The sequence below is a fragment of the Natronobiforma cellulositropha genome (genome assembly GCF_025629245.1).
Lineage (GTDB): Archaea > Halobacteriota > Halobacteria > Halobacteriales > Natrialbaceae > Natronobiforma > Natronobiforma cellulositropha.
In genome coordinates this window covers 55,659-110,729 of record NZ_JANZXN010000022.1, presented here as the reverse complement: position 1 = coordinate 110,729, position 55,071 = coordinate 55,659, and the positions used below count along the sequence as shown (strand labels likewise).

Below are 55,071 nucleotides of genomic sequence, written 5' to 3'. Positions count from 1 at the left end.
CACCCTCGGCCACCTCCTGGGGAACGTCTTCGGTCTCGCACTCTCGAGTACGCTCTCGCTCGCCCTCCTCAGTAGCGTCTCCCGACGGCGGCGCTACTACGCCTGTTTCGCGACGATTCTCGTTCTCGTCCCTCTGCTGACGGCGCTCCAGTGGACACTGTTGCTCGAGGTCGGTGCCATCGACGCGCCCGCCGGACGTGCGGGCGTCGGGTTCTCGGTCGTCACCGCCGCGTTCGTCGGCCTGCTCGCCGTCTCGATCGCGACCTACCAGCGCGAGGCACTCGTCGGCGCGCGTGGGCCGTTCGTCGGGAGTTGCGGCCTGCTCGCGCTGGCGCTGGCGGTGGTCGCCGTCTCGAGCGGTCTCGGCTGGCTCGCCCTGTTCGCGGGTGCCACCGCGCTCGCCACCCTCAGAGACGCCGTCGGGGCGATGCGGGCGAGCCTGCGTGAGCCGGGCGGCGAGGTGGCCGTCTCGCTGGCGGTCGTCGGCTGGTGTGTCTACGCGGGCGCGGCCGTCGACCTGTTCGCGGTGGGTACGGGGGCGGTGCGCGCACACGTCGTCGGACTCTCGCTCGGGTTCGCGCTCGTCTGGGCCGTCGTCGGCCTCGAGCGAGTCGCGGCGACGCGGGCGTGAGACGAATGGACGACGCCACTCGGACGCATCGCCTCGAGACACGAGCGTAGCTCTTAACCCGCACGACCCCCAATCCGGACCAATGAGCGATCAGGACGACGAGCGCCACCGCTTCTCGGAGGGCGGCGGCTTCGGGGAGCCGTACGACGGGTTCGACCTCGACCCACCCGAGTTGGCGGTCGATCCGACGAAGGTCGACCCGGTGGACTCGCGGGTCCTCGCGGACCTCCTCGACGAGCACAACGTCGACAGAGACGACATCGACGCCGCGGACCTCCTCGAGGTCGGACTCGGCTACGTCCAGATCAACCGCTTCGAGCAGGCGACCGAGGCGTTCGAGCGCGTCGCGCGCTTCGCCGACGACGACCGCCTCGCCCAGGAGGCCTGGGTGAACAAGGGCGTCGCCCACGCCGAACTCGAGGAGTACGACGAGGCGATCGGTGCCCACCGCGAGGCGATCGCGATCGACCCCGAGAGCGAACACGCCGCCAGCGCCGAGACCAATTTGGCGTACGCGCTGTGGGAGTTCGGCGACACGTCGGCGGCGCTCGAGCACGCCGAACGCGCCGTCGAGATCGACGAGCGCTTCCCGCAGGCGTGGTACAACCGCGCGTTCTTCCTCCAGGAACGCGGCCTCGCAGAGGAGGCGCTGTTCTGCATCGACAACGCGATCCGTCTCGGCATGCGCGAGGCGGCGGTGCTCGAGGAGAAGACCCGGATCCTCGAGGAACTCGGCGAGTACGACGAGGCCGAAGAAGTCGCCGAGCAGGCGAACGAACTGCGCGAGCGCGCCGAGGAGCGCCTCGTCGACGAGTACGAAGAGCGCGACGGGACGAGGGTGTTCGAGTGACACAGAATAAAGCGCATGCCCCCGTCTTCAGGCGGGGGTCGAGCGGTAGGCACTACCGAACAACCACAAGACTTAGGCCCTCTGGGCTCGTTCACACATCTAAGCTCAACGGGAAAAAGTTGGCAGTTGGTTTGGGGTCTGCCGCCCGCGAAAGCGAGGACACAAAAAGCGAACCTCTCCCGTTCGAGCCTGTCCACCGTGGCAGAAAGGACAGGCAGGCCGATGGCACGGCCCGTGCGATTCGAGTGGGACGACCACGGATGGTCGGAGCTACCACACTCTCTCGACAGTCCCAAAGAAGCGCGCACGAACCGGAGTATCCACCGTTAGGAGAAAGTCGCTCGCGTGGTGGTTCGGCATGAGCCGAGACCCCCAACGTGAGGATTCCCGCGCCTTTAGGCGCGGTGAGGATGTCAAGAGGCTGCTCGTCGCCGAGCGCGAGACCGAAGAGGGACTGCTCGTCGCCGTCTGTGACCGCGACATTCTCGGCGAGACGTTCGAGACGGAGGCGATCTCGTTCACCGTCACCGAAGAGTTCTACGGCGGCGAGGAGGCCGACGAGGAGACCGTCGTCGACAGCTTAGCGCGCGCCGCCGTCGCGAACATCGTCGGCACACACGCCGTCGAGGTCGCCGTCGAGGCCGGGTTCGTCGACGAGGCGAACGTCCTCGAGATCGGGCCGACGCGACACGCACAGCTGTTGTGGATGTGACTCGAGCGGAAACCGACCACGGGTCGGGTGGCCCGTAGAACGTCGCTATCAACTTCCCCGGCCTGAAGGCCGGCGTTTGTCGGTGAACTCCCGGTCTGGCCTACGATGAGGCAGGCGTGAAATCGCCGTTCCCGTTCAGCGTTCCCGACTTCAGGGCGAGTTGATTGGTCGCCCCTCCGGCCGGAGACTTCTGCCCCGACCGGAGTCGTTTCGTTGCAACGTTCTTTGCGGCGTTGTAGTCGGCGTGAACCTCGTAGCCACACTTCTGACAGCGAAAGGCCGCTTGTGACGTGCGGTTCTCGCGGAGCGTCGTCCCGCACTTTGAACAGCGCTGGGACGTGTACGCCGGGTCGACCTGCGTTGTCGAGATCCCGAACTCGGCGGCCTTGTACTCGACGTACTCGTACAGTTGACGGAACGCCCATCCGTGAAATTTCTTCGCGCCGGGCATTCGGTCCCGAATATCGGTCAGGTCCTCGAAGGCAATGTGAGAACAGTCGTGCGTTATTGCTTCTTGAACGATAGCCTTCGATATTCGGTGCAGTACGTCGTTGTTCCAGCGCCGCTCTCGATTCCCCATCTGATCGATGGTTCGGTGCGCCGACTCCGTGCCGGTCTGTTGCAACGATCCACGGATGCGTTCGTACTCGTCTCGGCGGTGATTGAACAGCCCGCCGGAGTAGAACGTCCCCGTGCTCGTGACGGCGATGTTCTTCACGCCTACATCTACGCCGAGAACCGTTCCGTTCTCGGTCTCTCCCAACTCCGTTTCCGGTTCGTCGCGTTCTACCGTGACGTGAAGGTAGTACTCGCCGTCGTCTCGTTCGTAGTGCAGCGTCGCGCCTTTCGGTTTCCACTCGTCGCCACCGAGATACTGCCGTTGCGGACAGTCCTCGTCGGGCGGGTAGACGAACTCCGCACGGACCCGACCACCGTAGGCCGCGAGCGTGCAGTATCCCGGCCCGTCGCCGTCCGTGAAGTACGACACTGCGCCGGTGTTGTACGTCGCGGTCGGAGCGGTAAACGTCGGTTTGCCGGCGTTCTTGCCGGCCTTCATGCGCTCGACCGCGCTCCGAAGGCTGTCGGCCGCGAGGTTCACCGCGCCGATGCACAGATCCGAGTGTAGGCCAGTGTCCTCGCGAACCTGTTTGTAGACAAGCGACTGAAGGCGTGTTCTGGATGTGATAACGTAGCCGCCCTCGTCTCGCTCCCATCCACGGTCTGCGAACCGTTGGGCGACTTCTCGGAACGTAAGCATCGTCCGTTTGAGGTCGTCCCGCCGGTCGTCGGGGATGGAGAGTTTGACGCGGGCGGTACGTTTCAATTCCACATGCCACACGTGGTTTTGTAGTATGATAAGTGTCCGGGAGTTGTCCGGTTGTCGAACGGTGGTTTGTGTCGTTCAGTGACACGATTCCCGCCCGCCGTGAACGGCGGGACTCCCTCCCTGTTGAAAGGTGGTCGCTAGTGGCGTTCCAAGCCTGAACTGATGGGGAAACTCGATCGGTGTTATTCGGTTTCACTCACCAGTCGACGCTCGGTGGCGTACTAAATCGACTCGAATAGTGCGACCACGTCGTTGAAGCCGACCCGGCCGCTGCCGTCGAAGTCGAACAGGTCGGGGTGGTCCTGGATCGTGGCGTCGTCGTGGTGTTCGAAGAACGTCACCACGTCGTTGAAGCCGACCCGGCCGTCGCCAGTGATGTCGCGGTAGAGACCGTCGTCGCCGTAGGGGGCAGGCGTGTAGCCGTTGATCTCGAGGTCGGGTCCGTCGCCTGCGGGTTGGAGGTCACCCTCGAGCGCCAGCCACCACAGCGGCGCGCGCGTCTCGAGGTACGGGGAGTCGTCGGGAACCGTCCACCGGCTGCGGTCGACGACGGTCTGGATGGTCGGCTCCATGATGACCGCGGCGGGAAGGTCCTGGTTGAACACCCAGGTGAGCGTCTCGACGATGTCGCGCTGTTCGGCCGGGTCGGTGGCCGTCTCGAAGCGCTCGAAGCAGTCCTCGATGTCGACCAGTTCCGAGCAGGTGCCGGTCATCGAGGGAACCGAGACGGTCGTCGGATAGCCGTAGTCGAACGGGGCGTACCGGCTGATCAGTAGCGTGAGCAACAACGCGAAGTAGGGGTGGTGCTGGCGTGCCTGGGCGCGGAAGACGGCTCCCGGCAGGAAGCCGGAGACGACGGCGTCAGCCTCGAGGTCGCCGTCGACGAGTTTGTGTACGATGTCGGGTTCGACGACGAGGGTCGCGTCGAAGCCCGCCTCCGAGAGCTGTGAGACGATTTCCGCCGCGACTTCCGCCCACCGCGGCTGACCGTCGGTGGCGATGTCGACGGTGAGCGACTGGGAAGCGCGCCGCCACGTGCCGTCGACGAGTTCGTAGCCCGCGCTCTCGAGTAGCTCCGTGACGCGGTCGTGGTCCTGCTCGTAGGCGTCGTAGGTCTCGAGCGTATCGCCGAGCCACCGCTGTGCGCTCTGTGCGGAGAGACCCGTCGGCCGTTCGTGGTGGATCGCCGTCCCCGCCGTCAGGTCGTCGACGATCGCTTCGCGGTCGAGGGCGTACATGAACGCCCGGCGAACCGTCCGGCTACGAAAGTGCTCGCTGTCGTGGACGAACTGAACGGCGACGCCCACACCGTCGGAGACGCTCACCCGTTCGGCGGTCTCGGGAAGCGGATCGTCGCTCGACCACTGGGTCGCGAATCCGTCGAGTGATCCGTCCTCGAGCGACGCCAGTGCGTCCGTATTCGACTCGCGTGCCCACATCCGGTAGCCGTCCCAGTCGATGTCGGCGGCGGCCGGGTGGCCGTCACGGACGCCGTAGGCGTGGTACTCGTCCGTTTCCTCGACCAGCTCGAGCGGGCCGGAGGGGACGACCGTCTCCTGCAGGGAGCCGGGGTAGGACGGATCGTCGCCCGCGACGAGGTCGTCGTGGTCGTCACCGAAGGCCGCCGGTGGGTGCGTCAGGCTGTAGTCGAGGACCGAGTAGACGACCAGGTCGGGGTTCGTCCCCGCGGGGAAGGTGAGTTCGACGGTGTGGTCGTCGACGGCGTCGATCCCGTCGACGAACCAGGAGAACTCGTCGTCGACGTACGCCCGGAGCTCGAGGTGGAGGACGACGTCGTCGGCGGTGATGGGGTCACCGCCACCTGCGCCACCCCACGTGAAGTCCTCACGGAGGTGGAGTGTCATCGAGCCGTCTTCGACCGTCCAGTCCTCGACGAAGTGGGGGTGGAACTCGTCGCTCTCGACGCGGTAGGCGGTAAACGGCGCGTAGAGTCCGTACAGGGCGTCGTGGTGGAGGAACTGTGCGTTGAACTGGAACTCGTCGGGAGACATCGAGAGCGAGGCCGTGTCGAACCAGACACCGTCGTCCTCGAGCGAGTCGGCCGCACCGACACCGGTCGTGAGTCCGAGAGAACCGAACGCGGCGAACGTCGACGCCGCGAGACCGTTCCGGAGCACATCCCTTCTAGTGTTCATGATCTGAAGTTTATGTACAGCGTATAAATATTTTCTGGAATTTGACGAATAGAGGAGAGCGGCGTCGACACGGGCGGACAGACACCACTACGGACGGTGTCCGGGGGAGACCGACTCGAGCGGTGGACGACGGTGAGACCACCAGAAGTTTTTTCCTGGGGCAGAGCGATGGAATCTCCATGCAATCGGGACTGTCTCGAGTATACGAACGAGTCCACCAGCCCGAATACACGGGTGAGAACCGCTGTATTCCCTGCACGTCCGTCAACGTCGTGATCGCTCTCGTCGTCGCTGGCGGTATCGCCCTCTGGAACAGACCCATTGCACTCGTCGCGTTCGTCCTCTCGCTGGCGGCGATCTACGTCCGCGGCTACCTGGTACCCGGCACGCCGACGCTGACGAAGCGCTACTTCCCCGACTGGCTCCTCGCGAAGTTCGACAAAGAGCCGGAGCCGGTCGAGGCGGGTATCGACTTCGACGCCATCGAAGAACTGCGCTCGTCCGGGGCGAACTCGGACGAGGACGAGACGGCGACCAACTGAGCGGCTATACCCATGACTACCGACACCACTACCGACGACACGAACCTGGCACCGCTCCTCGAAGACCCGATCGACACCGAAGCCATCCTCCTCGAGTGTGGCGCGGTCGAACCCTGCGAGGACGACGACCTCTGTGTGACCGACGACCTCGACGCCGCCTGGCGCGAGCGGATGGACGCGATGCACAAAGGCGACCGCGAGGCGCAGCTCACCGAGTTCTTCGGCTTCGACGACGAGGACCTCGAGGTCGACGTGGAGATCTCGATCGAGATGACCGAAGAGGGCTACGTCTTCGTCCGGGCGAACAACCGTCTGGCCGCCCGCTGGGAGTCGGACGCCGCCGCGCTCGCCGACGTCGCCGGCGAGCAGGTCCTCGGCGACTGGATCCCCGGCTGGGAGGGGCTCTCACTCGAGCAACGGAGCCAGATCGTCAACGGCCTGCGCGCGTTCGTCGAGCGCTGTCCGAGCTGTGAGGGAGAGCTGTCACTGAGCGAGGAGACCGTCGAGTCCTGCTGTCGGACCCGCGAGACGTACGCCATCTTCTGTGACGACTGTAACGCACGCATCATCGAGGTCAACAAAGTCAACCGGAAAGAACGAGAAGCGGCGGCGGAGTAATCGAGACCGAATTGTTGGCCACGTCTCGGCGGACGAGCCGACCGTTCAGACGAGCCGGTTACTGTCTCAGTCTTCGGTCGTCGTCTTCTCCGCCTCGAGTTCGCCGCGGTAGATCTCCGCGCCGTCCTGGGCGACCTTCTCGGCGAGGACGGCACACTTGATCCGCATCGGCGAGATGTCGACGCCGAGCATGTCGACGATGTCGTCGCGGTCCATCGCGAGCAGTTCGTCGACGGTCTTTCCCTCGAGTTCGACCGAGAGCAGGCTGGCGCTCGCCTGGCTGATCGCACAGCCGTCGCCGCTGAAGGCGACGCGCTCGATCGTCTCCTCGTCCTCGCCGAGGCGGACGTCCATGCGGATCTCGTCGCCACAGAGGGGGTTCTCGCCGACGTGGCTGAACGTCGGATCCTCGAGTTCACCGTAGTTGCGCGGGTTCTTGTAGTGGTCGAGGATCTGCTGTCTGTACATATCCGAGCCGAGTGCCATTGCGGACCTCTACGGCCGAACGGCCGAAAAGGGTTGCGACCGCTCGAGGCACGCGAGCGAAGACGGAACACCTCGGGTCCGGGTGCCTAGGCGAACAGCTGGCGCGCGCTGTCGATGGCCTCGACGAGCGCGTCGACCTCCTCGCGCGTGTTGTAGATGTAGAAGGAGGCGCGGGCGGAGGCGGCGACGCCCAGCCGGTCGTGGAGTGGCTGGGTGCAGTGGTCGCCGGCGCGGATCGCGACGGCGTGGTCGTTCATGATCGAGGCGAGGTCGTGGGCGTGGACGCTCTCGAGGTTGAAGCCGACGAGACCGCTGCGGTCGGGACCCGGCTCCGGGCCGTAGAGGTCGACGTCGCCCTCGGCGTCGAGGCGTTCGTAGGCGTAGGCGGCGAGGGACTCCTCGTGCTCGCGAATCCGGTCCATGCCGATTCCCTCGAGGTAGTCGACGGCAGCGTGGAGACCGACGGCTTCGGCGATGGGTGGCGTGCCGGGTTCGAACTTCCAGGGGAGGTCGCCCCAGGTCGACTCCTCGAAGGTGACCTTCCGGATCATGCCGCCGCCGTAGAGGAAGGGGTCGAGGTCCTCGAGCAGGTGTTTCTTGCCGTAGAGACAGCCGATGCCGGTGGGACCGGCCATCTTGTGGCCGGAGAAGGCGTAGAAGTCGGCATCGATGGCTTCGACGTCGACCGGTCTGTTGGGCACCGCCTGTGCGCCGTCGACGAAGATGAGCGCGTCGTGGTCGTGGGCGAGGGCGGCGAGGTCGGCGACGGGGTTGACGGTGCCGAGAGTGTTCGAGACGTGGACGACGCTGACGATGGCCGTCTCGTCGGTGATACACTCGCGGGCGTGCTCTTCGTCGAGGCGGCCGTCGTCGGTAATCCGAATGTAGCGACAGGTCGCGCCGGTCCGCTCGGCGATCTGTTGCCAGGTGACGAGCGAGGCGTGGTGTTCCATCTCGGTGAGGACGACCTCGTCGCCAGGGCCGAGTTCGCGCAGGCCCCACGCGTACGCGAGGAGGTTCTCGCTCTCGGTCGTGTTCTTTGTGAAGATCAGTTCCTCGCGGCCACCACTCGCGCCGACGAACTCGGCGACGCGGTCGTGGGCCTCCTCGTAGCAGATCGAGGCCTCCTGGCTGAGCTGGTGGATGCCGCGGTGGACGTTCGCGTTCGTCTCCCGGTAGTAGTCGCTCATCGCCTCGACGACCACCTCCGGCGTCTGCGTCGTCGCCGCGTTGTCGAGGTAGACCAGCCGCTGGCCCTCGAACTCGCGCTCGAGGATGGGGAACTCCCCCCGGATGCGCTCGACGTCGAGCGCATCGGCGTTCTGTTGGCTCATTGGTGGCTACGAGGTGCCGGAGACAAAACACTCCTTCGGTCGCGTCGGATCCGTCCGCGACCAGCGCCAGCGACAGCCGAGCGCGTGCCAGCCCGCCGACACCACTTTGAGGTCCGACGGTGAGTGTTCAGGTATGGACCGGCTGACACTGGACGCCGTCGACGAGGGGATCATCTACGCCCTCCAGGAGAACGCCCGGCGTTCGATCACCGACATCGCAGCCGCCGTCAACGTCTCCGACAATACCGTCAGAAACCGCATCGAGCGCATGGAAGCGGGCGGCGTCATCGACAGCTACGGTGTCAACGTCGACTTCAACCGTACTGACATCCAGCACCACTTTCTGTTTATCTGTACCGTCACCGTCACCGAGCGCGAGATGATCCTCGACGACGTCCTCGAGATCCCCGGCGTTCTCGAGGTCAGAACGCTGATGACCGGCCAGCGAAACGTCCACGTCGTCGCCTGCGGCAACGACAACGACGACATCACGCGCATCGCGCTCAGCCTCGACGAGTTGGGCCTGCAAATCGACGCCGAGGACCTGATCCGACGCGAGCGAAGCCAGCCACTCTCGGCATTCGCATACGAACACTCATAGAACCCTGACTGAAAGATTTATCAAATTATGCCCCCCATATTCGAATAATTCAACGTATTTATGGCCATAGATAGCTATTTATCAACCAACCTCCTACGACCACCGATGAGTGTCGACAGCGCGTACGGGACGCACGACGAACAGACACGACCATCCGTCACAGAAACGATCATCGAACACGTCGCCGACGCCGACGGGCGCGACCCGCTCGAGTTGCCGCCGCTGTGGGACGCAGTCGATCCCGAGGCGCTCGAGACCCTCTTCGCGCCGACGAAGAGCGGCGGCGTCAGAGCGGGACGCGTCGAGTTCGCCTACTGTGGCTACTGGATCACCGTCGAGGACGCCGAAGACGATACCCTCGCCGTCTCGCTCGAGCAAACGGACGGTCTCGAGTAACCGGCAGGCGCGAACGGCACTCACGGGGAGTGGGGGCCGAGACAGTCTGGCGGACGCTCGAGCGACCCGGTAGACGCCGAGCGGCGAGCGCGCCGTCCGACGCCGAGAGAGACGCGCTGGCTCGAGCGACGCCGACGTGCGCTAAACAGTGAGACGCAAAACGGTCCGGGGAGTGGGCGATTATTCGGGTTTCAGTCCAGCGCCCTGGACGCGCATGACGGCCTCGCCGTCGGCGAGGTTCGGCGCGTCGACTAAGCGGACGATCCGTTTGTCGCCTTTCGACTTGCGCAGGTAGATGCGGAACGTGGACTTGTGACCCAAGATGTTGCCACCGATGGGCTTCGTCGGGTCGCCGAAGAACGCGTCGGGGTTCGAGGAGACCTGGTTGGTCACGATGATGGCGGCGTTGTAGAGGTTACCCACCTTGTCGATGTCGTGGAGGTGTTTGTTGAGTTTCTGCTGGCGGTTCGCGAGGTTTCCACGGCCGACGTACTCCGCGCGGAAGTGGGCGGTGAGCGAGTCGACACAGAGCAAGCGTACCGGATACTCGCTGTCTTCGTACTCGCTCGCGAGTTCCTTGGCCTTCTCGGCGAGCAGCATCTGGTGGTTCGAGTTGAACGCCTTCGCGACGTGAATCTTCTCGAGCATCGACTCGACGAGTTCCTCCATCGCCGCCTCGTCACCGGGACTGCCCTCGATCTCGCGGTCCTCGAGGGCGGCTTCGATCGCCTCCTCGGGGAGTCCACGGACCATGTCGTCGATACGCTCGGGACGGAAGGTGTCTTCTGAGTCGACGAAGACGACGCTTCCGTGGAGTCCGCCGACCTCCTTGGGGAGCTGGACGTTGACGGACATCTGGTGAGTCACCTGGGACTTCCCGGCCCCGAACTCGCCGTAGACTTCGGTGATCGACTGGGTCTCGACGCCGCCACCCAGTAAGTCGTCGACCTCGTCGATGTGCCAGCTGAGCTTGCCGATCTGATTTCGCCGCTCGAGGACCGCCGAGCCGGTCTCGAAGCCGCCGATGTCCGCTGCGTCACGTGCCGCCCGGACGATGTCGGAAGCCGTCGACTCGCCGACGTCGGCCGTGTTCGACAGCTCCGCCGGGGAGGCGACTGCCAGGCTCTGATAGGAGTCGAAGCCCGCATCGAGGAGCTTGTCCGCGGTCGCCGGTCCAACACCAGGGAGGGTCTCTAGGTCTACGTCTGCCATGATCTGAGCTTGCGCTGGAGCCACCATAAACCCTCGTTAACAGGAGAGTGAAAGTGAAAGTGAGTCGAGGAGGGACCGGAAACCGACCGGTGAGATCCGATGGCGGCTCGAGCGAAGGGGGAGACGGGCGACGCCGTGGCCACTGGTCGAGCGGCGACGGCCGGTCTAGGGCCACGGACGGTTCCGGAACCAGGCCAGTCCAGGGTCGTTCCTGTTCGGGCCTAGGAAATTCTATTCTCGTCTAGGGAATGCGATTCTCGCAGGGAGAACAAGATTTATTAGCAATAGCCTTGAATTTTAGATGAGGTACGAAAGATAATGATCGACGACTGCGATACCGAAGCGACCTCCGGTGTCGAAGAGACGACGGAGCAACGTACCGAACTCCCCCCAGCAGCGAAGCGTCTGCGCGACTTCCAGGCCGACCTCGAGCGGCCGAGTGAGTCGGCCGAGTCGGGTTCGGTTGGCCGTCGCGGGTTCCTGCGAACCGTCGGTGCGGCGGCGGCAACCGGTCTCGGTGCCGGGGCGATGGCGACCTCGGCCGTCGCCCAGGAGACGCTCACCGAGAACACCCAGACCGAACACGACGGCCACTTCGTCTCGTTCTGGACGGATACACCCGATACGGTTTCGATGACGCTGGAGTCCGGCGGCAGTTACAGCTGTGAGTGGAACAACACGGGCAACTTCGTCCTCGGCAAGGGTTGGAACCCCGGTAGTAGCCGGACCATCGAGTACGACGCCACGCACAATCCGACGGACAACTCCTACCTGTGTCTCTACGGCTGGACGACGGACCCGCTCGTCGAGTACTACATCATCGAAAACTACGGGACCTACCGGCCCGGCGACGAGCAAATCGGTAGTCACGAGAGCGACGGCAGCACCTACGAACTCGCCACCTCCGAGCGCATCCAGGAGCCCTCGATCGAGGGGACGGCGACGTTCACCCAGTACTGGAGCATCCGGGAGAACTCCCGAACCAGTGGCACCATCAGCATCGGCAACCACTTCGACGCCTGGGAGAGCGCTGGTCTCCCGTTGGGCAACCACGACTACCAGATCATGGCCGTCGAGGCCTGGGGCTATTCGGGCTCGAACAGCGCCAGCGTCACGATCAGTGAATCCGACGGTGGCGGTTCGGGTGGTATCGGCGGCGGCGATCCCGGCGGTGAGGAGCCGGGTGACGACACCGGCAGTGAGGAGCCGGAAACCGGCGACCAGGAACCCTACGGCGGCACTCCACACGCGATCCCCGGACGTATCCAGGCCGAGGAGTACGACGAGGGCGGTCCGGACGTCGCCTACAGCGACAACACCAGTGAAAACGAGGGCGGTGCCATGCGTACAGACCAGTACGTCGACATCTCCTCGGGATCCGGCGGCTCGGGATACTCCATCGGGCACATCGAGGCCGGCGAGTGGGTCGAGTACACCGTCGACGTCACACAGTCCGGCGAGTACACCGTCGACGCGCTCGTCGCTTCCGACTCCGACGGCGGCGCCTTCAATCTCGAGGTCGGCGGACAGGACATCTCCGGTGACGTCAGCTTCGGTGCTACCGGCGGCTGGGACACCTGGGAGACCGTCTCCACCTCCGGCGTGTCGCTGTCGGCTGGACAGCAAGTCATCCGCGTCTCGATGAACGAGAGCTGGTGGGACCTCAACTACCTCGAGTTCTCTCTGGACGGTAGCGACGACGGCTCCGACAGCGGTGGTGATGACGATACCAGTGATGACGACCAGACCGACGACGGCACTACCGGCGACGCCCAGGCGTGGGATTCGGGCGAGGTCTACACCGAGGGCGACCGCGTCAGCTACGACGGCTCGACCTGGGAGGCCCAGTGGTGGACCCATAACGAGCAGCCCGGAGGCAGAGAGTACGGTCCCTGGGAGGAAGTCGGGACGAGCGATGGCGGCTCCGGCGGCGACACTGGCGGCTCCGACGGCGACACTGGCGGCTCCGGCGGCGACACTGGCGGCTCCGGCGGTGACGCCCAGGCGTGGGACGCAGGCGAGGTCTACACCGATGGCGACCGCGTCTCCTACGACGGTTCGACCTGGGAGGCTCAGTGGTACACCCAGAGCCAGGAGCCTGGTGCCACCCCGTGGGGTCCCTGGGAAGAAGTCTAAGGCACCCACAATCGTCGCTCACGGTCTCGAGCGCGGCGCAACGACTCACGCGGGCGTCGTGAGGCGGACCAGTCGCTCACCGCCGACCACGACGTAGAGTGAGTCGGGCGCGACCGCAGGCGCGTGCGTGAGCGGGTCGTCCCGGTAGTGCCAGCGGAAGTCGGCGAAGTCGTCCTCGGCGAGACCGATCCCGTAGAGCGTCCCCCTCGAGTCGCCGATACAGAGGAGGTCGCCGACGACCGTTGGCTCGCCGCGGACGTCGCCGTCGAGGGAGACGCCGTCTCTCGAGAACAGCAGGCCGCGGAGTTTTCGCTTGCCGAAGGTAGTATCGATGACGTGGAGCGTCCGGTCTGTGCCGCCGACGAAGGCGCTCTCGCCGACGACGGTGACGCCGGTCGTAAACGACGTACGCGCCTTGTAGGCGAACCAGGACTGGCCGGTCTCGGCGTCGAGTGCGAGCACCGTCCCCGCCGCGTCGGCGGTGTAGACCCGGTCGCCGACGAGGGTCGGCCCGCCGACGAGCGCCCCGTCGGTCGGCGCGCTCCAGACCTCCTCGCCCGTCTCAGACTCGAGCGCCAGGACCGTGCCGTCGGCGGTGCCGGCGTAGACGCGGCCGTCGGCCAGCGCGGGGTGGCCCGCGGCGGGTTCGTCCGTCCCGTGGTGCCAGCGGACCTCGCCGGTCGCCGCCTCGAGCGCGGTGACACCGGCGTCCCCGCCGACGACGAGCGTTCCGTCGGCGAGAGCGAGCCGTGAAGACGACGGCTGTGTCGACGCCGCTTCGAGTGCGGCCGCGAGGTCGACGGTCCAGGCCGTCTCCCCGGTGGCCGTCACGAACGCGACGAGACTCGTTTCGGTCGCACAGTAGAGCCGGTCGGCGTCGACGGCCGGGGCGGTGGTGATCGCGCCGAAGCGGTCCGAGACCCACTCGCGGCGGCCGGTTCGCCCCTCGAGCGCGAACAGGCGGTCGTCCGCACCCAGGTAGACGGTTCCGGCGGAGACGACCGGCGGAGAGGTGACGCCGCCGTCGAACGCGAGCGACCAGGTCTCCTCGGGCCGGGGCGGTCCCGTGAGTTCGGGCCGAGCGCCGCTGTGGCGTCGGTCGCCGCGAAACTGGTTCCAGTCGGTCACGACTCGTGGCTACACCCGTCTCACGGATAACAGCCTCGAACGGCGACGTGAAACCAGCGCCTGCATCGCGCTCGCGTCACTCCCAGGGGTGGCGCCCGCTCGCACTCGGCCACAGCGGGTACCAGTACTCCTTCTCGCGTTCGATCGTCAGTTCGCCGTCGAGCACCGACTCGAGTTTGAACTCCGTACTCGAGTCGCGCTCGCGGTCCGGACGGGGGGCGAACGGGTAGAACGCGCCGCGACGGAACGAGTAGATCCAGTAGGCCGGGCCGTCCTCGTTCCGGTAGGCGAAGACCGCGGCGAGCAGGCGTGAGCCGTACTCGCGCTCGATGAACGTATCGGACGCGAAGTGGAGACTCGTGATGAGGTCTTCGGGGTCCGTATCCTCGAGGATCACCCAGTGGTAGCCGTGGTCGTCTTCGGCGATGTCGAAGTCAGTGTTCGTCTCCTCCCGGCCCGCTTCGAGGATGGCTTCGACCTCGGCGACGGCGTCGCGAAAGCCGCTCGAGTCGACGCCCGCGAAACAGAGCGCGCCGGCGTCGGCCGACTCGTAGCCGAGGTCGGCCTCCATCGTGAGGTAGGCGGTGCTCATCCCGAAGAGGTCGTCGGGGCTCGCGTCCCGTCTGGCGTCGGCTTCCGCGCGCACGCCGAGGACGGCGCGGATCCCGTCGAGTAGTCCCATGGCTCGAGTATCGCGGTCGACCCCTTAGAAGTGTGTGACTTCGCGCCCGTCGTCTCTGGCTCGCGGCGTCAGAACGACTCCATCTCGCGCTCGAGGGTACGGAGCTGTTCGATCCGGCGGTCGGTCGAGGGGTGGGTGCTGAACAGTCGGCCGACGATGCCCGAGCGGATGGGGATGATGAAGAAGGCGTTCATCTCGGCTTCCTCGCGGAGGTCGTCACTCGGGACCTTCTCCATCTCGCCGGAGATCTTCAGCAGGGCGGAGGCGAGTGCGGCGGGCTGGCCGGTGATCGCCGCAGCGCCGCGGTCGGCGGCGAACTCGCGGTAGCGCGAGAGCGCGCGGATCAGAATGTAGCTGATGATCCAGACGAGCAGCGAGACGAGGATGGCGACGAGGATGCCCGCCGCGCCCTTCCCACCCCCGCGGTTGCCGCCGCCGGTGTAGAACATCATCTGGCCGCCGAAGCGCACGATGAGGAAGGCGATCGTCGAGAGGAACGAGGCGATGGTCATCACGGCGACGTCGCGGTTCTTGACGTGGGCGAGTTCGTGGGCGAGGACGCCGTCGAGTTCCTCGCGGTCGAGCGTCACCAGGAGTCCGGTCGTGACGGCGACGGCGGCGTTCTTCGGCGAGCGGCCCGTCGCGAACGCGTTCGGGACCTTCGAGTCGACGACGGCGACCGTCGGCTTCGGCAGGTCCGCCTGCTGGCTCAGCCGCTCGACGGCGGCGTGAAGCTCCGGATACTCCTGTGGAGAGGCCTCTTTCGCGCCCATGCTCCACAGCGTCAGGCGGTCGCTGAAGAAGAACTGGACGAGCGAGAACGCCCCCAGCAGCGTCGCAACGAGCAGCAGGCTCGAGGTCCCCCCACCGAAGCCGATGGTGAGCGCGGCGACGAAGAAGAGGTAGACCGCAAAGAGCATGAACATCGTGAGCGCCATCCGTGCCCGCAGTCCCCAGTCCGGCTGCCAGTCCATACGCTCTCTAGGCAGCCTGGCGGGATAAGTATCACCGAACCGTCTCCTCGCGTGAACCCCCTCGTTTCGCGTGGAATCCGTGTGACGTGGTCCCGTCTGACAGCCGCTCTCGAGCGCCCGTCAGACAGGTGACTGACAGCCGGTCTCCCGTCGTCAATATCTCCGTCGGAAACACACCATCGAAGAAACATCTCAGAAGGAGTGAAGAGGGAGATAGTAACGGAAACACCAGCATCGAGCGCTCACACAGCGGTTTCGAACGATTCACGTGGCCGTCACCAACGGTACTGATGCCGGCCGGCAACCCCCTCGTTTCGGGTGGAACTTTCAGATTCTGAAAACGATCGGGCTGCCGTCGGGACGCCGGGAGCCCGGAGAGGCGCACTCGAGCGGGCCGTTTAACACGCTGAAGGCGCTACGAGGGGCCATGACTGATTCGCGTGCGTTCTGTCCGCGCTGCGGTGATCCGGTCACAGACCGGGACGAGAGCGGCGCGTCCGATCCGTTGCGGTCGAACGCGGCGGTCGACCTCTGTGACGCGTGTTACTTCGAACGCTTCGAGTTCGTCGACGCGCCCAAGCGTATCGACGTCCGGGTCTGTGCCCAGTGTGGGGCCGTCCACCGGGGACGGCGGTGGGTCGACGTCGGAGCGGACGACTACACCGACATCGCCATCGAGGAGGTGAGCGAAGCCATCTCGGTCCACGTCGACGTCGAGGACGTCTCCTGGCAGGTCGATCCCGAGGAGGTCGGCGTCAACACGGTTCGGATGCACTGTTACTTCACCGGGACGGTCCGGGGACAGCTCGTCGAGGAGTCGGTGACGGTCCCCGTCAAGATCGCCAAACAGACCTGCACCCGGTGTGGCCGGATCTCCGGCGACTACTACGCGAGCGTCGTCCAGATCCGCGCGGAGGAGCGGACGCCGACGAGCGAGGAGATCGAACGGGCCAAAGAGATCGCGAACCGGATCGTCGCCGACATGGAGGCGACCGGCGACCGCAACGCCTTCATCACGAAGACGAGCGAGACGCCCGACGGGCTGAACATGCGGGTCTCGACGAACAAGATCGGCAAGAAGATCTCGAACAAGATGGTCGAGGAGTTCGGCGGCACCGTCAACGACGCCGAGACGCTCGTCACCGAGGACGAAGACGGCAACGGCGTCTACCGGGTCACGTTCGCCGTCCGCCTCCCGCCGTACATCCCCGGCGACGTGATCGACGTCGACGACGGCGACGGTCCCGTCCTGGTGCGCAGCGCCCACGGCAACCTGAAAGGCACCCGCGTCCGCACCGGCGAGCGCTACGAGGCGAGTTACGAGGAGGGCAACGCCCCCGAGGCGCGCAAACTCGGCGACACCGACGACGCCGTCGAGGCGACCGTCGTCACCGTCGAAGACGACCACGCCGTCCAGGTGCTCGACCCCGAGACCTACCAGGCGAAAACCGTCTCGAGACCCGACTACTTCGACCCCGACGCCGAGACGGTACCCGTTCTCAAGAGCCGCGCCGGACTCCACATCCTGCCCGACGAGGACGATGCCTGAAGAGGCGGACGGGGTGGATGGGGCGAACGGGGCGAACGGGACGGACGAGACGGATGCGGGCAGAGAGGGAACCGCGGTGGGCCCGCTCGAGACGGGCGCACACCCGCTGGCCGCCGTCGTCGAGACGGAGCGAACCGAGACCGTCATCGAGAGCCTGCGCGCCGAGGGCTGTTACGACGACTCGAGGCGCGTCCGTCCCGCCGCCGAGCGCGAGGCGTTCGTCGCGGTGCCGATCACGGAGCCACCGACCGCGACCCGCGTCCACGAGGTGGTCCGCCAGGTCGACCCCGCCTACCGGACCCGGACGCTCGCCGACCGCCTGCGCGAGCGCGGCTGGAGCGAGGCCGACCTCGAGTCGGCACCGTCCTCCTGGGCCGTCGTCGGCAGCGTCGTGCTTGTTCGCGTTCCCGAGGGCTGTCCCGACGAGCGCGCGGTCGGTGAGGCGCTGCTCGAGTGCCACGGTGAAGCCGCCTCGGTACTCGCCGACGAGGGAATCGCGACCGACGCCGCCGCCGGAACCACGCGCCAGCCGCGTACCCGCCTGCTCGCTGGCTCGCGTGATACGGAGACGGTCCACACCGAACACGGCACCCGGTACGGACTCGACCCCGCAGCGGTGATGTTCTCGCCGGGCAACCAGGCCGAACGCGCGCGCATGGGCGACGTCGTTTCCGACGGCGAGCGCGTCTTCGACATGTTCGCGGGCATCGGCTACTTCACCCTCCCGATGGCCCGCGCCGGCGCACAGGTCACCGCGAGCGAGATCAACCCGACGGCGTTTCGCTACCTGCTCGAGAACGCGGTGTTGAACGACGTCGCAGGGCGCGTCGACGCCTACCGCAGCGACTGTCGCGACCTCTCGGTGAGCGCCGACCGCGTCGTGATGGGCTACTACGGCGTCCCCGACGGGACCGACGAGGCGGGCCACGGCACCCGCCGCGAGGAGGCCGCAGACTTCCTCGCACATGCCCTCGACGCACTCGAGTCCGGCGGCGTGCTCCACTACCACGAAGCCACGCCCGAGACTCGGCTGTGGGAACGGCCGCTCGCCCGCCTCGAGCGCGCCGTCGACGAGGCGGGGCGCTCGCTCGAGGTCCTCGAGAAACACCGCGTGAAGAGCCACAGCGCGGGTGTCTGGCACGTCGTGGTGGACGCTCGAGTCGAGTGAGACGGTCGTGAGTCGCGACTCGAGCGGTGCTAGCCGGTGACGGTGATCGTGAAGTCGTTGGTGGTCGACGCGGAATCCGGGTTACTTTCGTGAAACGTCCGAACCGCGTACCGATACGCCCCGGAGGGTGCGTCACTCGCGACGGCAACGGGGAGCGACGCTTCGATCGAGGTGCGTGAAGACCAGTACCAGTGAGGTGGGATGGTATCGGTTCGAATAAACGGCGGTGGGGACCACTCGAGAGAGTGGAAGTCGAACGCGATGGTAGCCTCGTCCGGAAGCGTCGGGAACACGACTCCTGCCGCGTCGGTGAGCTCGAGCGTGAGCGGAGAGTTATCCGCCGTCCTGAGATTTGAGATAGGTGTGGAACCGACCGAGAGCGATCAGGGCTACGATGAAGATCGCCATGCCAATTCCATCTCTCCGGTCGAAGAGAGGGGCATCAGAAAACCCAGCGGCGAGGATTACGACCATTCCGACAATCAGCAAGAGTTCTGACCAGCGTATCTTATTCATGAATATTCAATTTGAAGTATGTCTACTAATTGTTTGTTTTGGGTACTAACTTTCAGAAACCGATGAGATCTGCACCTTCTGAAAGTAGATTGCCCCCACCATCCGCTAAGTCTCCTGCAATATCGCTTGCAGTGTCAACTCCATCACTTACATGACTTCCTGCTGTATCTGCTGCACCATTAGCATAGCTCTCGATTGTATTCACAACATCATCAGTGTTGAGATACCCATCACATCTTGGTACGAACAAAACGGGAGTTGATGCTACTGTTGATCTTCTTCCATATACGTCTATCTGTATCCCATTACATGTAGTCATTCCTGAAAACATGGTTTCAGCAGCGCATCCAATAGCGGACGCTACACAGATCTTACCTGCTACTTTAGCACCCGCTACTACAGTAACTGGACCACCAATAGCGCCGGCCGCACCACCAGCTGCAGCAACCAACGCACAGGTAACGGCGGGCCCTCCAACAGCAGACTCACGATCGTCTAGCCATTGAGTTACTCGATTATTATCACCAAAGACGTCAATGCAAAGTCTATTGACGTCTACAGTTGTAATATATTCATATGACACTGGGCCTTCAGTCATACTCAGTCACCTCCGTTAGTGGTCGGAATTTCAAAGACGAACACGTCTTCTTCTCCCTGTGCACCTGATCTATCGTCGACTGGAGTGGCACACTCGTCGACGTAGATAGACTCTCCTTCACACTGAGAAATACATCGAGCGTAGATTTCTTCGTCGCTCTTGTGACCGAATAGGACTGCACCTCTGGTTCGGCCGTCATCTTCATCTCCAACGTAATCGCACGGGACTTTGAGTTGCAGCCGTTCAGTATCGGTGTTCGTATTGGTCACTCGTACTGCTTCTACATCACCCAGCCGCGGCTTGAAGTCTCGCTCACGGGCAGTGTTTCGAATTGTTTTGAACGCACTCGAGGAAAGTACCTGACCTCGGAGTTGGCCCTTTTCACGTGGTGTAAGCGATTCCGTCTCGATGTGTTCTTGGTCAGTATCAATCGGGTCGCTCTGGACTGCCGCTACAGTTCCAGAGGAGAGACCGAGTCCAAGCAGGGCACCACTTCCAACCCCCTGAATAATCCTCCGTCGGCTTGGGCCAGCATCGTCATCCACCGCTTCAGCCTCTTGTTGATCGACAGCTTCTCCCTGGATCGATTGGTTAGTTGATTTGTTGTTCACAATCCATCCGAAAAGGAGACAGTACATAGTGATTTCTAATATACATTTTTAGAGTTTGTAGATTATATAATATATGATCGGGCAGTAGTGAGTAGGCTCCGGGGCCGTTCAGAATCATACTGACATTACAGAACGAGTATTGGTTCTCACCGAGTGTCTGTCAGACGGGACAAATACCACGAGCCAAACGAACTCTCGAGTACCCGCTCTCCGTGAGCGGTCGTGAGATTCATTATCCCGCCGGTCCAACGGGTGAGCAAATGGATCGAAACCAGATTCTCGCGCTGTTGTTCACCATCCTCATGATCACCTCGCTGGTCGCGATGGTCGGCGCGAGTCTCTTCTAACCGTCTGTATCCCAGACGTCCGCCAACGGACTCGAGCGGCCGGGGCGCCGCGAGCGTCGGCGTCGAGTCCGCGAGTAGCCATCTCCCTCGCTCGAGCGGCCACCCTCGCTCCCGTGGCCCGTCCCGTCCGCACCCGAGGCAACGCCAGGGCCGCCTGCCGACCCCGTCGCGAGCGCCGCTCGCGGCTGGAAGGCGGGGAGGTCGGGGTCGCTCATCCGGTCGACCTGGACGGCGAACCAGTCGGGCATATCGGTGCGCGCGCGCTCGAAGAGGTCGAGGAGGCTCGCGTCGGCGATGTAGGTCGCCCCGTAGTCGTCGGGAGCGCGGACGACCCGGCCGCAGGCCTGGATGACGGTGCGCAGTGCCGCCCGGTAGTACCACGCCCACTGGCCCTCCTCGAGTCGGTGGGCGACTCTCGAGTCGCTCGTGTTGAGGAAGGGCGCTTTACAGAGGACCTGCCAGCGCGCGAGGTCGCCGTTGAGGTCGAGCGCCTCCTCCATCTTCACCGAGAGGAAGACGTCGGGGTCCGGGGAGGCTTTCCACGCCTCGAGGTCGGCGTCGCGGCCGTCGCGTGTGTGGGCGCGGACGCGCTCGCCGACGCCGAAGTCGGCCAGCAGGTCGGCGAGGCGCTCCTGAATCGCGTAGGAGTGAGCGTGGACCAGCCCCTTCTCGTCGGGGTGGTGTTGCATGATGCGGACGATGGTCCGGGCGACCTTCGGGAGGGTCTCCGCTCGCTCCTCGAAGGTCATCTTCCCCTGGGTCACGTCGTAGAGCGGGCGGTTCTCGACGGGGAAGGTGTGGGGAACGTCGACGAGGGCGACCCGCGAGGGGTCGAGACCGACGTGGCGACAGAAGGCGTCCTTGTTGAGGATGGTCGCCGAGAGCAGGGCGAATTTCTCGCCTCTGTCCCAGACGGTGTGGTGGAGGTAGCGCTCGGGGTTCATCGGCTTGATCGTGAGCGGGCCGCCCGTCTCCTCGTCGGCGTCTGCCTCGGCCACCTCCGTCTGGTCGACCAGCCACGTCGTCGGACTGTCGGGGTTGCGGTAGTCGGAGACGAACCACTCGAGTTCGCCGATGAGTTCCTGGAGGCGGTCGCGTTCGCGCACCTCGCTCGCCGAGAGGTGGTCCTCGGCGAGGAGGTCGTCCTTGCGGCGCTTGCAGGTGCCCGCGAGGTTCTCGGCGTAGCGGGCGGCGCGTTCGACCCCGTCGACCTGCGGGACGCGCAGGTCGTCCCAGAAGGGGACGGTCCGCGGGCCGAGTTGGATGGTCGCGTACATCTCGGCCCACTCGGCGAGGCCGTGGGCCTCGTCGATGACGACCACGTCGCGCGTGCGAAAGACGTCGCTGCCAGCGGTCTGCATGAAGTAGGCGAGCGTCATCGCGGCGATGCGCCGGTTCGACGCGATCGCCCGATCCGAGAAGTACGGACAGCGGTGTTTGACGGCGCAGTCGTAGCCGCGCTCTCTGACGCAGGGGGCCTGGTTGACCGGCGTGTCGAGTTCGCCGGGGAGGATGCAGGTGTAGTTCGACTTCCCGCGAATAATCGAGAGGTCAGCGAGGAGGGAATCGCCCGCCACGTCGTCGAGCTGCGAGACCTGTGGCGTCGTGTAGTAGGCGTCGACGGGCTGGCTCGGCTCGGCGTCGTCGGCCCGGCGGGCACAGCCCGCGATGGCGCGGGCGAGCAGCGACTTTCCACTCCCGGTCGGCGCGCGGACGAGCACCACGTCGTTGCCCGCGGCGAAGGCGTCCCGGATGTCGCCTAAGGCTTTCTCCTGGGCACCGCGGTAGCTGGGGGCGGGAAACGCCTCGAAGATCCGCTCTGGATGCACCGTTCGAGAGGGTGTGCGGGGAGACCCTAAAGCCACCGGAGTCTCGCCTCGAGCGAAGGGACTGTGACGATCGATCCGGTGAAATCGCCGCCTACGGCGGCGGTAGGTCCCCGATTACTATTCCGAGTGCGGCCGACAGACGAGATACGGAAGGGTCGCTCAGCGGAGAGAGCACCGGGGTGCCTCTGGCACCGCGGAGGCCACACGGCCTCGTGGCGTTCGAATCCCACCCCTTCCGCTCTACGCTGGCGGTTCCCTCCTCGCCCCACGTTCGATTCCTCTCCTCCAGCGCCGATGTCCACCCTCAGGCGCCGTCACTCCTCCTCACGGTCGCCCGGATCTTCGAGTGCGGCGACGTCTTCGTCGGTCGGATCCTCCGGGAGCGCCTCGATGCACGGATAACAGAGCAGGTGACTCGAGCCGTCCTCGAACTCGAGGGTCATGCCGGTGCCCCGGTGGTCGGCGAAGGTCCAGACGTTCGCGATGCCGCCGGGAATCTTCACAGGGCGGCCACAGCCGTCACAGGGGTCCGATGCCATGCGCTGGTGTGGGACCCGGAACGCCAAAGGCGTTCGGTCCGGCAGGAGTGTTTTGGTCTCGGCGGCCCTCACCCCATCTATGGAGGTGAACTGTGCAGGGTGTGCTGGCTGCTGTGTCGACTGGCGAGCGCTCGCCGACGGGGCACTCGAGCGCGTGGGCCACGAGCGCCGTGGTCCGTACGTCCCGCTCGACGACACCTACGACTTCGTGGCGCTCGAGCGCGAGGAGATCCGGGCGTTTCTCGAGGCGGGCTACGGTGACGCGCTGACGGTGCGGTTGTGGGACGCCGAGAACGCCGACAGTGACGACGGCCGGAGCGTCGAAGTCGACGGCCACCGGCTGGCGGCCGTCGCCGGGCAGCCCACGTTCTTCGTCGGTCTCAGAAAGCCGCCGAAGCCGGTGGCACCGGTCGGTGTCGAGGACCCCGCGTGGCTCCCGACCTGCCTCTTTCTCGACCCGGAAACGCTCCAGTGTCGGATCCACGGCGACGACCTGTATCCGGCCGAGTGTCGCGGCTATCCCGCGCACAACCTCGCGCTCGAGCAGGAGACCGAGTGTGAGCGCGTCGAGGCGGCGTTCGGCGGCGAGCGGCTGGTCGACGCCGACCCCGGCGAGACCGAGGGACTCTTACTCGGCGCGCAGGCGCTCGGCCAGAAGGTGTTCACCCACCCCCGACCAGAGACGCTGTCGGGAGTGGTCGAGCGCGTCGCACGGGGAGCGCTGACGCGTGCGGATCGCGCGGAGTTCGTCGCCGTCGCCGCCGCCTCGAGTCCAGGCACGCTCGACATCGCCCACGAGCGCTACGAGGCGGCGACGGCGCAGGCGCTCGAGAGCGACTCCTGGGCCGGGCGGGCACTCCGGCGGTGGACGCGGCTGGCCGATGACGGACGTGCGCCGAGTGCGGCGAGTGTGGCGGCGAGCGCTCTCGAGGAGCGACTCGGTGCGCCGGCAACGCCGGGGTGGGATGGACTCGAGTAGCGTGTGGACCACGAGCCGCGGCGGAGAGCAGTGGCTGGAAGGTAAATACCACCAGAACGACGATCGGTCGGTCAGCTCGATTTGATCTCTTCGAATTTGTTCAACAGCGCTTCAGCGGAGTCGCCGGAGTCGTACTCGATCGTTCCTTCGTAGATCGTCCGCTCGTCGTCGAAGTCCGTGTCGACCTTCGAGGCCTGTTGCTCTCGGCGCTCGTGCTCTTCTTCGTCATAGGCACCCATTGACATGGTAAGTACAACCATACTTGGGAGCTAGCGCATATCAATGTAACGGTCGTTCACGTCTTCGACTCGAGGCTGAGAAGCGAAGACGTATGCCCACCGAGCGCCTAGGAGGGTCGTGGCGCGGCCCCTTCGATTCCGATACTCGCCCGAGTCGTGGAGCGAACAGCGAGTTCGCAGACAGATCCTCAAATCGTTACAGGACAACATCGGCGCTCGAGAGGCCTCGCCGTGGTACGCCAACGCCGGACCCTGGGAGACGCACCGCTTCGAGATGGCCAACGGCGACGTCGCGCTGTTCGCCCGCGGTGACGGTGAGGCCTACTGGATGGGCAACACCGAGACCCCGCAAGCGCTCTGGCGAACGGACAAGTTCGGCTGGCGTGAGGTGCCCTACCCGGTGGCGCGCTGGGCCCAGCGTGAACTGCTGGCGACGCTGCACGAACGCGAGCCGTGGCTCGCCGACTATCCGTACATCTCGTGGTACTTCCTGCCGGTGTTCATGTCGAAAGACGGCCGCGACTCGACGCGGCGCTTCTTCAGAGAACACGCCGCTGGCTTTCCAGACGCAGGCCGTCGCGAGACGACGCGCTTTTTCGAGTCGTTCTTCGCTACCGGCGTGCTCGACGAGTACCGACACGTCATGTCGGGGAAACTCGGCACCAGCAACCACGTCGACCGCGTCCGGATGAGCGCCACGATGGGAGAGTTCATCGCGGCGAAGATCCTCGTCGAGGCGGGCTACGACGTCGTCCCCGAGATCGAAGTCACCACGGGACACTCACTCGACTACCGGGCGACCGACGAGCGGACGAACGTGCTGGTGGAGGTCACCCGCCCCCAGCCACCGGCGAACCGCGTCGCCGCCGGTCCCGTCGCCGCCGTCCGCGACACCGCCGAGACCAAGACCAACGGCCAGCTCGCAGAACACGGCGGCGGTGCCGTCCTGTTCGTCGACTGCTCGAGTTTCGCCGACGACTCCTGGGCGGCCGTCCGCGGCGAACAACCCGACGTTCGCCACCGCCCGGCCGTCGTCTACCGCGCCCGGCCGGATGGCCACGTCGAAGGTTACCGGAAGGGATCGGTGCCGCTCGACCTCTCGAGTGCGCTCGAGTTCGTCGACTGAGACGTTCGACTGAACAGGTACCCAGCCGATCGGGAGATTTTGACAGTCATGAAGTATATACTATGATACATTTATCCTCGAGAGAGGTGTGTGAGTAGACGCGATGAGTGAACGACAGATCCAGACAGACGGCGAGTCGACGGTACCGACCGCTCGAGTCGACAGACGGCGGCTGTTACAGGTAGTAGGAGCAGGGGCGGTAGTGACCGCGTTCGGCACGGGCACAGTCCTCGCGGGCGGGGACGAGTCGAAACACGGGAAGGGGAACGACGAAAACGGGATGGACGGAGGGGACGAGCACGATAGCCCGCTGGAGGCGGACGGTGCCGATGACCGCTCGGGGCGGGACGTCCACCCAGTCTTCGGCTTCTCGGCGCTCTCACCGGAGGTCGAGCCACCGGACGAACCCGAGCACGAGATCCAGGCGAACACCGTCCCGCGAGAGGGCGAGGAGGTTCCGGAGTTCTTCTTCGAGCCGACGGGGCTGTTCGTCGAACCCGGAGAGACCGTCCAGGTCACCCTCTCGACACCACACCACTCGGTGACGGCCTACCACCCCGCCCAGGGCGTTCAGCAGCGCGTCCCCGACGGCGTCCCACCGTTCTCCTCGCCCGTACTCCCCGCCGGTGCCTACTGGCTCTACACGTTCGAGACCCCTGGCGTCTACGACGTCCACTGTGGCCCACACGAACTGTTCGGCCACGTCGCCCGACTCGTCGTCGGTGAGGCGACCGGGCCGGGGGCGGAGCCACCGGTACCCGAAGCCACACCCGACGAGCACGGGCACGATGACGAACACACGGACGAACACGAGCACACAGACGAGACGGAAGACGAACGAGCGGATGATGCCGGCGAAACTGACGACCCGCCGGAGCCGCGACCCCCCGTCGGGGCGGCGCTGACCGTCCTCGCAGACCCCGCACTCGACCCCGAACGGATCGTCGGGCAGGGACGCGTCTCCTGGGACGAGATCGACGAGGCGAACAAGGCGCTTCCGTTCTGAAGCGAAAAAACCAGATGGACGCTCAGAACGAGAGCGTATCCGGGGCGTAGACACTACCGAGCGGCGTCGGGTCGCGGTCGCTGTAGCCGACGCGGCCGACCGCCTTGTCGCTCACCGCCGAGTAGAGGGCGAACCGCGCTTCCTCCGGGGATTCGAACGTCTCACCGGCCAGTCGGCCGAGTACGTCGCCGACCGTCTCGGTCCCGTTCTGGAGGGCGAGCGAGCGGTCGCCGTACGCCTCGATCAGTTCCGCGGTCGTCACTGGATACTCGTGCGCCTCGATGAGCGCCTCGGTACGTTTGAACTGCATTACACCCGAACGGATGTTATAGACCATTATAAACATTGTCCATTAACTATTCACAGACGTCAGAACACATTATACACATTACTATTCATTATATTTCGGAGAGTGTCTCGAGAACCGTTTTCCGCGAGCGACGCCTCGAGTGTCCTATGCCCTACGCCGACCTCCACGTCCACACTACGCGCTCGGACGGGACGCTCGACCTCGAGGCGGTGCCCGCCGCCGCACACGAGGCGGGCGTGCGAGTCGTCGCGATCACCGACCACGACCGGCTACAGCCCTTCTCCGAACCGACCGTCGAGCGCGACGGCGTGACGCTCGTCTCCGGCATCGAACTCCGCGTCGAGGCGGCCGACGGCACCCGGGTGGACCTGCTGGGGCACGGCGTCTCCCCGACGGCCGGACTCGAGCGCTGCTGTGGACGAATCCAGCGCAACCGTCGCGAGCGCGGCCGGGCGATCGCCGACCGCGTCGAAGACCGCCTGGGAATCGACCTCGACCTCGCCATCGAAGACGGCGTCGGCCGCCCGCACGTCGCCAGAGCGGTCGCCGCCCACCCCGAGACGGCGCTCGACTATCAGGATGCGTTCGACGACCTGATCGGTGACGGCTGTCCGTGTTACGTCCCGCGCGAGATTCCGTCGTTCGAGCGCGGCGTCGCCCTCCTGAAGGGGGCTTGCACGCTCGTCTCACTCGCCCACCCGCTTCGCTACCGTGACCCCGCAGCCGCGCTCGCACTCACCGCCGACCTCGACGCACTCGAGTACCACTACCCCTACGGGCGGACGGTCGAGACGGCCCCGCTCGAGCGTGCTATCGATCGGCACGGTCTCCAGATCACCGGCGGCAGCGACGCCCACGGCACGCGACTCGGGCGGGCAGGGCTCACCCGAGCGGAATTTCAGCGGCTCGGTCTCCTCGAATAGTACCGGAACGGAGCGTCGATAGCGGAGGGTTCAATGTCACGCCGTCCGTAGGCACCGCTATGAACTGCCACTACTGCGACCGGGAGGCAGCTTTCGCCGCCGAATCCGAAGGCGTCAAGGTCGGCCTCTGTGAGAGCCACTTCCGGGAGCGGTTGCAGGAACTCGCCGAGGCGGACGGTCTCGAGGCGCTGAAAGAGCGCGTCGACGTCGACCGCGCCGAGTAACGGGGACCGGCCGGGGGGTCGGTGACGAGTGTCTCAGACGGTGTGTCGTGACGCTGTTCCCGGATCCGACCACGAGACGTGCGCGGTCGGACCGGTACGCAGTCACGAGAGACGTATCAGGCCGTCCGTCCGGCGTCGACGTCGATGGCGTCGACCGGACAGACGTCGACACAGAGCATACAGTCGATACACTGTGCCTCGTGGGTCGGCTCAGCCTTCTGCTCGCTCTCGGGATGTCCCGGGGAGTCCACCCAGGTGAAGACGTCGACCGGGCAGTCCTCGAGACAGGCCCCGTCGGCGATACAGAGGTCGTAGTCGACGGCGACGTGTGTCCCGCGGATGCCGAGTTGTTCCGGCTCGTCGACCGGGCCCCAGACGGCGACACCGTTCTCCTCACCGACTCGTTCGCGACTCTCGTGGAACTGTGGATCTATGGCCATTGCTAGCAGACCCAAACGGGAGACACCGACTTAAATGTACGCACGCACTTAAATCGCGAACCCGTTCGTTCAGAGTTAGGCGAGCCTAAAATCGGGAGGAGGGAGGGCGGTGGACCGAACACGACAGCGGTCGGAGACGTTCAGTTTATATACCACCGCAGCGCCAGCCGCCCGAGCGCTCGCGACACCCGGGCCGGGCGAAACCGGTCCCGGCGCTGACCTTTTCCACCGCGGGCACGTAGGTCCCCCTATGGCTCCTCGCGAGACCTTCCCCCCGCGGCTGGTGTTCGACGACGACTGTGGCTTCTGTACCTGGTGTGCCGAATTCGCCGCCGTACGCGGGCAATTCGACCTCGTGGGCTTCAGCGACCTCAGCCCCGACCAGCTCGCACGTCTCCCCGACGGCTACGACGACTGCGCGCACCTCCTGACCGACGACGCCGTCTACTCCTGTGGCGAAGCGATCGAGGAGGCCCTCACCCGCGTCGACACCCCCGCCCGCCTACCGGCCGAGGCGTTTCGCCTGCTCCCCGCTCGAGCGGGCGTCCGTGAGTCGCTCTACCGGACCCTCGCGGACAACCGCGACCTGCTCGGGAAGGTCGCCCGCCGGGAGCCGCCTGCGCGGAAGAGTCGGTGAGCGGAGGCACGTCACGGGAGCCGGGAGTGGCGTCTACTCCTGGACGTAGCTTCGAATGGCGGCGGCGAACTCGACGTACCGTTCGAGACCGTGTTGCAGCGCGTCGTACACGAGGTCGTCGTTCACGATCGGCCCGTAAGAGTGCGACAGCACGTCGCGGAATCCGACTGCTTCCTGGATTGCCTTCGAGAGTGTCGGTGAGATGATACCGACATCTTCCAGGACTCGTATCCGCTCTTTGCGGTACGTCGTCGACAGCTCGCGCTCGTGTTTGCAGATCTGGTCTGCGATGTCGAGAACCGCCTCCGTGAGCTTCTCGAACTTTCGTTCGACGGCATCTCGAAGGTCCTGATTACCGTCCGCTTTGTACGTTGCCCTCGAGAGGTGCTGTTTCTCACGGAGTGCAGAGACATTTCGCTGAATGCTCTCGATCGCATCCGCAATGCGAACCAGCGAGTCGGCAGACAGCGGATCACCAGCCATGACCTACCTCGAGTCACCATCTGCATACAGCCGTTCGACGGCCGTGTCGATTCGCGCTCGAGCCTGTTCCTTCGAGACCGGGTCACCAGACAGCAACGCGGCCAGTTCGTCGCCTCTCGAAGACGGCCCATAGACGACTCGACCGTGGTCGAAGACCGACCCTGCAAACTGCGGCGGCATCGAGTGTACGTCGACGAGGTCGACAGCGGGACCGAGTCGGGACTCGAGGTCGTCGAGCAACGCGAGATACACGTCGCTGTAGCCGAAATCGGCCGGGCGGAGCGACTCGAACTCGACGGCGAGGTCGACATCACGGGGACCGGTGCTCACAGCCGGTTCGCGAGTGCGTGACCCAAAGAGGAGCGCAAACCGAACGGGATGGCGACGACAGACGGCTCTGAGTGTCGATTCGATCGACGCCGACGACTCGTCCCGCTCATCCATACAGAGCCGTACGTACCGGCCCAGTATATCTGTTGTCGTGAAAGCGGCCATCGAGGGTCCCTACGCACCCCACTGAAGAGATTCGTCGGGCCGACACGCGAACTCAAAGTGCGTCGCTCACGGGGCTATCGCCCCGTTCGCCTCATCGCGGCTCTCGCTCGCTGCGCTCGTCTCAGTCAGTCGCGTCGCTCACGGGGCTATCGCCCCGTTCGCCTCATCGCGGCTCTCGCTCGCTGCGCTCGTCTCAGTCAGTCGCGTCGCTCACGGGGCTATCGCCCCGTTCGCCTCATCGCGGCTCTCGCTCGCTGCGCTCGCTCGAGCCGCGTACTATTCGAACGCCCCAATCCCCGTCACCTCCTTGCCGATGACGAGCGTGTGGATGTCGTGGGTGCCCTCGTAGGTGTAGACCGTTTCCATATTCGCGAGGTGGCGCATCGGTGAGTAATCCGTCGTAATACCGTTGCCACCGAGCATTGCTCGAGCGGTGCGTGCCACCTGGCGGGCCATCCGGACGTTGTTTCGCTTCGCCATCGAGACCTGGATGGGGGTCAGGTCACCGCGGTCTTTGAGTTCGCCGAGACGGCGCGCCAGCAGGTGTGCCAGTGAGATCTGGGTCGCCATCTCGGCGAGTTTCTCCTGCTGGAGCTGGAAGCGGGCAACGGGTCCGCCGAACTGCTCGCGCTCGCCGGCGTACTCGCGGGCGACCTCGAAACAGTCGCGGGCCGCGCCGACCGCCCCCCAGGCGATGCCGTAGCGCGCCTGCGTGAGACAGGAGAGCGGTCCCTTCAGCCCCTCGACGCCGGGGAGGACGTTCTCCACGGGAATGCGAACGCCGGTGAGCGAAATTTCGCCCGTACTCGAGGCGCGCATCGAGAGTTTGCCGTCGATCTCGTCGGTGGTGACGCCCTCGCGGTCGGTCTCGACGAGGAAGCCGCGGACGGGGGCGTCGGGCAGGGAGCGGTCGCGCGCCCAGACGAGGGCGAGGTCGGCGATCGGTGAGTTCGTGATCCAGGTCTTCGAGCCGGTGAGGACGTACTCGTCGCCGTCGCGTTCGGCGTACGTCTCCATCCCCGAGGGGTCAGAGCCGTGTTCGGGTTCGGTGAGACCGAAACAGCCGACCGCCTCGCCCGCACCGAGGGCGGGCAGCCAGCGCTCCTTCTGGGCCTCGCTCCCGAAGGCGTGGATTGGGTACATCACGAGCGCTCCCTGTACCGACGCCATCGAGCGAATCCCCGAGTCACAGGTCTCGAGTTCCATCATCAACAGCCCGTAGGCCGTCTCGGAGACGTTCGGCGAGCCGTAGCCCTCGAGATTTGGCGCGTAAAAGCCCATCTCGCCCATCTCGGGGATCAACTCGGTGGGGAACGTCCCGGCTTCGAAGTGCGCGCCGATGTCGGGGCGGACGCGGTCGGCGAGGAACTCGCGGGCGCTGTCGCGGATCAGGCGCTCCTCGTCGGAGAGGTCGGTCTCGAGTGCGAGCGGGTCGAACATACCCGACAGTCGACGCGTGAGCGCAAAAACGCTCGCGTGGTCTCGGCGGCGCTACGCCTCGGGCGAGCGGACGGAGGCGAGAAAGTTCTCGAAGACGAGTTTCGACTGCTGTGAGCGCGCGTAGGCGTCCTCGGTGAGTCCCTCGAGGATCGTGTCTCGGCGCTCGGGCGAGAGATCCTTCTCGGCGACGAGGTCGCGCGCGGTCCGCAGGTCGTACTCGGGGTGGAACTGGACGCCGAAGACGTCGCCGTGGCGGAAGGCGTGGTTCGAGTACTCGTTGGCCGCGAGCGCCTCGGCACCCGGCGGGAGCGTCGTGACGGCGTCGCTGTGGGTGGTGAACGAGACGAAGCGTCGGTCGATGTCGTCGAACAGCCGCGAGTCGCCGGTGTGTTCGATCTCGTGGTAGCCGACCTCGTAGACGCCCATGTCCTCGACGGTGCCGCCGAGAACGGTCGCGAGGAGCTGGTGGCCCCAGCAGATGCCGAGGTGGGGGACGCCGTCGTCGACCGCCTCACGCACCCACGTTTTCGTCGCCTCGATCCACGGTTCGTCCCAGTAGACCGACGAGCGCGAGCCGGTGACGACGGCCGCGTCGTAGTCGGTCGTCTCCGGAACGTCGCCGGCGGTGACGTCGAACTCCGCGAGCGAGCCGTCGAGTTCGCGCCGGAAGTTCCGCGAGGTGTGGACGTCGCCGTGGGTCGCGTCGAGCAGCGCGATACGAAGCTGCCTCATTACCGCGAGTCGAGCGGGGCGAGCGGAATAGCTCTTGCGTTCACCCGCTCACCACTCGGCCTGGGCGTCGGTCTCGAAGAACGTGAACAGCCGGTCGTTGACCGCGCGCGAGCGCTCGAGCGAGACGAGGTGGCCCGCACCCTCGAGCGCGAGGAACTCGCCGCGGGGCAGTCCGCGGGCGAGGTCGCGCCCCGCATCGGGGTCGACAAGCGCGTCGGCGCTCCCGTGGACGACGAGCGTCGGCTGGGTCACCTCGACGAGCCACCGCCGGGCGTCGAATCCCTCGAGTGCGGCGACCTGGGCGCGCCAGCCGTCGGCGTCGGCGTCGCCCTCGGCGCGCCAGTCGACGATGCCCTCGCGAACCGCTGGCTGGTCGGCGAGGAAGGAAGCGGAGAGGGCGGACTCGAGCGAGCGAGAGAGCGCCTCGCGGTCGTCCGGCGGGACCCAGAGCGCGTCGAGGTCGAACGCCTCGCCGTGGGCGGCGCTCGCGACCAGTGCGAGCGAGCGAATCCGACTCGAGTCGCGGGCGGCCGTCAGCGCGACCGCGCCGCCGAGACCCAGCCCGACGACGTGGGCGTTCCGACAGCCGCAGGCGGCGAGGACGCACTCGAGATCGGCTGCGAGCGTCTCGAGGTCGTAGGGACCCGGCGGGGCGTCGGAGCGGCCGGTCCCCCGGAGGTCCCAGACGACGGTCTCGTACGGCCCACAGAGCGCAGCGTGTTGCCAGCCCCAGAGCCAGCCGCCGAGACCGGCCTCGGAGACGAAGACGACCGGGTCGCCCTCGCCCGCCGCGTGGTAGTAGAGCGAGACGCCGTCGGCGGTGGTAGTCGGCATGCTCGAGCGGACGGGACCGGCGACGGCGAAGCTTTCGATACGCGGTACGGGATGGCGTCGCGTTCCGTAATGGGACGAGGATGGCGTCGCATTCGGTTGACGGGACGAGGTGGCGTCGCTTGCGGATACGAGCAGGAACCGGCGGTGAAAACGGTGTGGACTCGAGTGAGTCCACCGATACGACGTGGCGTCGCCCGCCGTGGGCCGTGTACCCCTACCCAGTGACAGGGGCCGTGATATACGATACCACAGTACATGATTCTGTCGACCGTTCACAGCGTGTGAGGCGGGAGAGAGAACCAGAGAGTGGCTACGTCGAGCGGTCGGAAACCGAAATCAGGCGTCTAACAGCTGTGTGAGCAGGTCCGGGACGGTCTCGAGTGCGTCGTCGAGCGCGTCTTCGTCGGGACCGCCGCCCTGGGCGAAGTCGGGTGGGCCGCCGCCGCCGCCGCCGACGGCCGCGGCGAGTTCGCCGACGACCTCGCCGGCGTTGATCCCGGAGCCGTCGGGGGTGGCGACGACGAACTGAGCGCCGCTCGTGCCGGAGCCGAGGACGGCGATCTTGCCGTCGTCGACGAGCGCGTTGGCGGTCGCCCGGAGTTCGTCCATGTCGGCGTCGATGCGCTGGACGATGGCGGTCCGTTCGCCGAGGTCGACCGCCTCGCCGCCTCCGCCGCCGCCAGCGCGGGCCTCGGCGAGCTGTTCTTTGAGCGCTTCGATCTCTTTGCCGCGGGCTTTCCACTCCTCGAAGAAGCGCTCGGCGGTGTCGGGAACCTCCTCCGGGGAGACCGCGAGGACGTCTGCGGCCTCGAGTAACGCGTCTTCGGTGCGCTGGGCGGCGGAGATGGCCGCCTCGCCGGCAGCGAAGGTGAGGCGCTCGACGCCGTCCTGGACGCGCTCGGTCGAGAGGAGTTTGATCGCGCCGATCTCACCCGTCCGGGCGACGTGGGTGCCACCGCAGGCCTGGACGTCGTCTGCGACCTCGATCAGCCGGATGTTCGTTCCCGGCGGGATACCGCCCTGGTAGAGGTCGAAGCCGTGTTCGGTCTCGGCCTCGTGGCGGTGGGGCCAGGACTGCGTGACCGAGAGGTTGTCCATGACGAACGCGTTCGCGACGTGCTCGATGCGTTTGACCTCCTCACGGGTGATGCGCTCGTAGTGGCGTACGTCGATACGCGAGTGCTCGACGCCCTTCTGGGCACCCGCCTGGCGGATGTGCTCGCCGAGGACCTGCCGGGCGGCGTGGATCACGAGGTGGGTCGCCGTGTGCTGGCGCATCAGCTGTCGACGGCGCTGGGCGTCGACCTGGCCGTTGACGAACTCGCCCTTGCCGGGGCGTTCGTCGGTCCGGTGTAAGATGACGCCGTCTTCGATCTGGACGTCGCGCACCTCGACGGTGGTCTCCTCGCTCGAGAGCGTCCCCCGGTCGGCTGGCTGGCCACCGCCTTCGGGGTAGAACATCGTCTGGTCGAGGACGACGTCGTAGCCGTCTTCACGATCGAAGACGTCGAGGACGACCGCCTCGAACTGGGTCCGCTGCTGGTCGTCGTAGTAGAGTTTCTCCGTCTCCGGGAGGTCGGCGAAACGCTCGTCGGTCCCACCCTCCGTGGATTCGGTGACGACCGTGCTGTCGTGGCGCTCGGCGACGAGACTGTAGAAGTTGTCGGGCACCTGCACGTCGGCGCCGGTCTCTGCGGCGATCTCCTCGACCATCGCGGGCTGGATGCCGTGGGAGTCGTAGAGTTCGATCAGTTCGCGCGTCGGAATCGTCTCCTCGCGGGCGGCGTACTCCTCGGCGAGCTGTTCGACCCGGCGGCCGCCGCGCTCGAGCGTCTCGCGGTACTTCTCGACTTCGGTGCGGACGATGTCGCGGATGGTGTCGCGGTTCTCGTAGCCTAAGCGTTCGGCCTGCATGTCGACGAGTTCGTCGAGCGGCGCGTCGACGCCTGCGCTGTCACAGAGGCGCTGGAGGCGGCGCAACACCATGCGGGCGAGGTAGCCCGTGCGGACGTTCGAGGGGACGATGCCGTCGCCGAACATGTAGGCGAGCGTCCGGCAGTGGTCGGCGATGGCGTAGATGTCCTCGAGCGGTTCGACGAGCGCCTCGAGTTCTTCGACTGGCACGTCGAGTTCGGCGGCGATCTCGGTGCGGGCGGTCGCCATGTCCTCGGCCTCGTCGATGTCCATGTTGCCAGCGAGTTTGGCCGCGCGGTGGACGAGCCGCTCCTCCTCGTCGGTGTGGGAGAGTCCAGCGTTCTCCTCGAGGAAGGCGATCATGTCGGGGTAGATCGCCTCGTAGACCGTCGGCGTCCCCTGGGACACCCAGGCCCAGCGCTCTAGGCCGTAGCCGGTGTCGACGATGTAGGTGTCCATGTAGGAGTAGGAGTTCCCGTCTTTCATCTCGAACTCGCCGTCCGGGTCCTGCTCGAGACACATGAAGACGAGCGTGGCGAGTTCGACACCCCTGAAGATGACCTCGATGGCGGGACCGGCGTTGCCGCCGCCGACCCAGGGGTCTTCGATGTAGATCACTTCCTCGAGGTCGACGCCGAGCGACTCGAAGAAGCCGTCACAGTAGCGGACGGTGTCGTCTTTCCAGTAGACCTCGCCCTCGTAGGCGTACTCGACCTCTGCGTCCTCCCGGACGTTGAAGGCGTGGTGGGCCATCATCTCGAAGGCCATCGTGTGGCGGCCCGTCTTGCCGACGTTGTCGATGTCCTGCATCCGGATACACGGCTGGCTGATCGTCAACGGGTTCGCCGGCGGCGGCGTCTCGCCGCTGGTGACCAGCGGCTGGAAGTCGTAGATAGACGCCTGCGTCAACAGGACGTCGTCGCGCCAGCGGTTCGCCGCGACCGGGTAGGGGTCGATTCTGGTGTGGTCGTTCGACTCGAAGTACGAGAGAAACGCCTCGCGCATCTCCTCGAGCGTGTACGACTCGTCGAAGCCCGGATTGTCGATGAAGTCGTACTCCGCACACGGGGGCTCACCGCACGTCGTGCGCTCGTGATCGCGCGTCCAGAAGTGCGCGCCACACTCAGAGCACTCGAGACGCTCGAAGCCCTCCTCCTCGAAGTACTCGAGTCGGTACTCTGCCTCCAGTTCACTCATTCGTACGTGTGGTTGGCCGTGCAGACTGTAAAACAGTTCCGCAAGGGCCGAGAGACACGCCGTCCGCCCGGAGAATTCGCCGTCGGGTGCGTGAAACGAACGGCGGCCACCACCCGCTCCGTCCCGCTGGCCGAAACGGTGGCGACACCGCGCTCGAGACCGAGCGACCTGTTCGTCGAGTCGCGTTCCGCTCGGCGCTGCCAACAGATTATTAATGGTGCTACACACTCTGTAGGATGGTATTCACACGCAGGGAGACGGGTGAGCCTCGAGGGGAAGGTACGCATGACCGATGCACGGAGTATCCTGTACGTCGCCGCAAGCGAGGAGACCGCCCAGCGGGGAGCGGACGCGCTCGAGCGAGCGGCGGACACGATGGGGGAGACGGCTGGAGGAATCGCGGGGGCGAGACCGGTATCACTGACGGTGGAGTGGGCGACCGACTTCGTGACGATCCGTGAGCGCGCGCCGACGGTCGACTGCGTCGTCTTCGCGGAGACGCCGACGACGGCCGCGGGCGCACACTTACTCGAGGTGATCGACGCCTGCCAGTCGACGCCGCTCGTCCTCTACACAGATAGCGCCTACGGGCCGCGAACGGCCCGCTCGACCGACGGCGTCGACGGCTACGTCAGGCAGGGTGAGGGGACGGTCTCGCACCTGCTCGACGAGGTGATCTGGGTCTGTGAAGGAACGACGGCGGACGCCACGGGCGAGCCACTCGAGGAGGACTTCGGCTGGCTTCCCGAAGGCGTGTTCGTCGTCGACGAGCGCCAGCACCTGACGTACGCGAACGAGTGGGTCGGACGGCTCCTCGGCGTCGACGCAGCACACGTCCGGAACGTCCCGCTGGCGGCACTCAGCGCCGGTGGAACGCTCTCCGAGGAGGATTTCGAGGCGCTCTCGGACGCACTCGAGCGCGTACTCGAGGAGGGGGCAGAGGTCGCGACGCTCGCGGTGACGGTCGCGACCGACGAAGGCGAGACGCCGCTGACACTGCGCGCCGGGTCGCGCGGCGACGACGCCATCGTCACCGTCAGACCGGCGGCCGACCTCGAGGCGGTCGGAACGGCACCCGACGAGGACGAGCGCTCTCGGCTCGGATCACTGCTCGCGTTCGCGACCGAGACCGCCCCGAGCATCGAGGACGAGCGCGACGGCTGGCAGCGAGCGGCCCTGCTCGAGCGGGCGCTCGAGACGAGCAGCGACCTGGTCGACGGCGACCGGTACGTGCTCTTCGAGCGCGAGGGTGACGACCTCCGCGTCCGCTCGTCGACACCCGACGAACGAGCGAGCGAGGGGGGTGGAGCCGAAGACGAGCGGGCGCTCGAGCTCGCCCGGCGGGCGCTTCGAAGCGGCGAGGCGATCCTGGCCGGAACAGCGGACGAGGCGGGCGACGAGCGCGAACCGACCACCGGATCGTACCTCTGTGTGCCGGTCGGGTCCGACGCCGTCCTCGGGGTGGTCGCCGAGGGAGACGGCCCGCTCGAGGCGAGCGACCGCGAGGCGCTCGCGGTGCTCGGGCAGGTCGCAGGCGACGCACTCGCCCACAGGGAGACCATCGAGACCGCGACGCGCGCTGCCGGCGGGAAGGCGGTGTTCGAACACGGGCCCGAGCCACTCGTCCGCTACGAGTGGCACGAGGGAGAGGCGGTCGTGAACGAGGTCAACCGGGCGTTCGAAGCACTGTTCGGCTGTGACGGCGAGGCGCTCGTCGGCGACCCCATCGAGGCGCTCGTCGGTCCGCCGCTGGCAGCCGACGGGAGCACCACCGCGGAGTTCGAGGCGCTCCTGCGGGGAGACGACGACCACCTCGTCTGCCGTCGCGAGACCAGAGACGGCGTCAGGGCGTTCGTTCTGTTCGCCATCGCACTCGAGCGGACCGACGCGGGCCGGATCCGCCACGGCGTCGTCCAGTTCGCCGACGTCACCGAACGGGTGCGTACCGAGCGCGCGCTCGGAGCGTTACGCGAGCGTCTCGAGGGGTTCGCGACGCTTACAGAGCGCGACCTCCAGCCGCAGTTGAACGTCGCCCGCGGCTTCCTCGAGCTGGCCTCGGAGACCGGCGACGAGGACCACTTCGCCGAGGTCGACGACGCCCACAGCCGGCTCGCGAGCACGCTCGAGGAGATGCGCGCGCTCGTCGGCTACGAGGACGTGATCACCGACACCGAACCGGTCTCGATCCGTGACCTCGCCCGGCGCGCCTGGGCCGGTGTCGAGACGACGAACGCCACCCTCGACCTCGGCGACGACGCGATCCTCGAGATCGACAAAGTGCTGGGTCGGGAGGCGCTCGAGCACCTGTTTCGTAACGCCCTCGAACACGGCCGGTCGGGTGAGGACGAGGCGATTACCGTCACCGTGCGCGCGACCGACACCGGGTTCCTCGTCGACGACGACGGCGTCGGTATCCCCGAACCCGACCGCGAGCGCGTCTTCGAGGTGGGGTACACCACCAGCGACGACGGGACCGGACTCGGACTCCCGATCGTCGCCGAGATCGCCGACGCTCACGGGTGGACGGTCACCGTCGACGAGAACGACCACGGCGGCGCGCGGATCGTCGTCGACGAGCCGGCAGCGACGGCCGCCGGAGACCTGGCGGGTGAACGGACGGCCACCGACGAGGGCGAGAGTCATCGCTCCGGCGAGCGGCCGGCGACGGATGGAGACGGCACGCTCGAGACGGAGGAGACGGATGGAGACGGAACGGACCGGGATTCGGTGGCATCACAGCCACACGAGCAGGCCGCACTCGAGACGCCCCGGCCGAGACTCCACCGCTGAGGGGATCAGGACTCGTGCTCGAGCGCCAGCGACGCCAGCATCGCCTCGAGCTGGAGGCGTTCGTTCGCTCCCTCGGTGATCCGGTAGTCGACCTCGCCTAACCGCTCGAGCAGGCGGACGGTCGCGCGTTCGTCGAGGTCGAGCGCCCAGGCCGAGCGGTGGAGCTGATCGACGACGTCGCCGCCGGCCAGCCCGCGCTCGGTGAGTAAGTCCTCTAGGGCGGCGCGGGCGGCGGTGAAGTCGCCGTCGATGGCGCGGCCGACCATCGCCTCGACCTCCTCGGGACGGGCGGTCGCGGTGATCGCGAAGACGGTCTCCTCGTCGACGGTCTCGCCCATGACGGCGGCGGCCTGGAGGGCGTTGATCGCCTTGCGCATGTCGCCTGCGGCGGCGTAGACGACCGCATCGACGCCGTCGTCGGTGACCTCGATGCCTTCGGTCTCGGCGATCTCTCTCACCTGCGCCTCGATGGCGGCGTCCTCGAGTTCGGTGAACCGGAACACCGCACAGCGCGACTGGATCGGGTCGATGATCTGACTCGAGTAGTTACACGAGAGGATGAAGCGAGTGTTGTGGGAGAACTGCTCCATCGTCCGGCGCAACGCCGACTGGGCGTCTTTGGTGAGCGCGTCGGCCTCGTCTAAGAAGATGATACGGTAGTCGTGGCCGCCGAAGCTCGCGCGGGCGAAGTTCTTGATCCGGTCACGGACCACGTCGATACCGCGCTCGTCGGAGGCGTTCAACTCGAGGAAGTTGTCGCGCCAGTTCTCGCCGTAAATCTCGCGCGAAATGCTCTGTGCTGCGGTCGTCTTCCCAGTTCCGGCCGGCCCTGCGAACATGAGGTGCGGCAGGTCGTCCGTCGCGACGTAGCGCTCAAGGCGCGGGACGATGTCCCCGTGGCCTTTGATGTCGGCGAGCCGCTCCGGGCGGTACTTCTCGATCCAGACGTCGGCCCGGCCCGCGGCGGGCGCGTCGGCGTCGGCTGGGGCGTCCTCGCTCATACACGCGGAGAGGGTAGGCCGGCCCATAAGTACCCCGAAGCGCCGAGCGCGTCGACACGTGTCACACCGTTATCGTTTTAAGAGCCGTGAGCGCGTAGGTCGGGTATGAGTCGCTCGAGACGCCTGCAGACGCGAGTCGCGTTCACCCTCCTGGTCGTCGTGGTCGTCCTCGCGGCGGGACCGACGGCCGTCGCGGCACAGTCCCAGACCGGAATCAGCGGCACGGTCGTCGTCGGTGAGGGCGAAACCGTCTCCGACGTGAGCGCGGTCGCGGGCACCGTCGTCGTCGAGGAGGGCGGGACGGTGACCGGTGACGTGAGCGCGTTCGCTGGCAACGTCTACGTCCACGGCACCGTCGAGGGTGACCTCTCGGCCGCCGCGGGCAACGTCGAGATCACGGGCACCGTCGCGGGCGAGGTGAGCGTCGGCGCTGGAAACCTCCTGCTCGCCGATGGGGCGACGGTCGGCAGCCTCCAGGCCGGTGTGGGCAACGCCGAACTGTACGGCACCATCGAGGGTGACGCCTCGGTCGGTGCGGACTCGATCACCCTCGCCGAGTCGACGGCCATCGCGGGCGACCTCCGGTACGACGGCGACCTCGAGGGACCGACCGACGGCGTCGCAGGCGACGTGACGCGCGACTCGACGCTCGGCTTCGACGTCGCACCGACGCTCCAGCCCATCTCCGAGGCGCTGTTCGCCGTCTACGCGCTCGTCCTGAACCTCCTGCTCGGTGCGGCGCTGCTCGCGCTCTTTCCCCGGTTCTCCGCGGACGTCGCCGCCCGGGTCGCAGGTAATCCCGTGCGAACCGGACTGGTTGGCCTGCTCGTCCTCGTCGCGGTCCCGATCCTCCTGGTCGCCATCGCGATCACCGTCATCGGCATCCCCATCACGCTCGTCGGCGCGCTGCTGTTCGTCCTCGTCGTCTGGATCGCCGTCGTCTACGGCCGCTTCGCCGTCGCCGCCTGGCTCCTCTCGAGTCTCGGCGTCGAGAGCCGGTGGCTCGCGCTGGTCGTCGGTCTCGTCGGCGGCGCACTGCTCGTGCGCGTCCCGTTCGTCGGCGGCCTGCTCAACCTGGTGCTCTTCCTGCTGGGGCTGGGCGCGCTCTCGGGGGCGCTCTACGGCCACTACCGCCGGGGCAGGGCGCGACCCGCGGGTGACACCCAGCCCGGCCCGGAGTACGGTCCCGAGCGCTCGCCGGGTGAGTGAGCCGACGCGCTCAAGTCGGCCGCGACGAAAGCCCAGCCATGCGTGTCACCGTCGACGTCACGGGCGAAGGCGTCCACGAGATCGACCTCGAGCGCCTCGAGTCAGCGTCGCCGACCTACGCTGACCTCCTCGCCCGGATCGAGCTGAGTCCCCACGAGGTGAGCGTCCTCGTCGACGGCCGCCCGGTGCCCGAAGACGCCCCCGTCGAGGTCGAACAAATCACCGTTCTCCGGCTGATCAAAGGCGGATGAGGGAGACGGACGTTCGCCCTGCGGACCCGGCGGAGGCGCTCACCGCCAGACGCATCCTCGACGCCGCGGTGCTCGAGGTCGACGGTCTCACCGCCCGGCTCGAGGCGGGCGACATCCTCGTGGCGAGCGAGGGGGAGCGCGACCGGATCAGAGGCGTTCTCGTCCTCGAGCCGCTGCCAGACGGCACGGGGACCCGACTCGAGGCGATCGCCGTCCGGCGTCGCCACCGCGCTCGCGGCATCGGCACCGCACTCGTCGACGTCGCACTCGCGCGCGAGGGACGGCTGACGGCGGAGTTCGACGCGAGCGTCCGCCCGTTCTACGACGCCCTCGGCTTCGAGTGCGAGCGCCTCGAGTCCGGGCGGTACCGCGGCTGGCTCGAGCGCGACTGACCGGTGTCGACACTCACCTACCTCCGGAGGTCTCGAGCCTCCGCCTGGGTCAGATAACAGCCACAGGAGGCGACGATGGTGTCCGATCCCGTCGCCGTCACCCCCACCACGACGCTCTCGCAGTGGGGACACCGCGGCGGATTCCAGTTCTCGCCGCCCCAGCGGCCGACGTCCTCACTCATCGAGGGGCCTCCGGTCTGGGTGTCGGGTACAGGACACTCGAGTGAGAGTGTGGTCACTCAGAGAACGGACGTTTCGCGGTCTGTACAGCGCGTTTGCGAGCCTTTTAAGGTCGCGTGGTTGGTACTGAGTCATGGCTTCGGAACCCCGTCGTAGGGTTGGAAGCCACGCCTCGGGTGCTCCTACACCCGGGGCACTTTCTGTGCGTGCCCTAACCGGCGTGCGGTGGGCGCGGCTTCCACGGGTGAGTTTCACGAAGAGATACATATAATTTCTGGAGATGAGTGTTGGTGATTTCGTAGAGTATGCTCGAGTCGAGCTACCTGGCGATGCTTCGTACGGGACTGAGGCTGGTCCCTGGCAACGAGTTGCTACCGGGAGACCAGATCAGATACTCCGAAGAGGAGGACATCGTCACGCTCATCGGCGGTGCGTTCGAGGTCGTCGGTGTAGCCGGAGCGGCTGAACAGGACGTACAGTGTCTCTCCGTCTGCTGGCCCGTCTGGCCATCGTACTTCTGAGGCTGTTCGTTCGAGAGTGGAGAGAACACCCTCACTCACAGGTCGAGAGGTGAACTTGCACTCACCAGCGACGAGACCCTCAGTGGAGAGTCCGAGGACGTCGAGTTCGTGTTCCTTGAACCACCACTGTCCGATGGCACGGAACCGACGGTCGATGAGCCGTGGCAGTTCGCGCTGACAGAGGCGTTCGAACAACGGGCTCACGTAATCCGCCAGCTCGGGCGCAACGAGTTCGTCGTACGCGTCGTCGCCGAGTAGCCGAAGTTGGTCCTGGGTACCGTAGACGAACCGGAACCAGAACCGGAACAGTGGAGCGGAGATGCGATACCGGCCGCGTTTCGAAGAGGTTGGAGATTCCGTTACGGGAATGTGGCGCTCGACGAGGCGGAGTCGGCGGAGTTTCTGAAGATATGTGCTGAGCGAGGCGGATTCGACACCAGCCATACCTGCAATCTCGTTCGGAGTGCGACGCCCGTGGGCGAGCGCACGGAGGATGCTGAAGTACGTATTCGGCTGTCGGAGTTCGGTACGCAGCAGAAACTCGGGCTCGGAGTACAGGAGACCGCGCTCCGACAAAATCGCCTGCTGTACGTTCGATCCTAACGGCTGGTCGGGGTCGATGGTCTGCAGGTAGTGCGGTGTGCCGCCGTAGATCGACCACGCGGTGATGGCAGTCTCGGGATCGTACTCCGGGAAGAACTGGCGCGCATCGGCCACCTCGAGTGGTTCGAGATCGATCGTCGCCGTCCGCCGACCGTACAGCGGTGCGCTTCCAGAAAGCACCTCGTCTTCCATCACACTGATCGACGATCCCACGAGCACGAGCGTCATCCCTGTCTCCTGTAACGCCATATCCCAGACGCGCTGAATTCGGGACGGCAACGACTCGTCCTCTTCGATGAGGAATGGGAACTCGTCGATGACGACGACGGCATCTTCCGCACCCAGTGCTTCGAGGATGGCTTCCCAGTCGCGGCGGACGTTCCGCAACGAAGGGTACTGTGCAGTAGCGGTTTCGACGAACTGTTCGAGCTGATTTGGGGCGGTTGATTCGACCGCCTGGTAGTAGATCGCGTCGTCCCGGTCATCGATGGACTGACGCACGAGTTCGCTCTTGCCGAGGCGACGGCGGCCGTAGATCACGATGAAGTCCGCCGTTTCGGACTCGTAGCAGTCCGTGAGTTGATCGAGTTCGAGGTCTCGATCAACGAATCGCTCCATACCGTCCGTAGCATCTCCGGAAGAATAGAATTTTCGATTTCCGAAATCACGATTTCCAACGTCACGATTTCCTATCACGGGTGAGGAACGAACCGACAGACGAGATTTGTCGTACGGCCGAGGGGATCAACGCGGTCGAAAACCCGCCGTGAGAGGCGGCGGAGTAAGAGGCGACGGCGGGACGAACCCGGTGAGTCGCTCTGCGGGGGCCGAAACCATAACACCCCCTCCGCGCCGAGTGGGGGTGTGATCTGATCGATGGTCTCGAGTACGCTCTCGGTGGCGACGACGCCCGACCTCCTGCGGCTGCTCGCCGTCCCCGTCTTCGCCTGGGCGGCGGTGCGCGACGTGAAGACGCGGCGCATCTCGAGTCGGGTCTGGATTCCGCTCGCCGCACTGGGAGCGGTGACCCTCGTCTGGGACGCCCTGCTCGCGAGGGAGGCAGGCCCACAGGTCTGGGCCTGGGAGTTTCTCCTCCCGGCGGCGATCAGCCTGGGCTTCGTCGTCCCCATCGCCTACCTCTTCTGGTGGGTCGGCGGCTTCGGCGGCGCGGACGCGAAGGCGCTGCTGGTGATCGCGCTGGTGTTTCCGGCGTTTCCGGCCTACACGCTCGGCTCGCAGACGCTGCCGCTGACGACGACCGACGCGGGGGCGTTCTCCTTTACCATCCTGACGAACGCGGTGCTCGTCGGCGTCCTCATCCCACTGGCGCTCGCGGCCCGAAACGCCCTCGCCGGGCGCATCGCCCCCGTGATGTTCGTCGGCTGGCCGGTCCAGACGGAGCGGGTGATCGACACCCACGGCAAACTCCTCCAGACGACCGAGGGACTCTCTCGAGGCGGTCTCGACCTCGACGCGCTCAGAATGTACCTGCGCTGGCGCGGGCTGACACTCGAGGCGGTGCGCGCCGACCCCGAGCGCTACCGCGACCCGGCGACGCTGCCGGACGAACCACACCCACCGACCGACGGCGCGGTGGGCGTCACCGACGCCCGTACCGACGGCGGGCAGCGGAGCGAGAGCGACGGCGACCGGGACGCCGAGACCGACGGCGAGGACCCGTGGGGTGCGGCGGCCTTCCTCGCGGACATCGAGGGGACGGCCTACGGCACCACACCCGAGACGCTCCGGGACGGACTCGAGGTGCTGAGTCGGGAGGAGACGGTCTGGGTCTCGCCGGGGACGCCGTTTCTCGTCCCCGTCTTCGTCGGGCTGGTGATCGCGCTCGTCTACGGCGACCTGCTGTTCGGGCTATTCCTGTAGACGGGCGCTCGAGCGAAGTGCGCCGAGTCCGCGTCGGCACGGCTGCTCAGGACAGCCGCGGGTAGAGGTAGTGTTCGTAGAGCGGGACGACGAACGTCCAGAGGACCGCGAGCACCGCGCCGCCGGCGACGATAGCGACCCAGAGCCACTCGTTGAGCGTCGGCGGTCCCGACGCCAGTGCGGCGAGCGTGGCGAGAAACAGCAGGGCACAGCCGACGACGCTGCCGAGTTCGAGCGTCGCGGCGATGGGGTGGGCGCGCACCTCGGCGAGCAGCGTTGTGAGAGAGCCTCCAGCCATGAGCGCGAGTCACGCTCGAGGGTCAAAACACTCACGGCGGCTCAGACGCCGATGTCGGAGCGGCGAAACTGAACCCGGCTGGCGAGGACGAGAGCGAGCGTCGCGAGGAGGAGGACGGCCGCGCCGGTGAAATCGTAGGTGCCGTGGACCAGGATGGCCGTCGGGTCGTAGTGGGCGGTGGGGCTGACGGCGGCGAGCCAGGTGTAGTCGGCGCTCGAGCTCACCGAGTCGACCAGGAAGAGGGCGAACACCAGTCCGATGGCGAGACGGCGAGCGAGGTCGGCGCGTACGAGCAGCGTCGAGAGGAGCAGGCCGATGGCGGCGCAGGCGAGCAGGTAGGGTATCGAGAGGAGGTGGACCATCACGAGGTCGGCCAGGGCGACCGTCTCGCCGATGGCGAGGACGCCCGCGTAGACGGCGACCGGGACGACGAGGTTGAGGAGGACGATCGGAACGACGAGCGCGGCGAACGTCTCGGTGACGACGCGGGCGCGCGAGACCGGTAGCGAGAGGACGAGGTCCATCCGGTCGCGTTCGACGTCCTCGGCGATCGATCCCGCGGCGAGGTAGGCGACGTAGAGACCGAGCAACAGGAGCCAGACGAACTGGTAGAGTTCGACGGCGAGGAAGCCCTCGATCGTGCCGATCGTGTCGATGCCGAACGCCTCCTGGAAGGCGGGCGGGAACGCCTCGACGTAGGCGTCCATGTCCACGTCGGCGAACGAGGGGAAGAACGCGATGAACATGAGCGCGAGCGCGCTGATCCCGACGGCGAGCGCGAGCGTCCCCTTCAGGCGGCGTTCGGCCTGGTAGCGGGCGATCTCAAGCATCGCCAGCCTCCGTCTCTACGGCCGCTCGAGTCCCGGCACTCGAGTCGGCGTCTCCACGCTCGGCGCTCCCGTCGGCGTCTCCACGCTCGGCGCTCCCGTCGGCGTCTCCACGCTCGGCGCTCCCGTCGGCGTCGCCGTAGTAGTGCATGAACACGTCCTCGAGCGGCGGTTCGCCGATCTCGACGTCGAGCACCTCGTAGGTGGCGAGGTGAGAGAGCAGCGCGTCGTACTCGCCGGTGTAGGTGAACTGGAGACCGGAGCCGAGTGTGCGGACGTCGTTCGCTCCCTCGAGCGTGAACACCTCGGGGTCGACCGGGGAGCCGAACTGGACGCGGACGGACTTGCCGCCGCGGCTGAGGAGCGTTTCGACGTCTTCGAGTGCGACGAGTTCACCCTCGCGGAGGATGGCGACGCGATCACAGACGCGGCGCACCTCGCTCAGGACGTGTGAGGAGAAGAAGATCGTCGTCCCGCGCTCGCGTTCTGCGCGGACGAACTCGTTGAAACGCTCCTGTTTCAGCGGGTCGAGTCCCGACGTTGGCTCGTCCATGATGACGAGGTCGGGGTCGTGCATGAACGCCTGGACGAGACCGAGCATCTGTGCGTTGCCCGTCGAGTACTCGCGAATCCGGCGCTCGAGCGGCGGGGTGAAGATCTCGAGCAGTTCCTCGCGACGGCTGTCTCCGCGGATCGACGCGAAGTACTCGAGGACGCGCTCACCGGTGGCGTTCTCGTCGAAGCTGAGGTCCGCCGGGAGGTAGCCGATGCGGCGTTTCGCCTCGATCAGGGCGGTCTCGTCGCGTACGTCCGCGCCGAGGACCGTCGCGCTCCCGCTCGTCGGTGCGAGCAAGCCGAGCAGCGTCCTGATCGCGGTGGTCTTCCCGGCGCCGTTCGGGCCTAAAAAGCCGAACACCTCGCCCTCCTCGACGGTGAACGAGAGCGAGTCGATCCCCAGGACCTCGCCGTAGGCCTTCGTCAGCGCCGAAACCTCGATGGCTGCCATACCCGACACTCGAGTCTATGAACAGATATCTGTTTTGGTCACGTAGTCAAGGCCGGGCCACGAACGGTGACCGATTCGTTTTTTCGTTCACCAGACCAAGCCCGGGCATGCGTGGGTTCAGCGACGACGAGCGCGACCGGATCCGCGAGGAGCTCGTCGAGACCGGTCGGGAACTGCTGGTTCGGTACGGGCCGGAGAAGACGACGGTCGCCGACGTGACCGAACCGGTCGGCATCGCGAAGGGGACCTTCTACCGCTTTTTCGACTCGAAGGCGGAACTGTACCTCGAGGTCTTACGCCGCGAGCAGGAGGCGTACTTCGAGCGCGTCGAGCGCGACCTCGACGCGACCGACACCGCCCGCGACGGACTCGAGGTGTTGTTTCACAGCTACCTCGAGTGGGCCGAGGACAACGAGCTAGTCCAGCAGCTGGTCGTCCGGAGCGACTACCGGGAGGTGTTTCGCGGCGTGCCAGCGGAGCGACTCGAGGAGATCCAGCGCGAGGAACTCGCGGCGTTCGTCCCCATCGTCGACGCCGTCCGCGAGCGCGACGAGGCGCTCGAGGCGCTCGACGCCATCACCATTCTCGGCCTGATGAGCGCGGTCGTCTTACTCAGCCTCTACCGCGAGGAGTACGAGGAGTACGAGGCAGGCTACTACGAGCGCGTCAAGGAGGTCTACGTCTCGGCGCTGGCGCGCGGACTCACGTCCTGAAGACTCACCCCACGAGCGCCCGCTGGCGCGCGGCGTACTTCGCGAACAGATCCACTTCGAGGTTACACTCGTCGCCGACGGCGACACTCGAGAACGTCGTCAGGGCGGCCGTCTGTGGGACCACGACCACCTCGAACGACCCCGGCTCGACACCAGCGATGGAGAGGCTCACGCCGTCGACGGCGACCGGTCCCTTCTCGACGACGTACGGAGCGCAGGTCTCGGGCAGAGCGAACGTGAGCGCCGTCCCTCCGGAGCCTTCTGCGCCGAGTGGGTGGCGCTCGAGCAGCCGTGTCGTCGTCTCGACGGTGCCGCCGACGACGTGGCCGTGAAAGCGTCCCGAAGCGGCCAGCGGCCGCTCGAGGTTGACCCGCTCACCCGGCGTGGCGTCGCCGAGCGTCGTCCGCGCGAGGGTCTCGGCCGAGAGAAACGTCTCGAACCAGTCCTCGCCGACGGTTTCGGCGGTCAGGCAGACGCCGCTGACGGCGACGCTGTCGTCCGGTCCGATCCCCGCCGGGCGGGGTTCGATTCTGAGTCGGCGGCCCGCGCCGACGCGTGTAGTCTCCGCGATGGTTCCCGTCGTCTCGACGATCCCGGTGTACATCTCGTCTCGAGCGACTCGCTACCTCGACAAATTCGTTATGGATCACAGATGTGGAACGAGTCGGACGGCGTCCCAGGCTCGAGCGGCGACCGGCCGCCTCAGACGCGTGCGTCGATCTCGTCGGCGATCGCATCCAGATCGTCGTCTTCCAGGTCGGGCGTCTCGCCCGCGATGGCGTGGATGGGACCGCCGCCGTCTCCCGTAAAGCGTGGGACGATGTGGGCGTGGACGTGGGGCACCTCCTGGCCTGCGGCCTCGCCGTTGTTGAACGCGACGGTGCTGGCGTCGGCGTCGACGGCCGCCTCGACGGCCGGGACGAGCCGGTGGAGCGTCGCGTAGAGGTCGGCCGCCACGTCCGCCGGGACGTCGTTCAGCCGCTCGTACTCCTCTTTCGGGATCACGAGCGTGTGCCCCGGCGCGAGCGGGTTCACGTCGAGAAACGCCAGCGTCGTCTCGTCTTCGTACACCACGCGCGCGGGAATGTCGCCCGCGACGATCTGACTGAAGATCGAAGCCATGTACGGGGAGTCGACACCTCGCCGTATGAAGGTTTCCCGCCGGATCGAGGAGAGCCAGCGACGGCTCGAGTCGTCAGCGTGGCTCGGGACGAGTCAGTACCGGGACGGGTCGAGACGGACGACGTCGGCCGGTGGTGCGTCGAACGCGTCGGGGTGACAGACCGCGGCCAGGCGCTCGGCGGCGTCGACCAGCCGCGGCGTCCACCGGGTCAGGTAGGCGCTCCCGTCGAAGACGAACACCTGACCGTCGCGGACCGCCGTGAGGTCGTCCCACCCCGGCCGGTCGGTCAGTTCGTGGAGCCGCTCGAGCGTCCGCTCGGCGTCGAAGCCACAGGGGGCGACCACCAGCACCTCGGGGTCAGCCGCCAGGAAGGCGTCCCACTCGAGCGGCCGCGAGCGCGCGCCCGGCTCGCCGAACTCGCAGGTCGCGCCAGCCGCGGCGACCACGTCGGGAACCCAGCTTCCGCCGGGGCGGAGCGGGTCCATCCACTCGAGGACGGCCAGCCGCGGACGGGGCGCGTCGGGGACGCGCTCGGCGAGGGTGTCGAGGCGCTCGCGGAGGTCCGCGACGAGCGCCGTCGCCGCCGCCTCGGTGTCGGTCGCCTCGCCGACCTCCTCGATGCAGGTGAAGACGTCCGCGAGTCGGCGCGCCTGGAGGGCGAGCACCGCGGGGTCGGTCTCGAGCCCGGCGAGCGTCTCACCGACGAGCACGTCGTCGACCGCACACACCCCGCAGACGCCCTGGGTGACGATCAGGTCCGGGTCGAGCGCGTCGATGGTCTCGGCGTCCATCCGGTAGAGGTGGCCGTCCGCCGTCGCCGCGCGGACCTGCTCGTGGCGGTCGGCGCTGGCGTCGGCGTCGACCTTCGAGACGTCGATCCGCGGCAGGTCAGCCACTCGAGGCGGGTAGTCACAGGCGTGTGAGACTGCGACGGGGTCGACGCCGAGGGCGGCGAGGATCTCTGTCGAGGAGGGTGAGGTGGAGATGACCTTCATACGGTCGACTCCTCACGCACCGCCATCACGCTGGCGGATCGAGAGCGCCGCCACGACGAGCACACCGACGGCGAGGAGTGTGCCGAAGCCGGGCGAGCCGTCGTCGTCCGCGCTGGCGTCGGCAGCGTCGCTCGAGTCGTCCGCCTCGTCGGTATCGTCCGCTCGCTCGCCGTCGGCGTCGGTGTCACCGGCGTCGGCAGCGCCGCTCGAGTCGTCGGCCGTCGACTCGGTCTCGGCATCTGTGCTCGCCTCGGCGCGTGCCTCGGCGTACGCCTCCGGGTGGAAGGTCGCTGCGAGCGTCGTGATGGCGTCGACGATCCGGGGTCCGGGCCGGTTCAACAGGTTGACGTCGACGACGACGACCTGGTCGGACTGGACCGCACTGGTCGCGGCGAACGCCTCGCTCTCTGGTACCTCGGGTGAGTTCGTGTTGAGCACCAGCCACTCGGGGTCGTACTCGACGACGGTCTCCTCGTTCACGAGCTGGTAGCCCTCGATTCCCGCCTCCGCAGCGATGTTGTCGCCGCCGGCACGCTCGAGGATCTCGTGGACGAACGTCCCTTCACCGGCGGTGAACTCGAAGAACTCGTAGAGGACGGCCGGGCGGTCTTCGCCCTCGAGTGCGGCGTCGACGGCCGCGAGTTCCTCGTCCATCCAGTCGGTGGTCGCCTCGGCACCGTCGCACTCGTCGACGAGTGCACCGATCAGGCGGGTCTGCTCGTAGACGGTGTCGATCGAATCCGCCGACGGGTAGTGATAGACCGTCAGCCCCGCCTCGCGCAACACCTCGACGAGTTCCTCGCCGACGTAGTTCGATCCCGGTGCGATCACGAGGTCGGGTTCGAGACCGACGACGCGCTCGGGTTCGATGGTCTCGGCGGGTGTCGAGATGTTCGTCCGCTCGTCGGCGCCCTCGAGGTTCGTCGCGTGTTTCGTGACGCCGACGACGCGGTCGTCGGCACCGATCTCCCACAGCGTCTGAGCGGCGCTCGGGTTGAGCGTCACCACCCGTTCGGGTGGCTCTTCGAGCGTGAGCTCGGCTCCCGTCGCGTCCGTGACCGTCAGCGGAAACCCACACTCCTCGACTGTCTCGATACTCCCGTCTCCGTCCCCCAGCGCCGCGGCGGGACCGGCCGTCCCCGCGAGGACGACCAGCGCCACGAACACGAGCGGTAGCAGTCGCATACGCCCACTGTGCCGCCAGTTCAACAAATGCGTTCCTATTGCAATTCAACTTTCGTTCGGGCGCGACGACGGGCGGAGGTTACCGCGAGTCGGCGCACAGTTCCGCGAGCGTCTCGCCGAGGGCGGCGAGGTAGCTCTCGACGTCGTGGCCGAGGCGGCCGACCCAGACGTCGCGGTAGGCGGGGTGGAGCATCGGTAACAGCCAGCAGTCGAAGCGCTCGGAGCGGCGGGGCTCGAGAACGGTCTCGAGGAAGCCGTCGAGTGAGTCACCGTCGGCCTCGAGCACCGTCTGGGTGGCGTGTCTGCCCGTCGCGAGGATCACCGTCGGCGAGACACACTCGAGTTCGCGCTCGAGGTGGGGGCGACAGGCCGTCCGCTCCGCCGCCGTTGGCTCGCGGTTGGTCGTCGGATCCTGTGGATCGGCGGGGAAACACTTCACCGCGTTGGTGTAGTAGGCGTCGTCGGCGAAGCCCACGGCGGCGAGCGTCCGCCTGATGCGTCGCCCGGAGTGGCGCGCGGTGTAGGCCATGCCGGTCCAGTTGCCCCCGCGCCAGCGTTCGGCGTCGGGGTTGCCAGCGCCGGGCGCTTCGCCGACGACGAAGACGCTCGCCTCGAGCGAGCCGGTTCCCCACGAGATGCACTCGCGGGCGTCGGCCAGCGCGGGGCAGCGCTCACAGTCGGCTTCGAGGACGTGGCGACTCGAGGGGAAGGCGGGGTCGGCGTCGGGACGGGACACACCACGGCGTTGGGTCCGGGCGACCATGGGTTTCACGCTCGCGCGTCGAGGGACAGGTTTACGTTCGTCCACCGCCCCTCCCTCTGACATGCGAGAACTCGCCGCCGACCTGTTCGCAACGCTGCTCTACGCCCTCCTCGCGACACTCCTGACCGCCGCCGGTGCGCTGCTCGAGTATACGAGCCTCCAGTATCTCGGCGCTGGCGAGAGCTTCGTCGCCCTCTGGCTCGCCGTCGTCGGTGCGCTCGCTCTCTACGCCGGCGTCTACGGCATCGGCTACCAGAAACTGCTCGCTCGAGTGGTCTGAGGCCGCCAGTTGAGTACGCTCGGCTCGTACCTGCCGGACCGATTCTCATTTAGCCTCGGAGCCAGTGGAGCCACGTATGAGCAGGTTCGGCGAGGTCGACGAGGGCTACGACCCCCAGGCGCTCGAACGACGGGTGTTCGAGCACTGGGAGGCGGTCGACGCCTACGAACAGACCAGAGAGCGAGCGGCCGACGGCGAGCCGTACTTCTTCGTCGACGGCCCGCCGTACACCTCCGGGGCGGCCCACATGGGGACGACCTGGAACAAGTCGCTGAAAGACGTCTACATCCGGTACCTCCGCATGCAGGGCTACGACGTCACCGACCGGCCGGGCTACGACATGCACGGGCTGCCAATCGAGACGAAAGTCGAGGAGAAACTCGGCTTCGAGAACAAGAAGGACATCGAGGCCTTCGGCGAGGAGGCGTTCATCGACGAGTGTAAGGCGTACGCCGAGGAGCAACTCGAGGCGATGCGCGAGGACTTCGAGTCCTTCGGCGTCTGGATGGACTGGGACGACCCGTACAAGACACTGAATCCCGAGTACATGGAGGCCGCCTGGTGGGGCTTCGCGAAGGCCGCCGAACGCGGTCTCGTCGTCCAGGGCAAACGCTCCATCTCGCAGTGTCCGCGGTGTGAGACCGGGCTCGCCAACAACGAGGTCGAGTACACAGACGTCGAGGATCCCTCCATCTACGTGACGTTCGACCTCGTCGACCGCGAGGGCGCGCTCGTCGTCTGGACGACGACGCCGTGGACCATCCCCGCGAACACGTTCGTCGCGGTCGCCCCCGACCTCGAGTACGTCGGCGTCCGCGCCGAGCGCGACGGCGAGTCGGAGGTACTCTACGTCGCCGAAGCCTGCCTCGAGGAGGTCCTCAGAGAGGGCCGTTACGACGACTACGAGGTCGTCGACGAGCGCACCGGCGAGGAGCTGGTCGGCTGGGCCTACGAACACCCGCTCGCAGACGAAGTGCCCGACCACCCGAGCCACGAGGGCGCACTCGAGGTCTACACGGCCGACTACGTCGAGACCGACCGGACGGGACTCGTCCACTCCGCGCCGGGTCACGGTGAGGAGGACTTCGAACGCGGCCGCGAACTCGGCTTCCCCATCTTCTGTCCGGTCGACGGCGACGGCGTCTACACCGCCGAGGCGGGCGTCTACGAGGGCGAGTTCGTCAAGGAGGCGAACGAGCGGATCATCGACGACCTCGAGACCAACGGCGCGTTGCTCGCCTCGGGAACCGTCAGTCACAGCTACGGCCACTGCTGGCGCTGTGATAGAGGTATCATCCAGATCGTCACCGACCAGTGGTTCATCACGGTGACGGACGTCAAAGACGACTTACTCGAGAACATCGAAGACAGCGAGTGGTTCCCCGACTGGGCGCGGGACAACCGCTTCCGGGACTTCGTCGAGGAGGCTCCCGACTGGAACGTCTCGCGTCAGCGCTACTGGGGGATTCCGATTCCGATCTGGACGCCCGAGGAGACGCCGGACGGCCGTGGTGACGAGGACATGATCGTCGTCGCCACGCGCGAGGAACTCGCCGAGCGCGTCGACCAGGAGATCGACCCCGAGACGATCGACATCCACAAGGACACCGTCGACGACCTCACGATCACCGAAGACGGCGTCACCTACACGCGCATCCCCGACGTCTTCGACGTCTGGCTCGACTCCTCGGTGGCCTCCTGGGGGACGCTCGACTTCCCCGAAGACCAGGAGCGCTTCGACGAACTCTGGCCCGCCGACCTCATCATCGAGGCCCACGACCAGACCCGCGGCTGGTTCTGGTCCCAGCTCGGCATGGGGACGACCGCCCTCGGCGAGGTCCCCTACGACACCGTCGTGATGCACGGCCACGCCTTAGACGAGGACGGCCGCAAGATGTCGAAATCCGTCGGCAACGTCGTCGAACCCCACGAGGCGATCGACCGCCACGGGGCCGACGCCATGCGACTGTTCCTCCTCTCGGCGAACCCACAGGGCGACGACATGCGCTTCTCCTGGGAGGGCATGCGCACCATGGAGAACCACTTACGGACGCTCTGGAACGTCTTCCGCTTCCCGCTGCCGTACATGCGCCTCGACGGCTTCGACCCCGCAGAGACCACGCTCGAGGCGGTCGACGACGACCTCGAGCGCCTCGACGAGTGGGTGCTCGCGCGCCTCCAGTCGACGGTCGAGACGATGACCGACGAACTCGAGGTCTTCCGCCAGGACCAGGCGATCGAAGCGCTGCTCTCCTTTATCGTCGATGACGTCTCGCGCTTTTACGTCCAGGCGGTCCGCGAACGCATGTGGGAGGAGACCGACAGCGCGAGCAAGCGCGCCGCCTACGCGACGCTCTACCACGTCCTCGAGCGGGTGACGGTGCTGCTCGCGCCGTTCGCCCCCTTCGTCAGTGAGGAGATCTACGGAACGCTCACCGGCGAGGACGGCCACGACACCGTCCACATGAGCGAGTGGCCGGCCGTCGAGGAGTACTGGGTCGACGAGGAACTCGAGACCGACGTCGTCGCGCTGCGAGCGATCGAAGAGGCGGGTGCCCACGCCCGCCAGCAGGCCGGGCGAAAGCTGCGCTGGCCCGTCCCGCGAGTGGTCGTCGCCGCCGACGACGACGACGTGGCGGCCGCCGTCGAGCGCCACACCGACCTCCTGTGTGAACGGCTCAACGCCCGCGAGGTCGAACTCGTCTCCCCCGGCGACCACTGGGGCGAACTCGACTACAGCGCCAACGCCGACATGAGCCTGCTCGGACCCGCCTTCGGCGGCGACGCCGGACGCATCATGAACGCACTCAACGAGGCCCGCATCGACGACCCGACGCTCGAGAGCCTCGAGCGCGCCGTCTCCGAATCGCTGGGCGAGGAGATCAGCCTCGAGTCGGAGATGGTCTCGTTCGTCACCGAGACGCCCGACGACATCGCCGGCACCCCGTTCGGCGTCGAGGGCGACGACCGCGGCGTCGTCTACGTCGACGCCAGCCTCACCGACGACATCGAGAGCGAGGGCTACGCCCGCGAGGTCATCCGCCGCGTCCAGGAGATGCGCAAGGAACTCGACCTCGACGTCGAAGAGCAGATCACACTCGAGGTGTCGGTCGCCGACGAGCGCATCGCCGA

General features: G+C 66.5%; 56 protein-coding genes, 1 tRNA gene and 1 pseudogene (2 of these 58 running past the window's edge). 26 read left to right on the top strand and 32 right to left on the bottom strand.

What is annotated here, in order from left to right:
* The 3 genes from N0B15_RS11420 to N0B15_RS11410 all read left to right on the top strand — a co-directional run.
* Positions 1 to 631 carry the 3' portion of a hypothetical protein gene (locus N0B15_RS11420; protein ID WP_263019834.1) on the top strand. 188 nt of this gene lie to the left of the window's left edge, so 631 of the gene's 819 nt are visible here — the last part of the coding sequence; its start codon lies off the left edge, out of view; the stop codon is at positions 629 to 631.
* An 82-nt stretch (positions 632 to 713) separates the two neighbouring features.
* On the top strand, positions 714 to 1,481 hold the full coding sequence (locus tag N0B15_RS11415; RefSeq protein WP_263019833.1) for a tetratricopeptide repeat protein: 768 nt from the start codon (positions 714 to 716) through the stop codon (positions 1,479 to 1,481).
* A gap of 421 nt (positions 1,482 to 1,902) precedes the next feature.
* A complete protein-coding gene (locus N0B15_RS11410; RefSeq protein WP_263019869.1) occupies positions 1,903 to 2,193 on the top strand; it encodes a DUF424 domain-containing protein in 291 nt (96 codons plus the stop codon).
* 100 nt (positions 2,194 to 2,293) lie between these two features.
* Here N0B15_RS11410 and N0B15_RS11405 read toward each other — a convergent pair whose 3' ends face one another.
* Positions 2,294 to 3,523, bottom strand: a complete 1,230-nt coding sequence (locus N0B15_RS11405) for an RNA-guided endonuclease InsQ/TnpB family protein (protein ID WP_263019868.1) — start codon at positions 3,521 to 3,523, stop codon at positions 2,294 to 2,296.
* A 218-nt stretch (positions 3,524 to 3,741) separates the two neighbouring features.
* On the bottom strand, positions 3,742 to 5,676 hold the full coding sequence (locus tag N0B15_RS11400; RefSeq protein ID WP_263019832.1) for an ABC transporter substrate-binding protein: 1,935 nt from the start codon (positions 5,674 to 5,676) through the stop codon (positions 3,742 to 3,744).
* 179 nt (positions 5,677 to 5,855) lie between these two features.
* On the opposite strand from N0B15_RS11400, the pseudogene N0B15_RS18340 reads away from it, so the two are divergent.
* Positions 5,856 to 6,836, top strand: a pseudogene (locus N0B15_RS18340) (DUF8054 domain-containing protein).
* A 66-nt stretch (positions 6,837 to 6,902) separates the two neighbouring features.
* Here N0B15_RS18340 and N0B15_RS11390 read toward each other — a convergent pair.
* Positions 6,903 to 7,322 (bottom strand): iron-sulfur cluster assembly scaffold protein, encoded by a 420-nt coding sequence (locus N0B15_RS11390; RefSeq protein ID WP_263019831.1) that lies wholly within the window; start codon positions 7,320 to 7,322, stop codon positions 6,903 to 6,905.
* Between the two features lie 86 nt (positions 7,323 to 7,408).
* On the bottom strand, positions 7,409 to 8,656 hold the full coding sequence (locus N0B15_RS11385) for an aminotransferase class V-fold PLP-dependent enzyme (RefSeq protein ID WP_263019830.1): 1,248 nt from the start codon (positions 8,654 to 8,656) through the stop codon (positions 7,409 to 7,411).
* A 133-nt stretch (positions 8,657 to 8,789) separates the two neighbouring features.
* Between N0B15_RS11385 and N0B15_RS11380 the strand changes: the two genes are divergently transcribed.
* The gene (locus N0B15_RS11380; protein ID WP_263019829.1) at positions 8,790 to 9,257 is read left to right on the top strand and encodes an Lrp/AsnC family transcriptional regulator; all 468 of its coding nucleotides are present in this window, start codon (positions 8,790 to 8,792) and stop codon (positions 9,255 to 9,257) included.
* 105 nt (positions 9,258 to 9,362) lie between these two features.
* Positions 9,363 to 9,653 (top strand): DdfA family disk-determining factor, encoded by a 291-nt coding sequence (gene ddfA, locus N0B15_RS11375; RefSeq protein WP_263019828.1) that lies wholly within the window; start codon positions 9,363 to 9,365, stop codon positions 9,651 to 9,653.
* Between the two features lie 180 nt (positions 9,654 to 9,833).
* Here the strand turns inward: ddfA and radA are convergent, their stop codons facing one another.
* Positions 9,834 to 10,865 (bottom strand): DNA repair and recombination protein RadA, encoded by a 1,032-nt coding sequence (gene radA, locus N0B15_RS11370; protein ID WP_263019827.1) that lies wholly within the window; start codon positions 10,863 to 10,865, stop codon positions 9,834 to 9,836.
* A gap of 318 nt (positions 10,866 to 11,183) precedes the next feature.
* On the opposite strand from radA, the gene N0B15_RS11365 reads away from it, so the two are divergent.
* The gene (locus N0B15_RS11365; RefSeq protein WP_263019826.1) at positions 11,184 to 13,001 is read left to right on the top strand and encodes a glycoside hydrolase family 11 protein; all 1,818 of its coding nucleotides are present in this window, start codon (positions 11,184 to 11,186) and stop codon (positions 12,999 to 13,001) included.
* Positions 13,002 to 13,046: 45 nt separating this feature from the next.
* Here N0B15_RS11365 and N0B15_RS11360 read toward each other — a convergent pair whose 3' ends face one another.
* From N0B15_RS11360 to htpX, 3 genes are all read right to left on the bottom strand, one after another.
* On the bottom strand, positions 13,047 to 14,129 hold the full coding sequence (locus tag N0B15_RS11360; RefSeq protein WP_263019825.1) for an outer membrane protein assembly factor BamB family protein: 1,083 nt from the start codon (positions 14,127 to 14,129) through the stop codon (positions 13,047 to 13,049).
* A 76-nt stretch (positions 14,130 to 14,205) separates the two neighbouring features.
* Entirely contained in the window at positions 14,206 to 14,811 is a 606-nt protein-coding gene (gene pspAB / locus N0B15_RS11355) for a PspA-associated protein PspAB (protein WP_263019824.1), read from the bottom strand.
* Positions 14,812 to 14,879: 68 nt separating this feature from the next.
* A complete protein-coding gene (htpX, locus tag N0B15_RS11350; RefSeq protein WP_263019823.1) occupies positions 14,880 to 15,785 on the bottom strand; it encodes a zinc metalloprotease HtpX in 906 nt (301 codons plus the stop codon).
* A gap of 427 nt (positions 15,786 to 16,212) precedes the next feature.
* Here htpX and N0B15_RS11345 point away from each other — a divergent pair, with 427 nt between their 5' ends.
* From N0B15_RS11345 to N0B15_RS11335, 3 genes are all read left to right on the top strand, one after another.
* Entirely contained in the window at positions 16,213 to 17,334 is a 1,122-nt protein-coding gene (locus N0B15_RS11345) for a 60S ribosomal export protein NMD3 (RefSeq protein ID WP_263019822.1), read from the top strand.
* Entirely contained in the window at positions 17,327 to 18,502 is a 1,176-nt protein-coding gene (locus N0B15_RS11340; protein ID WP_263019821.1) for a class I SAM-dependent methyltransferase, read from the top strand. The genes N0B15_RS11345 and N0B15_RS11340 overlap by 8 nt, the downstream gene beginning before the upstream one ends.
* Before the next feature lie 321 nt (positions 18,503 to 18,823).
* Positions 18,824 to 19,000: a hypothetical protein gene (locus N0B15_RS11335; RefSeq protein WP_263019820.1), complete on the top strand. Its 177-nt coding sequence runs from the start codon at positions 18,824 to 18,826 to the stop codon at positions 18,998 to 19,000.
* A 70-nt stretch (positions 19,001 to 19,070) separates the two neighbouring features.
* On the opposite strand, the gene N0B15_RS11330 is transcribed toward N0B15_RS11335, so the two are convergent.
* Positions 19,071 to 19,616: a hypothetical protein gene (locus tag N0B15_RS11330; RefSeq protein ID WP_263019819.1), complete on the bottom strand. Its 546-nt coding sequence runs from the start codon at positions 19,614 to 19,616 to the stop codon at positions 19,071 to 19,073.
* Positions 19,617 to 19,618: 2 nt separating this feature from the next.
* Entirely contained in the window at positions 19,619 to 20,227 is a 609-nt protein-coding gene (locus N0B15_RS11325) for a hypothetical protein (RefSeq protein ID WP_263019818.1), read from the bottom strand.
* A gap of 212 nt (positions 20,228 to 20,439) precedes the next feature.
* On the opposite strand from N0B15_RS11325, the gene N0B15_RS11320 reads away from it, so the two are divergent.
* Positions 20,440 to 20,574 carry a hypothetical protein gene (locus N0B15_RS11320; RefSeq protein WP_263019817.1) on the top strand — a complete coding sequence of 45 codons (135 nt, stop codon included), beginning with the start codon at positions 20,440 to 20,442 and terminating at the stop codon, positions 20,572 to 20,574.
* Here the strand turns inward: N0B15_RS11320 and N0B15_RS11315 are convergent.
* Positions 20,571 to 22,403, bottom strand: coding sequence for an ATP-dependent DNA helicase (locus N0B15_RS11315; RefSeq protein ID WP_263019816.1), 1,833 nt, complete (start codon positions 22,401 to 22,403; stop codon positions 20,571 to 20,573). The genes N0B15_RS11320 and N0B15_RS11315 overlap by 4 nt on opposite strands.
* A gap of 148 nt (positions 22,404 to 22,551) precedes the next feature.
* On the opposite strand from N0B15_RS11315, the gene N0B15_RS11310 reads away from it, so the two are divergent.
* Positions 22,552 to 22,641 (top strand) — tRNA-OTHER (locus tag N0B15_RS11310).
* 76 nt (positions 22,642 to 22,717) lie between these two features.
* Here N0B15_RS11310 and N0B15_RS11305 read toward each other — a convergent pair.
* Positions 22,718 to 22,942, bottom strand: coding sequence for a DUF7561 family protein (locus N0B15_RS11305; protein ID WP_263019815.1), 225 nt, complete (start codon positions 22,940 to 22,942; stop codon positions 22,718 to 22,720).
* Between the two features lie 79 nt (positions 22,943 to 23,021).
* Here N0B15_RS11305 and N0B15_RS11300 point away from each other — a divergent pair, with 79 nt between their 5' ends.
* Positions 23,022 to 23,921, top strand: coding sequence for a YkgJ family cysteine cluster protein (locus N0B15_RS11300; RefSeq protein WP_263019814.1), 900 nt, complete (start codon positions 23,022 to 23,024; stop codon positions 23,919 to 23,921).
* A gap of 71 nt (positions 23,922 to 23,992) precedes the next feature.
* Here the strand turns inward: N0B15_RS11300 and N0B15_RS11295 are convergent, their stop codons facing one another.
* The gene (locus tag N0B15_RS11295; RefSeq protein ID WP_263019867.1) at positions 23,993 to 24,166 is read right to left on the bottom strand and encodes a DUF5786 family protein; all 174 of its coding nucleotides are present in this window, start codon (positions 24,164 to 24,166) and stop codon (positions 23,993 to 23,995) included.
* A 112-nt stretch (positions 24,167 to 24,278) separates the two neighbouring features.
* Between N0B15_RS11295 and N0B15_RS11290 the strand changes: the two genes are divergently transcribed.
* Positions 24,279 to 25,286, top strand: coding sequence for a DUF5784 family protein (locus tag N0B15_RS11290; RefSeq protein WP_263019813.1), 1,008 nt, complete (start codon positions 24,279 to 24,281; stop codon positions 25,284 to 25,286).
* A gap of 103 nt (positions 25,287 to 25,389) precedes the next feature.
* Positions 25,390 to 26,292, top strand: coding sequence for a cupredoxin domain-containing protein (locus N0B15_RS11285; RefSeq protein WP_263019812.1), 903 nt, complete (start codon positions 25,390 to 25,392; stop codon positions 26,290 to 26,292).
* A 22-nt stretch (positions 26,293 to 26,314) separates the two neighbouring features.
* Here N0B15_RS11285 and N0B15_RS11280 read toward each other — a convergent pair whose 3' ends face one another.
* Positions 26,315 to 26,602, bottom strand: a complete 288-nt coding sequence (locus N0B15_RS11280; protein WP_263019811.1) for a DUF5789 family protein — start codon at positions 26,600 to 26,602, stop codon at positions 26,315 to 26,317.
* A gap of 146 nt (positions 26,603 to 26,748) precedes the next feature.
* On the opposite strand from N0B15_RS11280, the gene N0B15_RS11275 reads away from it, so the two are divergent.
* Positions 26,749 to 27,525: a PHP domain-containing protein gene (locus N0B15_RS11275; RefSeq protein ID WP_263019810.1), complete on the top strand. Its 777-nt coding sequence runs from the start codon at positions 26,749 to 26,751 to the stop codon at positions 27,523 to 27,525.
* Between the two features lie 59 nt (positions 27,526 to 27,584).
* Complete coding sequence (locus tag N0B15_RS11270) at positions 27,585 to 27,749, top strand: DUF6757 family protein (RefSeq protein ID WP_263019809.1); 165 nt, start codon at positions 27,585 to 27,587, stop codon at positions 27,747 to 27,749.
* Between the two features lie 116 nt (positions 27,750 to 27,865).
* Here N0B15_RS11270 and N0B15_RS11265 read toward each other — a convergent pair whose 3' ends face one another.
* The gene (locus N0B15_RS11265; RefSeq protein WP_263019808.1) at positions 27,866 to 28,189 is read right to left on the bottom strand and encodes a 4Fe-4S dicluster domain-containing protein; all 324 of its coding nucleotides are present in this window, start codon (positions 28,187 to 28,189) and stop codon (positions 27,866 to 27,868) included.
* A 250-nt stretch (positions 28,190 to 28,439) separates the two neighbouring features.
* On the opposite strand from N0B15_RS11265, the gene N0B15_RS11260 reads away from it, so the two are divergent.
* Positions 28,440 to 28,826 (top strand): DCC1-like thiol-disulfide oxidoreductase family protein, encoded by a 387-nt coding sequence (locus N0B15_RS11260; RefSeq protein ID WP_263019807.1) that lies wholly within the window; start codon positions 28,440 to 28,442, stop codon positions 28,824 to 28,826.
* Between the two features lie 33 nt (positions 28,827 to 28,859).
* Here N0B15_RS11260 and hepT read toward each other — a convergent pair whose 3' ends face one another.
* The 6 genes from hepT to alaS all read right to left on the bottom strand — a co-directional run bounded on the left by hepT (position 28,860) and on the right by alaS (position 35,921).
* Entirely contained in the window at positions 28,860 to 29,309 is a 450-nt protein-coding gene (gene hepT, locus N0B15_RS11255; RefSeq protein ID WP_263019806.1) for a type VII toxin-antitoxin system HepT family RNase toxin, read from the bottom strand.
* A 3-nt stretch (positions 29,310 to 29,312) separates the two neighbouring features.
* Positions 29,313 to 29,753 carry a nucleotidyltransferase family protein gene (locus N0B15_RS11250; RefSeq protein ID WP_263019805.1) on the bottom strand — a complete coding sequence of 147 codons (441 nt, stop codon included), beginning with the start codon at positions 29,751 to 29,753 and terminating at the stop codon, positions 29,313 to 29,315.
* Positions 29,754 to 30,080: 327 nt separating this feature from the next.
* Complete coding sequence (locus N0B15_RS11245) at positions 30,081 to 31,244, bottom strand: acyl-CoA dehydrogenase family protein (protein ID WP_263019804.1); 1,164 nt, start codon at positions 31,242 to 31,244, stop codon at positions 30,081 to 30,083.
* Positions 31,245 to 31,295: 51 nt separating this feature from the next.
* Entirely contained in the window at positions 31,296 to 31,976 is a 681-nt protein-coding gene (locus N0B15_RS11240) for a type 1 glutamine amidotransferase (protein WP_263019803.1), read from the bottom strand.
* A gap of 48 nt (positions 31,977 to 32,024) precedes the next feature.
* A complete protein-coding gene (locus N0B15_RS11235) occupies positions 32,025 to 32,810 on the bottom strand; it encodes an alpha/beta fold hydrolase (protein WP_263019802.1) in 786 nt (261 codons plus the stop codon).
* Between the two features lie 336 nt (positions 32,811 to 33,146).
* Positions 33,147 to 35,921: an alanine--tRNA ligase gene (alaS, locus tag N0B15_RS11230; RefSeq protein ID WP_263019801.1), complete on the bottom strand. Its 2,775-nt coding sequence runs from the start codon at positions 35,919 to 35,921 to the stop codon at positions 33,147 to 33,149.
* Positions 35,922 to 36,206: 285 nt separating this feature from the next.
* Between alaS and N0B15_RS11225 the strand changes: the two genes are divergently transcribed.
* Entirely contained in the window at positions 36,207 to 38,711 is a 2,505-nt protein-coding gene (locus N0B15_RS11225; protein WP_263019800.1) for an ATP-binding protein, read from the top strand.
* A gap of 5 nt (positions 38,712 to 38,716) precedes the next feature.
* Here N0B15_RS11225 and N0B15_RS11220 read toward each other — a convergent pair whose 3' ends face one another.
* Positions 38,717 to 39,712, bottom strand: a complete 996-nt coding sequence (locus N0B15_RS11220; RefSeq protein WP_263019799.1) for a replication factor C small subunit — start codon at positions 39,710 to 39,712, stop codon at positions 38,717 to 38,719.
* Between the two features lie 105 nt (positions 39,713 to 39,817).
* On the opposite strand from N0B15_RS11220, the gene N0B15_RS11215 reads away from it, so the two are divergent.
* From N0B15_RS11215 to N0B15_RS11205, 3 genes are read left to right on the top strand one after another with little or no spacing between them, the layout of a single operon-like run.
* Positions 39,818 to 40,921, top strand: a complete 1,104-nt coding sequence (locus N0B15_RS11215; protein ID WP_263019798.1) for a bactofilin family protein — start codon at positions 39,818 to 39,820, stop codon at positions 40,919 to 40,921.
* A gap of 38 nt (positions 40,922 to 40,959) precedes the next feature.
* Positions 40,960 to 41,172 carry a ubiquitin-like small modifier protein SAMP2 gene (samp2, locus tag N0B15_RS11210; protein ID WP_263019797.1) on the top strand — a complete coding sequence of 71 codons (213 nt, stop codon included), beginning with the start codon at positions 40,960 to 40,962 and terminating at the stop codon, positions 41,170 to 41,172.
* On the top strand, positions 41,169 to 41,564 hold the full coding sequence (locus tag N0B15_RS11205; protein WP_263019796.1) for a GNAT family N-acetyltransferase: 396 nt from the start codon (positions 41,169 to 41,171) through the stop codon (positions 41,562 to 41,564). Before samp2 ends, N0B15_RS11205 begins: the two co-directional genes overlap by 4 nt.
* A 17-nt stretch (positions 41,565 to 41,581) precedes the next feature.
* Here the strand turns inward: N0B15_RS11205 and N0B15_RS11200 are convergent, their stop codons facing one another.
* Positions 41,582 to 41,746, bottom strand: coding sequence for a hypothetical protein (locus tag N0B15_RS11200; protein WP_263019795.1), 165 nt, complete (start codon positions 41,744 to 41,746; stop codon positions 41,582 to 41,584).
* 369 nt (positions 41,747 to 42,115) lie between these two features.
* Complete coding sequence (locus tag N0B15_RS11195; RefSeq protein ID WP_263019794.1) at positions 42,116 to 43,486, bottom strand: ATP-binding protein; 1,371 nt, start codon at positions 43,484 to 43,486, stop codon at positions 42,116 to 42,118.
* 258 nt (positions 43,487 to 43,744) lie between these two features.
* Between N0B15_RS11195 and N0B15_RS11190 the strand changes: the two genes are divergently transcribed.
* Positions 43,745 to 44,749 (top strand): A24 family peptidase, encoded by a 1,005-nt coding sequence (locus N0B15_RS11190; protein WP_263019793.1) that lies wholly within the window; start codon positions 43,745 to 43,747, stop codon positions 44,747 to 44,749.
* 46 nt (positions 44,750 to 44,795) lie between these two features.
* On the opposite strand, the gene N0B15_RS11185 is transcribed toward N0B15_RS11190, so the two are convergent.
* The 3 genes from N0B15_RS11185 to N0B15_RS11175 are packed head-to-tail and all read right to left on the bottom strand — an operon-like array spanning position 44,796 to position 46,880.
* Positions 44,796 to 45,047, bottom strand: a complete 252-nt coding sequence (locus N0B15_RS11185; protein WP_263019792.1) for a hypothetical protein — start codon at positions 45,045 to 45,047, stop codon at positions 44,796 to 44,798.
* Positions 45,048 to 45,088: 41 nt separating this feature from the next.
* Positions 45,089 to 45,877, bottom strand: coding sequence for an ABC transporter permease (locus N0B15_RS11180; protein ID WP_263019791.1), 789 nt, complete (start codon positions 45,875 to 45,877; stop codon positions 45,089 to 45,091).
* Complete coding sequence (locus tag N0B15_RS11175) at positions 45,870 to 46,880, bottom strand: ABC transporter ATP-binding protein (RefSeq protein ID WP_263019790.1); 1,011 nt, start codon at positions 46,878 to 46,880, stop codon at positions 45,870 to 45,872. The genes N0B15_RS11180 and N0B15_RS11175 overlap by 8 nt, the downstream gene beginning before the upstream one ends.
* 107 nt (positions 46,881 to 46,987) lie before the next feature.
* Between N0B15_RS11175 and N0B15_RS11170 the strand changes: the two genes are divergently transcribed.
* Entirely contained in the window at positions 46,988 to 47,593 is a 606-nt protein-coding gene (locus N0B15_RS11170) for a TetR/AcrR family transcriptional regulator (protein WP_263019789.1), read from the top strand.
* A gap of 4 nt (positions 47,594 to 47,597) precedes the next feature.
* Here N0B15_RS11170 and N0B15_RS11165 read toward each other — a convergent pair whose 3' ends face one another.
* The 5 genes from N0B15_RS11165 to N0B15_RS11145 form a co-directional block, all read right to left on the bottom strand.
* On the bottom strand, positions 47,598 to 48,197 hold the full coding sequence (locus N0B15_RS11165) for a riboflavin synthase (RefSeq protein WP_263019788.1): 600 nt from the start codon (positions 48,195 to 48,197) through the stop codon (positions 47,598 to 47,600).
* A gap of 98 nt (positions 48,198 to 48,295) precedes the next feature.
* A complete protein-coding gene (locus N0B15_RS11160; protein ID WP_263019787.1) occupies positions 48,296 to 48,715 on the bottom strand; it encodes an HIT family protein in 420 nt (139 codons plus the stop codon).
* A 93-nt stretch (positions 48,716 to 48,808) separates the two neighbouring features.
* Entirely contained in the window at positions 48,809 to 49,711 is a 903-nt protein-coding gene (locus N0B15_RS11155; RefSeq protein WP_263019786.1) for an ABC transporter substrate-binding protein, read from the bottom strand.
* Positions 49,712 to 49,723: 12 nt separating this feature from the next.
* On the bottom strand, positions 49,724 to 50,896 hold the full coding sequence (locus N0B15_RS11150) for a PGF-CTERM-anchored ABC transporter substrate-binding protein (RefSeq protein ID WP_263019785.1): 1,173 nt from the start codon (positions 50,894 to 50,896) through the stop codon (positions 49,724 to 49,726).
* Positions 50,897 to 50,975: 79 nt separating this feature from the next.
* Entirely contained in the window at positions 50,976 to 51,632 is a 657-nt protein-coding gene (locus tag N0B15_RS11145) for a uracil-DNA glycosylase (protein WP_263019784.1), read from the bottom strand.
* Between the two features lie 88 nt (positions 51,633 to 51,720).
* Here N0B15_RS11145 and N0B15_RS11140 point away from each other — a divergent pair, with 88 nt between their 5' ends.
* Positions 51,721 to 51,939, top strand: coding sequence for a DUF8151 family protein (locus tag N0B15_RS11140; RefSeq protein ID WP_263019783.1), 219 nt, complete (start codon positions 51,721 to 51,723; stop codon positions 51,937 to 51,939).
* Between the two features lie 76 nt (positions 51,940 to 52,015).
* Positions 52,016 to 55,071: the 5' portion of an isoleucine--tRNA ligase gene (gene ileS, locus N0B15_RS11135; protein ID WP_263019782.1), read on the top strand. The gene runs 157 nt beyond the window's last position; only the first 3,056 of its 3,213 coding nucleotides appear in the window; it begins with the start codon at positions 52,016 to 52,018; its stop codon lies beyond the right edge, outside the window.

Excerpts from the sequence above, each read along its gene's own strand:
- hepT (WP_263019806.1), bottom strand. The coding sequence starts at position 29,309 with ATGGCTGGTGATCCGCTGTCTGCCGACTCGCTGGTTCGCATTGCGGAT.
- N0B15_RS11415 (WP_263019833.1), top strand. The coding sequence starts at position 714 with ATGAGCGATCAGGACGACGAGCGCCACCGCTTCTCGGAGGGCGGCGGC.
- N0B15_RS11380 (WP_263019829.1), top strand. The coding sequence starts at position 8,790 with ATGGACCGGCTGACACTGGACGCCGTCGACGAGGGGATCATCTACGCC.
- N0B15_RS11180 (WP_263019791.1), bottom strand. The coding sequence starts at position 45,877 with ATGCTTGAGATCGCCCGCTACCAGGCCGAACGCCGCCTGAAGGGGACG.
- N0B15_RS11220 (WP_263019799.1), bottom strand. The coding sequence starts at position 39,712 with ATGAGCGAGGACGCCCCAGCCGACGCCGACGCGCCCGCCGCGGGCCGG.
- N0B15_RS11365 (WP_263019826.1), top strand. The coding sequence starts at position 11,184 with ATGATCGACGACTGCGATACCGAAGCGACCTCCGGTGTCGAAGAGACG.
- N0B15_RS11195 (WP_263019794.1), bottom strand. The coding sequence starts at position 43,486 with ATGGAGCGATTCGTTGATCGAGACCTCGAACTCGATCAACTCACGGAC.
- N0B15_RS11175 (WP_263019790.1), bottom strand. The coding sequence starts at position 46,880 with ATGGCAGCCATCGAGGTTTCGGCGCTGACGAAGGCCTACGGCGAGGTC.
- N0B15_RS11160 (WP_263019787.1), bottom strand. The coding sequence starts at position 48,715 with ATGGCTTCGATCTTCAGTCAGATCGTCGCGGGCGACATTCCCGCGCGC.
- N0B15_RS11140 (WP_263019783.1), top strand. The coding sequence starts at position 51,721 with ATGCGAGAACTCGCCGCCGACCTGTTCGCAACGCTGCTCTACGCCCTC.
- N0B15_RS11250 (WP_263019805.1), bottom strand. The coding sequence starts at position 29,753 with ATGGATGAGCGGGACGAGTCGTCGGCGTCGATCGAATCGACACTCAGA.
- N0B15_RS11215 (WP_263019798.1), top strand. The coding sequence starts at position 39,818 with ATGAGTCGCTCGAGACGCCTGCAGACGCGAGTCGCGTTCACCCTCCTG.
- N0B15_RS11300 (WP_263019814.1), top strand. The coding sequence starts at position 23,022 with ATGGAGGTGAACTGTGCAGGGTGTGCTGGCTGCTGTGTCGACTGGCGA.
- N0B15_RS11225 (WP_263019800.1), top strand. The coding sequence starts at position 36,207 with ATGACCGATGCACGGAGTATCCTGTACGTCGCCGCAAGCGAGGAGACC.
- N0B15_RS11295 (WP_263019867.1), bottom strand. The coding sequence starts at position 24,166 with ATGTCAATGGGTGCCTATGACGAAGAAGAGCACGAGCGCCGAGAGCAA.
- N0B15_RS11170 (WP_263019789.1), top strand. The coding sequence starts at position 46,988 with ATGCGTGGGTTCAGCGACGACGAGCGCGACCGGATCCGCGAGGAGCTC.
- N0B15_RS11280 (WP_263019811.1), bottom strand. The coding sequence starts at position 26,602 with ATGCAGTTCAAACGTACCGAGGCGCTCATCGAGGCGCACGAGTATCCA.
- N0B15_RS11390 (WP_263019831.1), bottom strand. The coding sequence starts at position 7,322 with ATGGCACTCGGCTCGGATATGTACAGACAGCAGATCCTCGACCACTAC.
- N0B15_RS11385 (WP_263019830.1), bottom strand. The coding sequence starts at position 8,656 with ATGAGCCAACAGAACGCCGATGCGCTCGACGTCGAGCGCATCCGGGGG.
- alaS (WP_263019801.1), bottom strand. The coding sequence starts at position 35,921 with ATGAGTGAACTGGAGGCAGAGTACCGACTCGAGTACTTCGAGGAGGAG.
- N0B15_RS11245 (WP_263019804.1), bottom strand. The coding sequence starts at position 31,244 with ATGTTCGACCCGCTCGCACTCGAGACCGACCTCTCCGACGAGGAGCGC.
- N0B15_RS11275 (WP_263019810.1), top strand. The coding sequence starts at position 26,749 with ATGCCCTACGCCGACCTCCACGTCCACACTACGCGCTCGGACGGGACG.
- ddfA (WP_263019828.1), top strand. The coding sequence starts at position 9,363 with ATGAGTGTCGACAGCGCGTACGGGACGCACGACGAACAGACACGACCA.
- N0B15_RS11305 (WP_263019815.1), bottom strand. The coding sequence starts at position 22,942 with ATGGCATCGGACCCCTGTGACGGCTGTGGCCGCCCTGTGAAGATTCCC.
- N0B15_RS11340 (WP_263019821.1), top strand. The coding sequence starts at position 17,327 with ATGCCTGAAGAGGCGGACGGGGTGGATGGGGCGAACGGGGCGAACGGG.
- N0B15_RS11150 (WP_263019785.1), bottom strand. The coding sequence starts at position 50,896 with ATGCGACTGCTACCGCTCGTGTTCGTGGCGCTGGTCGTCCTCGCGGGG.
- samp2 (WP_263019797.1), top strand. The coding sequence starts at position 40,960 with ATGCGTGTCACCGTCGACGTCACGGGCGAAGGCGTCCACGAGATCGAC.
- N0B15_RS11240 (WP_263019803.1), bottom strand. The coding sequence starts at position 31,976 with ATGAGGCAGCTTCGTATCGCGCTGCTCGACGCGACCCACGGCGACGTC.
- N0B15_RS11155 (WP_263019786.1), bottom strand. The coding sequence starts at position 49,711 with ATGAAGGTCATCTCCACCTCACCCTCCTCGACAGAGATCCTCGCCGCC.
- N0B15_RS11185 (WP_263019792.1), bottom strand. The coding sequence starts at position 45,047 with ATGGCTGGAGGCTCTCTCACAACGCTGCTCGCCGAGGTGCGCGCCCAC.
- htpX (WP_263019823.1), bottom strand. The coding sequence starts at position 15,785 with ATGGACTGGCAGCCGGACTGGGGACTGCGGGCACGGATGGCGCTCACG.
- N0B15_RS11190 (WP_263019793.1), top strand. The coding sequence starts at position 43,745 with ATGGTCTCGAGTACGCTCTCGGTGGCGACGACGCCCGACCTCCTGCGG.
- N0B15_RS11345 (WP_263019822.1), top strand. The coding sequence starts at position 16,213 with ATGACTGATTCGCGTGCGTTCTGTCCGCGCTGCGGTGATCCGGTCACA.
- N0B15_RS11330 (WP_263019819.1), bottom strand. The coding sequence starts at position 19,616 with ATGACTGAAGGCCCAGTGTCATATGAATATATTACAACTGTAGACGTC.
- N0B15_RS11235 (WP_263019802.1), bottom strand. The coding sequence starts at position 32,810 with ATGCCGACTACCACCGCCGACGGCGTCTCGCTCTACTACCACGCGGCG.
- N0B15_RS11200 (WP_263019795.1), bottom strand. The coding sequence starts at position 41,746 with ATGAGTGAGGACGTCGGCCGCTGGGGCGGCGAGAACTGGAATCCGCCG.
- radA (WP_263019827.1), bottom strand. The coding sequence starts at position 10,865 with ATGGCAGACGTAGACCTAGAGACCCTCCCTGGTGTTGGACCGGCGACC.
- N0B15_RS11205 (WP_263019796.1), top strand. The coding sequence starts at position 41,169 with ATGAGGGAGACGGACGTTCGCCCTGCGGACCCGGCGGAGGCGCTCACC.
- N0B15_RS11165 (WP_263019788.1), bottom strand. The coding sequence starts at position 48,197 with ATGTACACCGGGATCGTCGAGACGACGGGAACCATCGCGGAGACTACA.
- N0B15_RS11265 (WP_263019808.1), bottom strand. The coding sequence starts at position 28,189 with ATGGCCATAGATCCACAGTTCCACGAGAGTCGCGAACGAGTCGGTGAG.
- N0B15_RS11285 (WP_263019812.1), top strand. The coding sequence starts at position 25,390 with ATGAGTGAACGACAGATCCAGACAGACGGCGAGTCGACGGTACCGACC.
- N0B15_RS11270 (WP_263019809.1), top strand. The coding sequence starts at position 27,585 with ATGAACTGCCACTACTGCGACCGGGAGGCAGCTTTCGCCGCCGAATCC.
- pspAB (WP_263019824.1), bottom strand. The coding sequence starts at position 14,811 with ATGGGACTACTCGACGGGATCCGCGCCGTCCTCGGCGTGCGCGCGGAA.
- N0B15_RS11400 (WP_263019832.1), bottom strand. The coding sequence starts at position 5,676 with ATGAACACTAGAAGGGATGTGCTCCGGAACGGTCTCGCGGCGTCGACG.
- N0B15_RS11260 (WP_263019807.1), top strand. The coding sequence starts at position 28,440 with ATGGCTCCTCGCGAGACCTTCCCCCCGCGGCTGGTGTTCGACGACGAC.